The sequence below is a fragment of the Flavobacterium nitrogenifigens genome, from assembly GCF_003254565.1.
GTDB classification, from domain to species: Bacteria; Bacteroidota; Bacteroidia; order Flavobacteriales; family Flavobacteriaceae; genus Flavobacterium; species Flavobacterium nitrogenifigens.
Genome location: NZ_QJRI01000158.1, coordinates 1 through 52950, shown reverse-complemented (window position 1 = coordinate 52950; position 52950 = coordinate 1). Strand labels below are relative to the sequence as shown.

Genomic DNA, 52950 nt, shown 5'->3' with positions numbered 1-52950 from the left:
AACTAACTAACTAACTAACTAACTAACTAACTAACTAACTAACTAACTAACTAACTAACTAACTAAAAAGAGAGTTTAATGATTTCTCCTTTAAATAAACAAACCTCTCTCAATAACTCTGTTACCGCCGGCCAAAACACGAGCAGAGAAAAAATCTAAAGCTAGCCGGCAAACGGCTTAAACAAGAAACAATATAAAATAAAAAAAACAGCCCGAAGGCTGTCTTAATTTTTATGCTATATTAATATAAACATCTGATTTTCTGCAAATGTTAGAGGCAATAATTAACCACCAACACATCTGATACATTACCAAGATTTCGACTAATACTCTCTGTTTTATTCTTCTAAAAATTGTAGTAAGTATATTTTGAAGATTATTATTTTCATAAACTTTAAACTTTAATTTTTATAAAACAATTAAAAAGCCCTCAAATATTTAAATAATTGAGGGCATATAGTTAATCTATTTAGTCTTATTTCTTTGTTCAAGATACAAACGCATCAGAAAAAATAAACTGGGCGGATACAATATCAACAAAAAACCAATATTGAACCTGGTCTTAAAAATGATATGTGCAATTGGAATAGCAATTAAGATTAAAAAAATTAACACGCCGTAGACTAAACCAAGTTTTGTTTTATAAATTGTCGGTTTTTCGTATCCAGTGCTTAAAGGAGGGGCACTATTTTGTGATTCAATTATATTTTTAAATTCTTTAAAAAACTTATTAAATAATCCTAAGTTTTCAATTGTATAAAAAATTAAGAACTTAAAATTTCCCCCTCTATTTCTTTTCAAACAAAATATTTTGTATCCAGAGCCATTTTCAAATGAATAGTACTTGATTTCAGAAAATAAAAAAACATATTTCCTTTTTCTAAAGATAATATTCTCCGACAAAATTTCAATTTTGTTTTTATCCTCTAAATTAATAGAAATATCAATGACCGTAATTCTCCTGAGCAAATAATATATTAAAAAGGAAACCAATGAAAAAAAACCGAGAAATAAAAATTCATTGTTAATTTTTCCTAAAATACCAAATTTTAATACTAATGCAAAAACTCCCAATACAATTACTAACGTTAAAGTAAGCCGAACAATTATAAGAAATGTAGTTGTTGCTTTAAATTTATATGTCGTCATTTCTCGAAATTAGATTTTAATATTACAGTATCTCCGCCTAAAGAGCTTTTAATGGAGTCTAGCGCACCGGTGGCATCTAATATACCATAAATTCCGAATCCTACTAATGCAACCGGATTAGAAATTGTTAGTGCCGCTAAACCTACAGCTATAGCAACATCCGCTACTTGACCAGCGGTTAAATCTTTTCCGTGCGTATAATCATAAACCACTTTACCGGTGGTAAGCACTGCACCCGCAACACCTAAGCCCCGTGCAAATTTATTCGCTCCCACAAGACCCGATTCAATTTTGGCTAATTTTGCCAGTGACGTTAAAGTATTTCTACTTTTTAAAGCAATCATTTCAGCTTCTGCTGCACTCTGCACCTGCGAAATAGAATATCCCACAAAACCTATTCCAAAATTGGCAACATCAAATAATGAAACATTTCCATCCATAAAACTTGCTTTCTGCATGTCATTTCCTGCTCCTCCTCCTGTGAAATTTCCTGTCATTCCCGAAAAAAGACTGGTCCCTCCACCATAAGAATAACTATTATGGTTAACTCCTCCAATTGTGACATTGGATAAATTAACAGCCCCTACGGTAATGTCAGGTGAACCGCCTACTCCAAACCAGGTTTGGGATTTTGCATCATAAATCCATGATCCGAATTCGTCTTTATATTCATATTCATCACGATAATTTGTACCAGCCGGAGGATCTGCAGAATTTCCGCTTAAATCCACATAGCTGGTCGGGTTATTAAATACATAAGCATATTGGTTAAAATTTTGAGTATTGGAAAGATCCTGTATATAATTATCAACCTGTAAAAATCTATGGAGCATTGGATCATATAACCTTGCATTTATATGAATAATTCCCACACTTTGCAAATGTTCGTGCCCTGTATATCCTCTGTCCAAAACAGTCAAGCCATTTAGTGCATTACCGCTTCCGTCCTGTACTTTTATTATATTACCCCATCCATCAAATAATCTTTTCTCTACTACAGCTGCATTAGCATCTGTAACTGCTAAAATACTGCCTTGATAGTCTCTGTGCAAATAAAGATAATTTTGCACTGTTCCATTACTTTTAACTGCAATCGGCGCAGTATATCCATCACCTCCGATATATGTGACAAATTCATACGAACCAGTTACTCTATTTTCTTTTATTTCCATACTGCCATCAGCAGAATAATGTTTACGAAGCACTCTAACTGCTTTATCTGTATCAAAGCTTCCGTAATACATCGAACTTCTTGTATTGCCGTCAGTATAGGTGAAATTTATTTTATCTACATTAATTTCTTCAATTTGAATAGGAGATTTAAAGGAGTTGTAGGTAACTGCAAGCTTTCTTAAAGTCGAAGAAGGATCACTGCTTTTACGAATCTCAACATCATCAAACCATACATTTCCTGTTCCCACATTGTCTGCTCTAAGGTTTAACGCCTTAATATTTGCTGGCACTGTTATCTCTTTTGTAATGTAAGTCCAAGTGTTTAAAGCTGTTGTGCTCACACTTAATGCTGCAGTATATGTACTCTGCCCGATTGTTTGATAAGTAAATATGGTAAGCTGTGCTTTAGGACTGTCACTATATACCCAACCTGAAAATGTGTATTTTGTATCAGCTACATTGTCTATAGGAATGTAAACGTTAGACTGTACATAATTAACTGTCTTGCCTACAGAGCTCACTTTTAGCGAATTTTTTCCCGAATGTGAAACAGTATTATCAAACGAAATCAATGTCGGATAGTAACCTCCTTTTGACCATCCTGTACGATCTTCCATACTGTCATTAAAAAGTCCTTCTCTATTCCCGTAATAGCCTGCAGCTTCAGCTGAAAGTGCAATACTGTTGTTTTGGTATTTTTTTGTGGAGTCATATCCATAAGCACCTAAATTGTTTGCTGCTATTTTCCCAGCAGCATCATAACTCTGCGTTTCTTCAATTCCTAATCTGTTGGTAAACGTTTTTAATCTATTTAATTCGTCATACTTAAAATTTTCGGTATAATTTCCAAAAACATTATTGGTTCTGCTATCCAAATTTCTCGTATTCTTATCAAAAGCACTTGTAAGAGTCATAATATTTGCTGTGGGAGCAGTTGTTTTGTCACATTGAATTTTAGATAAAAATCCGTTATTATCATATGTATAAGTATTTTTTATTCCATTACCAATAATCCCTTCAAGTATTTGACCCTTTGCATTCAAAGTATTTGCTTGCCATAGAACCTTATTATTAATATCTTTTATTTGATATAAAGTCCCATTTTTATAAACATTCTGAGTATAAACCGAACTGCTTTTACTTCCAATTTCTGCTAATTTAATCTCAGTAGCAACTCTACCTAAACCATCATATGTAAAAGATCTTGTAAATTTTGAAATACCAACTTTATTCTCTACAATACTTAATATTCTTTTATAAGTATTATCATAAGTAATTGCCGTTTCAATTTTTCTTGCTCCTGCAGGTTCATTTTTATCTTCATAAATAATAGTTGTCGGCAGTTTTGTATTATCATAAGTGTAATTGGTTTCACTGTTTGTCCCCCCTCCAATTATTGTTTTTTTTACAGCTCTGCCGTTAGAATCACGAGTTATAGTCGTAACTACATTACCATTTTGTGATTTTTCTTCGGTTAGTTCATCATAATCGTTATAGGCATATGTATAATCTCCATTTGAGGGGTCTTTAAATTTTGTTTTTCTCCCCCATCCATCTTGTTCAATATCTAATGAAATTCCATTATAACTTATCTGTTTTAGGTTTCCGTCTGCAAAATAGTTGTAAGTAATTTCACCTGCGGAAGTTTCACTAACTGAAACGGTATTTCCCACAGCGTCCTTTGTTATTACTTTACTTTTTAATCCTTCCGTGTTAGTAGTCACTAACTTATTATACACATTTGAAACTATTTTACCATTGAAAGAAATATTCTGTATAGGCCTGCTATAAATATCATATTGAGTTTCGTTCCATTGAGCAGGTGTTGTCCCAAAATAAGGCTCACTCTTTTTAGTTAGTCTGTCAAAAATATCATATACATAAGAAACATACGTAAATGAACCGTTTATATCCTTACTGCCTGTGCTGATTTTTCTGCCAAGATCATCAAATGTTTCTTGAAAAATATTTCCATCTAAAGGATCTTCTGTGGTAGTAACAATAGTTTTAGAAGCATTTTGTGCATAAGAGTAAGTGGTTGTAGTATTCAGCAGATTATTCTTTTGAGTTATTTTTTTCAACCATGAATCATATGTATATGAGAATGATTTATATGGTGTCGTCTCCTTCTTCATCAACCCGTTTTCAGTGTAATATTCATAGGTTGCGGTTAAATTGTCATTGTCAGTTATTTTGGTAATAAAACGTCCTGATGTATCATATTCAAATAACGTTGATCTTGATTGAACCGGCACTTGTGATGTAATTGTTTTTTTTGTAACATTACCATAGATATCGTAAATGCAGCTCTCGGATATTGTAGATGTACCAGTGGCACTCTTATCTGTATTTGATAGTAAATTATTCGAATTATAAGTATACGCCTCTGTACTAGTCATAGTATGATTATTTGCCGTAATACTAACCGTTTTATTTTTTGGTCTACCTACAATATATGGAGAAGCAACAAAATCATATCCTTTTGTTATTGTCATCGTCTTAGTTAATGCACTTCCTTTTTTTGTATATGTCTTAGATGATGTTATATTGTTGTAGGTATCATATTGGATTTCTGCAGTTTCATTATTAATATCTGTAACAGAATTAAAGTTTTTATAATTTAAAATTTTTAATTTATAAACCTTATTTGCCCGCAGAGGATCAACAGCAGTTTCATATGTGGTTAATTGTTTTGTTGTAAAATCTGAAGGACTTGCCGATCCATACGGATAATACATATAAGGAACTGTAAATTTTTCGATATTTGCTGCTCTAAGGTCAATATTGTTATTATAAACAGTAGAAAAAATAACCGATGAATCATCATGCCAGTCCGATTGACTAACGGAACGAAAACCAATAAACTCCCTTCGATCTAAACTTGAAACAGCTCCATAATATGCAAATAATCGTTTTTTATAGACAGATGAACTTTGCTTTTCGACTTTTGAAACCAGATATATATTCGAATTTATCGTAATATCCATATTAGGAAAATTAGAAATACCTGAACTTGGATTATAAATCGAATTATAGTTATTTTTAAAAGCAGAGTTTAAAGGAGTATAAGAGACACTCTCTGTTACTCCATTTCCTATCGTAACAGTTTTGATCAAATTATCTTTCAGATAATTTTTCTGAGAATTAAAAAAGTGTACTTTGTTTTTATTAATAAATGCTAATTCTAGAGTTGAAACAGCAAAATTATTATCTCGCGAACTACTTTCTGTAGGAGAAACAAATATTGGCAGTGCTCCAAAACTTAATGTACTTTGAATGCCTGTATTCGCAGAGACTGTAAAACCAGTACTTGTCGTAAAGTCACCATTATTATTGATAAAACACTTTACATTTACACTTCCAGCCACATTAGATGCTGTTGTAGAAGAACTTACAATTAAAGCCAGATCTGTCAATTTATCATTGTTGTAATTTAGTGTTATAAATTTAGCATCCGTGAAAGCAGCTTCTGCCGGAAATTGTATCCCCGTATAGTTTTTTGTTTCTTTTAAGTAAGAAATTCCTGTTGAAGTATATTTATACCATGTGGAGCCGGTGGGAGGAATACCCATAAAATCCGATTTTCCATCACCATTAAAATCCCCAAATAACAAAGGTCCTTCTAAAGTACTATCAGCAACACTGTTTTCATACAATAAAACTATATTATTTTGTTCATTAAGAGAATAAACTCTAAGTGTCCCTCGATAAAAAATGTAAAAATCAGATTTTCCGTCACCATTAAAATCGGCGACTTTTATATCTGTATCAGAATCGTCTGTTATATTAGCCGATAATTCGCCAGCATATTTCAAATAATCACTTGTGTTGTCTCTTTTCAAATCTATAAAATAAACTTTTCTTGATAGCAAATTTGAAGATCTAAGTTCACAAATACTAAGACTATAATCATCCAAAACACATTCTCCTTGGGATAATGGCAAGTCAAATGCGATAACATCAGTTAATCCATCACCGTTAAAATCACCAGAAATAATCTTTTTAGGGTAAATTTTATTAACTATATCTGAATTGCAGTTTGTGTAGCATTTTGTAATTATTGGAGTTGTAGGAAAATTAACAGTTCTAGTATATTGTGGTATTATTGTAGACATAGAAGTGCTCCAAACTGTAAAATCGAATCCTGTAGCTGTTTTCTTTGCAATAGTCCACCCCTGAGGCATCATTTTATTATTCCAGCTCAACCATGTAGTCGGAAAAATTTTTTCGAAGGCACCTACATTGTGTAATAAACCTAAACTTGTATTATTTCCAGATGTAATATCATTAAACAACCAATACTTGGCATTTTTATCATTACCCGTTTTTGGATATATGATACAGTCCATCTTCCCATCGTCATCAAAATCTCCTGATATTGCTGCGGCATTTGACGCTGTTATATTTCCAATATCTAAGCTGGCTCCAATTGGAGCATAAGTAATATTATCCGTTGTATTTTCATAAGTAAACACTGTAGGATTATAATTCTTTGAATTATCTCCATTTTTTTCAGTAATACTCGAAATACGATCCCCAGTAGTGTAGGAAATAAAATAGTTTCTATAGCCTGTTCCATTACTGATTACTTCTATTTTACTTAAAATATTGTTTCTTATAATTTTATATCCGTTCGCAATATAGTTTTCATTCTTCCTTTGGCTTGCAGTATATGTAAATCTAACTTCATTAATATGCGCTGTTAGCCCTCTGCTTCCATATCTTATAGTGGCTATGGAGAGATAACCACCTGTCGTATTATATGAATAATTAATTTTAACTCCTTGGGCATTTTCCCAGGAAACAATAGCCCATTCATATGCTGATTGTGCATCACTCTTGTTTCCATACATCGCTTTTGAGCCATCAGGATACTCTGCCATAAAGTAATACTGAATTTCTTCCCAAGGTTCAATCATGCCGTAAAGCATAGTAATTTTTACTTGTGAAAACTTTTCAAGCTCATAAACTGAATTATGAGTACCATAGGTACCCGATTTGAGCATCAAACGCTGTCCATCTAATGCAAATCTGTCTTGAGGCGTTAATTTGTAATTTTCTACATTCCCATCGTGAAATCTTGTCTTTGAAATTCTTTTAATTTTAGATATTCCTGCAATATCCCAGCCATTTGCAGCCATACCCTCTACCCCCTGACTATTGTAAGCAAGACTGACTCGAGGGACCACTTCATTAATACCTGGAGGAAGATTAATTGGAACTGCGTAATTAGCAGCACCTGTTAGAGATACGGAAAGCTTTCCAGCTGTCAGGCCAGCCTCTGTAGAGGAACCTGTAGGTGTTTGCGCTGAAATTATAATAGTAAATATAAAAAGTATAAGTGAAAGGTATTTTTTCTTCATAAGTGGTTACTGCTTGATTATCTTGATTGTTTCCTGATCTCCATTGCTATATATCAATATAACAATATAAACCCCTGTGGGATACCTGTTAAAAGATAAATTTTGATTGTTTATTGTTTTTATGTTAACATAGGAATCAAGAATTTGACCGTTTATATTATAAATTTGAATTGCCGACACGTACTTTTGATCGAAGATCTGCCATTTTAAGTATAATTCTTCTTTTACCGGATTTGGATAATAGGATATGACATCTTCGGGCGAAAACTTTTGAAGGTCATCGTCAGCTAATGTGTCGATATCCTTTAGTATTTGATTTGCAGATTTATTAGTGTTTGTACAATTGACTAAACACAATTCACGAATAGACTGATTACCAGAAACATCGTAATTAAAAGTTAACTTTTGAGCATTGATAAAGAACGGTACGCAAAAAAAAAGTGATAGTAATTTTATATTCATAATCTCGTCAATAAATTATTTAATCTTGGTTTAAAAAAGTAATATCTATATTTCCGACAGCAAATATAAATTGTAATTAAGAATTAGTATTACAAAAAATAAATTATTTTTATTTATTCTTAATAATGTTTTATAAAAGCTGTTTAACCTAACTATTCTGCTAATTAAATAGAAACTTAACAGTATTAAACACTCAAATAACAAGTAAACTGATAAAATTTTGGAGAGAGACATATTTTGGAAATCATTAAACAAGATTGTAACTATGCATTTTCGGAATATAGTTTTACCCCATATGATATAAGTATCGGCGGTTTTGAAATAAATTCAAAAGGAATGAAATTTTATCTAAAAAAAAAGTCTCAAACTAAGAAAGAGATTATTCTATTATGTTTGCCTATAAAGAAGCTTTTACTATTTCCGAAAAGAGATTTTTGTTAGACAATACTGCGTGAAGAAAAATTAGGAGAATTTAAATCGTAGTTTTTGAAATTAAAGAACGTAAAGGAAAATACCGTCTGGCTGTGAAAAGCTCATTTATATTTACATCACAGTTCGAATTATACCGCACTCTTTTCCCAACTCCACACTCGCCGGCCAAAACCAAAATAAAACAATCTTAAAAGAGAAAACAATCTAACTAACTAACTAACTAACTAACTAACTAACTAACTAACTTTTAAACAGTCTATCCATTTAAACAAATTAGCTAACCTGAATCAATTTTAGCATCGCAGGCCAAAATCGCAATTAAAAAAAACTTTAGAAAGAAAGAAAGAAAGAAAGAAAGAAAGAAATAAACAGACAGCCAGCCAGTCCAGTGAGTGTCAGACCCCTTGAAAAAATGCGCAGTAATACCCCAAAAAATCCCGAGACGTTCCCCCGCATCCCTTGACAGGACAGGGATTTTTGCCTAATTTTGCCCTATGAACCATGAAGAGATAAAACGCTATTTTGAGCATAATCCCCCGCCCAAGGAAGTAAGATTGACTCCTTGGGCCAATATCACAGATACCCAGGTGTTTCTAAGGAGCTGCTATTCCACCATCAGAAACTTCAGCGGCCCTGTGGAGAGATGCCCCGCCTTCTGGCACCTGAGGGATTTCTATCTTCTAATGAAAAAAGCGCAGCAGCAGCCGGCTGCAACAGAAGAGAATCCGATAGGGGAAGAAAATATCACCCAGCAGAACAGCAGCCCGCAGACAGACCAATAGCCGTCATCATCTAAAGTCCGGCCGGTCAAAAGGCTGCTTTGCGGCCAATCGGGACAGAATCCGGCAATATGGAGCAATCCATCCGGGCAGAATTGCAGATATCCATGAAAGAGCGCTTACAGCGGATGCCGTATTGGAACATTGTTTGAATTAAAAATTAGACCGACAGCGTATACTTGGATTAAAGCGCAAAAACATTGATGTCCTGCCCTACTAGCCCCGATTGCTTCGCCAGTTCGCTTTCGATCGGGTAAAACGCATAGCGGGAAAAAGCTTCCGAAAAACAATATAATACACAATCTAAAGAGCCAGACAACAACAACAACAACAACAACAACAACAACAACAACAACATTTCAAGTGAATAAAATACTAAACAATCTAATAAGCCATTTGGCAGAGAACCCAAGGAAACTTTTCCTTATTGACTCTTTAGGGGCAGTTTTGACAGCATTTTTCCTGTTTACAATAATGCGGCACTTTAATGAATATTTTGGAATTCCAAAAACTGCATTGGCTTACCTTGCGGTAATAGCAGTTTGTTTCTGTTTTTATTCGAGTGCCTGTTTTTTGTTTTTAAAAAGACGCTGGGCACTTTTCATAAGCCTTATCGGCTTTGCAAACCTGCTTTATTGCGTGCTGGCAATCGGACTGCTGATTAAATACTGCCATTTGCTGACAATAATTGGGACGGCCTATTTTTTGATTGAAATAGTAATTATCTGCGGACTTAGTTATATCGAACTCAATGCGGCAAAAAGAAATAAAAAAAAAGCAGCTGACAACTAAACTGCTCGCAGGAAAGCACTTCTTGCAGCCGCTGCAGCGGATTTTTGCAATTGGTTTAATAGAAAATCAGCGCAGTATCTGGGATGATCTACCTGGTCGCCTCGCCTGTACCCTGTAGGAACAAGGATTAAAGATAAAAGTTTTCTCAACGGCTAAGAAATTAGTATTTAAAAACTAAAAGCCGAAACATAAAAAATGAATTTAGCCCGGATTGCTTCACCGGTTCGCTGCTGCTCGGGATGGAAAAATGGCTCAACCGGTATCATAAGGAGAAAATAAACGGCTGACAATGGGAAATGAGACGCCGGTCTTATTATTCTAAAAGAAGTCCATAAATTACTGCATCTAAAATAAAAACTCTATTGCAGAAGCCGGCAGCCTATCATATTTATGAACCTCAGGCATCTGATGGCTAAAAAAGTAAACATAAACACTCGCAAATAGCATTCCATTGGGCACCCTACATTATCTCAGGTGCCGCAGCCTTAAATGTCAAGGGACAAAAGTGGATTCTTATACCGCTAAATGTATCCAAAAATAGTTTTATTGTAGCCAAAACTAACAATGTAGTTAAAAGTGATAAGGTCTAATATATGCATTTGTCTTTTGAGATAATTCGCATTTAATCAGTTAAAGCAATCGTCTGTTTTGCTACAAGATCCAAAATGAATTGTGTATTGCAGCATTTTGCATATCAGTTATTTAGAAATAACAATATCAATCCTTTCGATGCGAAAAACCTGATTTGAAGCAATAGAAACATCACTCCGTCATGAAGCCGTAATGGCTTTGACCATATTTGAATGCAGCATCAATGCTGCAGTTTATAGAAATATAATATAGGGCAAAGACAAAAATTTTTGTTGTTTATTTCTTTGGGACATGCAGCTTTACATGTTTATTGAAAAAAAAATATTTTCAAATTGCGCACTGTATAATTATACTCTAAATGTGCAAAGATTCTCTATGAATTCGGCTTATATAAAATATTCTCGAACATCCTCTTGATATAAGTAAGCTGGTTTTAACTTGTCATTTATTTTAAAGTTAATGTTTTTGTTTTAAAATAAAAACTGGACTGAGCCAGAAAACAGTTTTCTTCTGTAAATGGCATAATTGATTCTGGATTGCTGTCTGCAACACAAATCATGCTGTTTAAATAATTGCCTTTTTGATTGCTAAAAAGCATAATATCTTCGCCGACTATTCTAACTTTAAAAAAAATATTATGAAGAATACCTCTTTTATTTTAATGTTGCTATGCTGCTTTTCTTTAGCAATTAATGCTAAAAATACAGAAGTTTATCCAACAAATTGGTGGGTAGGAATGAAGACCAATTCCATTCAATTATTAATTCGAAGTACTGATGACTCTTTTACTACAGATAAAATCAACATCAATTATCCGGGAATAGCGATAAACAAAACTTATTCCTTTCCAAATTCAAAATACATTGCGGTAGATATTACTATTTCACCCGAAACTGCTGCTGGTGATGTAATTATTGAATTGAATCAAAAATCTGGGAAACAGAAAATAAAATGGCCTATTTACAACCGAAGAGCTGGTAACGGAATACAATATGCTCAGGGAGTGACTTCCAGCGACTTTATCGAATTGATTATGGTTGATCGCTTTAGTAATGGAGATACTGCCAATGATAAAATCAAAGGAATGCGTGACCAGTCCCTTAATCGAAAAGAAATGTATGATCGTCATGGAGGAGATTTGCAAGGTGTGATTAATAATCTGGACTATATTCAGGGGCTTGGAGTTACAGCATTGTGGTTTACTCCGGTTATGGAAAATGATATGGAGAAAAGAACTGAGCATGGTTACGCAATTACAAATCATTACAAAATTGATCGAAGATATGGAGGAGATGCGATGTATGAAAAATTGAGCAATCAGCTTCACTCAAGAGGAATGAAGCTTATTTTTGATGCAGTTTATAATCACATCGGATCGTTTCATTTTCTAGAATTAGATCCTCCTGCAAATGACTGGGTTCACCGCTGGCCAGAATATACTCAAACCAATTATAGAGAAATCCCGCTTTTTGATCCTTACGGAACAAAATCTGACAAAAAGAAAATGAGCGATGGCTGGTTTGATAAAATAATGCCAGACATTAATCAAGATAATCCGTTTATGGCCAATTTCATTATCCAAAATTGCATTTGGCATATTGAAAAGTTTGGTATTGATGGAGTTCGCCTTGATACTTATACCTATAATGACCTGAATTTTGCCAACCGCTGCAACAAAGCTATAATGGATGAGTTTCCTAAGATTTCCATTTTTGGCGAAATCATGGTGCACGGGGTAGCAAATCAGGCTTATTTTGAGCAGAATAATATAGATACACCGTTCAAAAGCAATTTGCCTTCAGTTGTAGATTTTCAGAGTCTGTATTACGGAATCATTCCAGCTTTGACAGAACCTTTTGGGTGGAAAGGCGGAGTCAATCAATTGTATTATACTTTGAGCAGTGATTTTTTGAGTAAAAATCCAATGCAGAAAGTATTGCTTTTGGACAATCATGACGAGGCTCGATTTTTTTCATTAATGGGAGAAAATGCAGAAAAGCAAAAAATTGGGTTTCAGTGGCTGCTGACCTGCAGAGGAATTCCACAGCTATATTATGGTTCTGAAGTTTTGATGAAGGGATTTAAAAATCCAGATGGCTTACTAAGAGCTGATTTTCCAGGAGGATGGAAAGAAGATGAGAAAAATGCTTTTACAGGAAAAGGAATGACTGATGACGAAAAATCGACACAGGAATTGGTTCGCAAGCTGGCTAATTTTAGAAAAAATGCATCAGCAATCAAAACGGGAAAAATGATGCACTATACGCCTGTAGATGGCTTATATGTTTATTTTAGATATGATGACAGCCAAACAATAATGTGTGTGATGAATACAAGCAATTCTGAAAAAGAAATTGATTTTCAAAAATACAATGAAAGGACAGCCGGTTTTGCTTCTGCTAAAAATGTTATTACAGAAGAAAAAATTTCGACTTCTCAAAAAACAGTTATTCCAGCAACAAAAATGTGGGTTCTGGAATTAAGTAAATAAAAAAATCGGCAAAAATAACCAATATGGCTTTACAGCGAATAAAGATTTTGCTGACAGTCTTCTTTTCAATTCAATATTGTTTAGCACAGGAACAGTCTAAAATTGAAAAAAGAAGTTATACCACAAAATCATTAGAAAATAATAAAGCTCCAATAATTGATGGAATTTTAACCGATTCAAGCTGGGATATCGTAGATTGGCAAACCGATTTTATAGAGAATCTTCCCGATGAAAATACAGCTCCAACAGAGCAGACTAAGTTTAAAATTCTTTACGATGCTAAATTTTTATATGTTGCTTTCAAGTGTTATGATAAAGAGCCCGAAAAAATTGTAAAACGTTTGTCAAGACGAGATGGTTTTGACGGCGATTTTGTCGAAGTGAATATTGATAGTTATCACGACAAGCGTACTGGATTTTCGTTTACTATTTCGGCATCGGGAGTTAAAAGCGATGAATTTATTGCAGATAATGGGAATAACTGGGATGCAAGCTGGAATCCGATTTGGTATGTAAAAACAAATATTGACTCAGAAGGCTGGACTGCTGAAATGAAAATTCCGCTCAGTCAGTTAAAATTCAGTGCGGGCAAAGATCAAATTTGGGGTTTTCAAGCTACGCGCAGGTATTTTCGAAAACAGGAGCGATCGGTTTGGCAACGTATCCCGGCTGATGCGCCGGGCTGGGTAAGTGAATTTGGAAATTTAGAGGGTTTAGCCAATCTTAAACCCCAAAAACAATTGGAAATTCAGCCTTACTTTTTAACGCAGCTTGATACATATGAACAAGAAAACGGAAATCCATTTAGAGACGGGGAAGATCTCACATTAAATGCGGGACTTGATGCTAAAATTGGAGTTACAAATGATTTGACGCTGGATTTGACTATAAACCCTGATTTTGGTCAGGTTGAGGCCGATCCTGCTGTAATTGCTTTGGATGGATTTCAGATATTTCTTCAAGAGAGACGTCCTTTTTTTATCGAAAACAAAAACATTTTCGATTGCAATTTTGGAAACAATGAAGACAATCTTTTTTATTCCAGACGTATCGGTCGAAGTCCGCAAGGGATAATTACAACTCAAAAAGAAGATTTTATCAAACGTCCTCAAAATACAACCATTTTGGGTGCCGCAAAATTTAGCGGGAAAACAAAAAATGGTTGGTCATTAGGAATTATGGAAAGCGTTACGGCAGACGAATATGTCAAAATCGATAACGGTCAAGAACGACAAGAAGTTCATGTAGAACCGCTTACCAATTATTTTGTAGGCCGTGTTCAAAAAGATTTTAATGACCGAAATAGTTTTCTGGGAGCAATCTTAACGGCAACCAACAGAAATACAGATGAACCGCAATTTCTACTTTTGCGAAAAGCAGCATATACCGGCGGATTGGATTTCAAGCACAATTGGAAAAATCGGAAATATTTTATAGGTGGAAATGTAATTTTAAGTCATGTCTTAGGTTCAAGAGAATCGATTACGAACACGCAGAAAGAAATTTCACATTTGTTTCAAAGAGCAGATGCTGATTATGTTTCTGTTGATGAAAGCAGAACGTCACTTACGGGGACGGGAGGAAAGATTGAAGCAGGAAAAGCAGCTGAGGGACACTGGCGATATAATGCGACACTAACCTGGCGTTCGCCGGAATTGGAGCTCAATGACATTGGCTTTCTGCGTCAGGCGGATGAAATCAAGCAGACTTTCTATGTAAGCTATCAATCTTTAAAACCTTTTGGGATTTTCAGAAGCGGAATGGTGCGTTTAGAACCTTTTGTAACCTACGATTTTGGAGGTTTTCACAATCGGACTTATTATGATCTTTTGGGGAAATCAGAATTTAAGAACTATTGGTGGGCGAATATCGGTTTTTCTTATAAACCTAGAATCTATAATAATGCCTATTTGCAGGGCGGGCCAAAATTTAGATTTTCAGAAGAATTTGTAAGCTATAATACTTTTGGTTCGGATCCGCGAAAAAAGCTTCGTTTTCAAGCTGGAGTGTTTTTCGCCCAAGGAAAAAACAATTCTTTCTCGTATAAGGCAATAGATCCTAGTGTGACGTATCAGCCAACAAATGCGTTGTCGATTACTTTGAATCCAAATTTCAATGTTAATCAGAGTAAAACACAATATGTAACGCAATCAAATTATGAAAACGGAATTCGATATATAACTTCGCATTTGGAACAGCAGACATTAAGCGCTTCATTGCGGCTCAATTATAGCATAAATCCCAATTTTACTATTCAGTATTATGGACAGCCATTTGTGTCAACTGGAAAATATTCAGATTTTAATTACGTTACCAACCCCCGTGCAGCCTATTTTGCAGATAGAGTTGTAACATACAATCAAAAGCAGATTTCATTTGATAGTGCAACAAATATTTATAATGTTGACGAAAATCAAAATGGGACCAAAGACTATTCCTTTCGTAATCCTGACTTTTCATTTGTTCAGTTCCGCTCCAATTTGGTTTTAAGATGGGAATATATACCAGGCTCAGAAATTTATTTGGTTTGGTCGCAAGGAACAAATGGTTCGGGAAATCCTATGGACGATTTATTTGTTAATCTGGACACACAAATTTTAGGCAAACAACCGCAGAATACATTTATTTTCAAAATGACCTATCGCTTTTTGCTATGAAGAAAAAACTAATCTCTAAAAAATAAAAAATGTTTAAAAAAAATATACTCTTACTTCTGATTCTTTTTCCTCTTTGTATCTTTTCGCAATCGGATGAGATTGAAAAATCAGTCCAATATTTATCCAATAACAAAAATACGCCAGAGGAATATATTGCTTCAAAATTTGCTCAAAAGGATATAATCCTTCTGTCAGAAGAGCATCGGGTTAAGGAAAATCTTCAATTTGTAAAGAGTTTGATTCCTGTTTTATATCAAAATAAAGTATATAATTTAGGAATGGAATTTGGCGCAAGTGAAAATCAAGCGCAATTAGATTCTTTAATTTCTGCTCCTGAATATAACAAGGATTTAGCTCGAAAATTAATGTTTAACTACAATTCAGGGTGGGCTTTTAAGGGGTATACCGATTTGTATGAGGCTGCATGGTCATTTAATAGATCCCTTCCTAAATCTTCGAAAAAATTTCGTATTTTAAATTTAAGCTATCGTTACGATTGGTCTTCCTTTTCTGGACAACGAACTTCCGAAAAAATGAAGAAAGTTTTTTACAAAGGAAACACTGAAACATATCGATTCTCTATTGTAGAGAAAGAAATTGTTACTAAGAGAGAGAAAATTTTGATTCTCACCGGAGATGTCCATGCATTTACAAAGTATAAATTTCCAGTTTATGATTTTTTGGGTACTGATTTTATAAGATTTGAAGATGGCTATTTTGGGAATCAGCTTTATGCTAAATATCCACGATTAGTTTATTCTGTTTTATTGCATAAACCTTTCAGTAATCGTCCTGATACAAAACCGAATTTGATTTCTCCGGCAGATGGAAAAATCGAAATTATAATGGAGAAAATCAATAATACACCAGTTGGTTTCGATTTGGCTGATACTCCACTTGGAAAGCTTAAGGATAATAGTTATTATTCAATGGGATATCAGGATTTTACTTTGGAAAATTTTTATGATGGCTATATATTTCTGGCACCAATAAATAAACTTTCTGGTTGCGATATTGATCCGAAATTTTTAACTGCGAGCAATTGGAATGAAGCCCAGGAAAATGTAGCAGATCCTGATTGGAGGCCAAGGCCAAAAAACATGGAGGAATATTGGAAACAGATTCGGGAATATGGAGATATTGCAAAGAAATATGGTGAGGTAGACAAGTATTGAGGTTAAACGCATTCAAATTAAAAATCCCTATTTCATAGCAGGCCACCGCTTTGCAAGAAACCATACATTATCTAACCGAAGTCATACTGCATAAATGCGGCCTTTACAAATAGCGGTACATGAGAATGCACCGCTAATTGACGCAAAACCATCTATGCCACCAGCTATTCCTCGATTGCTTCGCCAGTTCGTTTTGCTAATGTGCAGTGGAAATCCCTTTGTGAACGCACAGTTGGAAAAGCTCATGAAAAACAATATTAAACCTAAAAAAACATTAAATACAATGACGATACTGATCACCCAAATTAGATTCCGCTGACCATTGCTGATACTAATTAATTTACCGGCCAGATTATCTGATAGCTATTTTAAGCGTTACCCGCATAACTGGTCCAAACCTTCCTCCAAAAAACAATAGTAGAAATAATTAAAAAAATAAAATGACAACACAGATCTACCGGAAAATGTCGGCCATGATGGCAAGAATTTTAAAAATAAAAACAAGAGGTTCTTACAAATCCATCTTGATTTTTTTGTATATATAATAAATCGAGTTATTGACCATCCATGCATAAGCACATAAACCTTGCCATAGTTTTTGAAAGCCCACCCTTGGGTACGGAAAACCAATAGTCCAAATACGTCAGTAGCTCATCCATATAACTATTGCAGCTCACGGGTATAGCACCTCAGAAGATTACAAGTACATTTAACCCTGCAGATAATCATTCTGTTTTCAATAAATTTAGTAAAAATCAACATCAGTTATATAATATAACCTTTTCGGTCAAGTAAAGATGCAGCCATGCCAGAAAAAACACAAACCAATACCGACAGATGGTGTATTCTAATACCGATTTTTGCTCCAATAGAGATTCCTGCCAGAACCATACTGCTGGAAGAAGGCAGTGTTTCAAAAACAATGTTTTTCATTGAAAAAGGATGTCTTAGGACCTGTACCTAAATCATACAAGTCATCCCACAACATTACATTGCTTCCTATTTTAGGCATCACATCTATATCGCTCATCAGGGTTCTCAACAGGCAATAAAAACTTTTTTTTAAAACAATTGTTATCGATAGTCTGTCTAGTGATTTGCTAATTTTGCGGTTTATCCTTACAGAAGAAAATTACAGAACCATGATACACGCTTTTAGAACATTAGTCAAAAAAAGACACCGATCAATAAAATAAAATCTGTTCTTAATTCAAACTTACAGGACATACAGCCAAATTTTGACCTCGAAGATTTCGATAAAATTCTGCGGATTGAAAGCAGAAAAAAAATAACTTATAATAGATGACTATTTAGCGGAAACATATTACTATTTAGCATTAGCATACAAAAAAGAGAGCAATATAAGTTTGTTCAAAGATTTTTTTAAAAGGCAAAGATTTTTATAAGAAAGGATATGCAATTAAAGAATAATTACACTTATCCCTTGATAAAATTTACTATCAAGAAATAGAAAAATTGTTAAAATAATTTCTTGCCTGATTCTGAAAATAACATGACAAAAAGAATCAGCGAAGCCGATCGAGAAGTGAGCATTATGATTCAAAATATTGTAGCTACAGCAGTGAGGGCTATCAAAAAAAAAAAGAATATAACCTAACTACGAACAAACTATTGATTGGCAGTAATTTCGATTTGTCCCGATAGCATTATTAAAAAAAGGCCATCCTAAGATGGCCTTTTATCACAATGGAAAATTAATAATTTTTTGTAACAGTGTAAGTTTTTGCAGTGAAGTCAACTACAATAGTATAGTTTCCTGTTGTTACAATTGGAATATTCGTGCCGCCTGCATCTAAAGTTCCATCACTTCCATTATCGCCGTAATTTGTTGCCCAGTCATCATCTAATCTAAATTTGATTTCCCCCGCGGCTAAATCCATCGTGATGGAATATTTTTTAGAAGCTGAATTATAATTTAAGTCAGCATCGGCTGTCCAACCGTCACCACCTGTTGTTGCTGCCGTCGCGCTGCCAATTATGCCCCAGTTTGGCCATGCAGGGTATGGCGTTACGGTGATAGTGTAAAAATTAGATGTTTGCGGCAGTGCGTTAACTGCACCGACTGTAGATCTAATTCGTACATCCAGCTTTCCTTCGACAAAAGATGTAAGCCCAGCATTTAAAGCGACGGCATTTAATTCTTCAACTGTAAAGCTTTTAAATGTAGCGGTGGTTACACTCGCTATAGTAGGATTTTTAAAATCGGTACCAGCTTTTGCCACTTCAATTGTATAATTAATAACTGTTTCAGTTCCCTCATAATGTGCTTCATTCCAAACAAAAGTAGTCGCTAAGCTTGTAGCATTGGCATTTTCGAGCACAATATTAAAATTAGATTGCGGAGTGAGCAGTACTGGCGCAATCCCCTCAGTGATTACCGGTCTGTTTTCAACATCATCAGCATTACATGACACTATTAATATGGCAATTAATGCAGCCAGAATTTTATATATATTTTTCATTTTATTATCTTTTATATGTTAGTTATATCCAGGGTTTTGTTTTAAAGTCGGGTTAGCTTGAATGGTTGTGCTGGGAATTGGCATAATATCTCTGTAGGATTGTGTAGAAGTCCCATTTTGAATGCCTCCCTTCCATTGCCATAGTTTACTTGAACCGGTAAATTTGTCAAATCGAATTAAATCAGTTCGCCTGTGGCATTCCCAAAACAATTCTCTTGCCCTTTCCGCAAGAATAAAATCTAATGTTAAATCGGAAGTTGAAATACTAGTTGCATTAGCTCTTTTTCTGATTTTATTCACGTAACCTAAAGCTGTTTCGATATTGCCGTTTGATGCACCTCTTAAAGTTGCTTCAGCATACATTAAATATGCATCTGATAATCTAAACATCGGAAAATCTGTATCTGGAATATCATTTCTTTGCGCTGCGCTTCCATCAGAATTTACATTAGTGTACTTGGTAACTGCGTAACCGTTTGAAAAAGCACCTACGTTAGCAATATCTAAGGTTTGTCCATTGGTATAGAAAGTGCCTCTGACATCTCCAGTAGCATTTTCATCGGGAAACAATTGAACAAATTCTTTTCTTGTTCTGATGCCTGACCAGCCCCCATCCATCCCTTGGGTCGCGGCATCCATTGTTCCTCCTATAGAAGCGTGCAAAATGAAGCTCATACCTCCGCCTGTAGCTCTAATAGCATTACCGTCATTGATCACCGGGAAAATAAATTCATTTTGCGCTCCATTGACATTATTGTCAGCTGCAAATAAATATCGGTATGGCACATCTGCAAAACTGTAAGCTGAATTAATAACATCATTGCAGGCCGCTATTGCCTCATCATTCTTTGCCGTTCCGCTATATACTTTTGCATTAAGATAAATTTGCGCCAATAAAAATTTAGCAGCTGTTTTATCTATTCTTCCGTATTCATTTGCTCTTGAAGCGGCAAGGCTTTTGTCTAAATCTTTCAATTCGGATTCAATGAATGCAAAAACTTCTGCTCTTGCTTTTTGTTCGGGATAGAAAAAACCAACTGGGTCCTTCTCCGTGATAATAGGCACATTACCAAAGAGATCCATCAAATTATAGTATGAAAATGCTCTTAAGAAGCGGGCCTCTGCCCTAAAGGTGGTAATTTCACTTTTCAGGCTGGCATCAACACCTCTTTCTGCTAATTTTTCATCTGTGGTTTGCCTTAAAAATTCATTAGCAATACTAATATGGTAAAAAGCTCTGGAATACAATCCATATAAGAATTGATTATTGGTGCTCCACGTCTGAAAATTTAATGCTGGCAGACCATCATCTCCCCACGATACAATAGCTTCGTCCGTTGTAAACTCTTGCATTGCAAACAATAACCTCAAATAGCTGCTAAAATCTCCTCCAATTCCAGCAATATCAGCAATTCCATCACCATCATTTCCTCCGACATATAAACCTGCATACAGCTTAGCCAATCCTTGTTTATAGGATGAGGGGTCTTTAAAAAAGGAATCTGATAAAAATTCATCATCGTCTTTTGGGGTCACTTCTAGGTCGCTTGTACACGAAGTAAGCACCATATTTAATCCAAAAATGAATAGAAGAAAATAAGCTATATATTTAAATGATATTTTCATTTTTATTTTTTTAAAATTTGTTCATGAATGTACTATTACAAATTGGCATTAACTCCAAAGAAGTAAGTTCTGGCTCTTGGATAAACATTACCATCAATGCCATTAAACTGTTCAGGATCCAAACCGTCGTATTTTGTGAAAGTCAAAACATTTTGAACTCCTGCAGAAAATCTCAATGCGGCAGACTTTAATATCTTTTTCCCTAATGCATAGCCTATTGTCAGGTTATCTAATTTTATGAAAGATGCATCTTTTATGAAATAATCAGAATAGTTGCGTTGGGTTCCATTTGAATTAGTTTCAGCATCAAAACCCGTGTTATAATAATCTATAGTAACATTGGCCAAATCAGTTTCTCTTCTTAAGCCTGCCTGCAGGTATCCTTTATCAGAGCTTATATTGTCAAAAACATAATTTCCTAAACTAGCTCTCCAATTCATTGTAAAATCAAAATTTTTGTAATTCAATGTGCTGACAAAGCCAAACGTATAATCCGGTGCCGCTTTGTGAAGCCTGTAACGGTCCTCGGTGTTAATTTGCCCGTCTTTATTTCTATCTGCGTAAGCTCCTTGGATCGGTCTTTTATTTGCATCATATAGCTGCTCATAAACATAAAAGGTATTGGGAGCAAATCCTACAGAGTTAATTTGTATCTGATTACCATTACCACCTGCAATACCTCCAGTGGTATATCCTTGAAAACCCGGAACAGTAAAGCCTAAATTGGTTATTTCCTGTTTAATATAAGTTGCATTAAAAGCTAAATTCCAGTTTAAATTATCATTTTTTATAATGTCTGATTCGATGCTAAATTCAACACCATCTGTCTTTACGCTGCCTACGTTAGAAAAACCCTGATTTCTCATATTCGCGCCATCAGGATAAGCAATAAAAGCTAAAAGATCATTTGACTTTTTATTAAAATAGTTGATGGATCCTGTTATTCTATTATTGAATAATCCATAATCTAAACCTATATTGGCTTCAGCTAATTCTTCCCATTTAATGTCTGGATTATAACCTTCAGTTCTTGCTACCCTGTAGATAGTGTTTCCAAAAATATACTGAGAGTTCACCGTGCCCAAAGTCACTCTTTTTAGATAATCGTACGAAGCACTAATATCCTGCTGTCCAGTCTCACCATACCCTAATCGTAATTTAAGATTTGATAAAGCACTATTATCTTTCAAAAACGACTCACTTGAAATGTTCCATGCGAAAGCAGCGCCTGAAAAATTACCCCATCTGTTTTTTTCAGAAAAACGCGAAGTACCGTCTCTTCTATAATTCAATGTTAATAAATACCTGCCATCATATCCTAGATTTACACGACCAAAGTAAGACTGCAAATTAATATCTGGATCCGTTTGAACATCAGGCTCAGTACCGGGAACTCTTATATTATTAGTTGTAAATCCTTCTCTTTGAAACATTTGATAGTTATAGCCTGCCGTAACATCAGTTTTAAACTTTCCTAAATCTTTGCTATAATTAAAATAGGCATTTAAGTTTTTATTTTGGCGCGAGTCCGTATAATGCGTATTTCCTCCTTTATTCACCCAATTTCCTGAGCTAAAAACATTAGGCTGATATCCAGTGGCACTTTCAGTGCTTATATCTATAAATCCGTTGCTATCAAATTTATCAATGCCCAATTCAAGCACAGCCCTTAAATCTTCAAAGAAATGCAAATTATAATCTAACCTTACATTTCCCCATTTTCTAGTAGAGGTTGAACTGTTGTTCGTCTGATCTAATAAAGCCACAGGGTTCCTTCCTGGCAATAAGGGTAAATTGCCATTTGCTTCTAACCATTCGAAATATCCGCCATAACGAGATCCCGTCTGGTATACTGGCTGCGTAGGATCAAATCCTATTGCATTGCCAATCACAGCGCCTTGATTTTGAAATCTATTTTTACCAAAAGACAAATTACCGTTAATATCAACTTTTAAATGGTTATCAAATAAAACAGGATTCATAGTCAATGAAGCAGTAGTCCTCTCAAAGCTTGTATTTTTTAATATTCCAGGGTTGTTTGTGTTGCCTAAAGAAAGCCTAACAGGAAGCTTGCCAAATAGTGCACCGCTTGCGGATACATTATTGTTGGTTGTCAGTACAGTATGAAAAATTTCATCTTGCCAATTTGTATTGGCAGTGCCTAACAATGCCTTCTGAGCTGCTGAACCTTTTTCATTTACTAAATTCCGAAATTGATCAGCACTCAATACATCGACTGTATCAGCAACAGTATCCACGCCGGTTTGAGAATTGAATGAAACCTTCATTCCAGCCTTAGAGCCTTTCTTTGTTGTAATTACAATTACACCATTTGCAGCCCTAGATCCATAAATTGCAGCCGCAGATGCATCTTTTAAAACTGTAAACGACTCAATATCATTAGGATCTATTGTAGCCAAAATACTTGTAGCTCCGTTAGGTACCGCATTACTAGTGGGAAGTCCGTCTATTACAATTAAAGGTTCGTTTGAAGCATTTAACGATGAGCCTCCTCTAATTCTAATGTCCGCTTTTGCTCCAGGCGCTCCTCCGCCTGTTATATTCACGCCTGAAATACGGCCCTTAATTAAACTCTCAGAAGTAACGTTAATCCCTTTATTAAAGTCTTTTGCTGCAATTTGTGAAACAGAACCTGTTGCATCTTTTTTCTTAACAGTTCCGTAACCTACCTGAACTAGAACTTCTTTGAGCTGGTTTGCATCTTCTTCTAAAAAAACATTTAATGTTTTTTGTCCTGTGTAATCAATGGTCTGGGTTTTGTATCCAATGAAAGAAACAACAATTTTGTTTCCGCTTCTAACATTTGACAGTTGGAAATTACCGTCAAATCCCGTAGATGCACCGTTTGGAGCACCTTGTACATTTAAATTTACTCCCGGTATTGGCTGACCCGTCCTTTTGTCAGCAACAGTACCGCTTAACGTGTTCTGGGCTAATACTGTAAAAGGCACCAATAGGAATAAAAATAACAACTTTCTGTAAATTGTTTTCATAAGTTTGGTTTAAATAAGTTTGGTTGTTAGTAATACTGTTTTTGCAAAATCGCTATGATCTAAGGAGAGATTATTTCGATTTCGCTGACACAAAATTATGAAGCGTTTAAAGTCTTAATTTTGACAATAAAAAAAATGTAGCTAAACGAGTTGTTACATACGCGCAAACACCTTAAAAACAAACAATTAACACCATTTAACACCTGTAAAAAGTAGTGCCTATGTAGTAAAAAATCAGATTTGAGCTAGGCAAATCGCATTTGCAAAAAAGTTAGTTTAACATTAGATTTATTACGCTAGTAAAAATTGTTAATTCTTTAATGCTCTGCGCTTCAATCGAAATATTTTAAATTAAAATGCCTTAAAAAAACTAATTGGTTTGATCTCTCTCAATAATCCTGAAGGCACAAAATCTAATATATTTTGTAGAAGATTTTCTGATTTGATCCTTAAGTGTTGATAATGCAGAATATGCAGGAAGATTTTTAATTCTGCCCACCGCCAAAGGTTTGTTTCAATAGTTTTTTCTTGCTAGGAATCTCCAAAAAAAAAGTCACAAAACAGGAAGGAGAAACTTTAAGTTATCAGCCTAAATACGCAATTACAGATCAGAAATTGAATTTTCAGAGTAGCATCCTTGCCGAAATGGCGGGATCTTTTGAGGCTGATATACCGAATATATCTTTTAATTGTGAATATGATCCGCTTTTGAATGCTGATGGCTAAAAAGCCATCTATCATTAAAAACTTGAAGGAGACTAAACTTATAGGAATATTCAGCACCATAATCGTTGGAGGCTCAACTGAAAGAAAGCACTCTAGGAAGTACTTATGGGGATGCATCTTGGAATTGAAATTTTCCGAGTTGAAGTAAAAAGAATATGAATAGGACTGTTTGCACAATGAAGATAAAAACCCCTCAAATTGCTTTGAGGGGTTTAGGGATAATAAAACAGCTTTGATTTTATTTAAACAATTAAATAGGTAAAATTAATTTCCAAAGTCATTAGTCTCTATTTCAATTCAATAATACTTATAGCATAACCGCCTCCCGGAGCAGTATATTGCGCTAATTTAGATTTACTATCAACTTTTATCTTTCGAATAATATAAGCCTGCGGATTGGTTTTGTAATGCGCTTCTTTTGCATCTGCATAAATGGTTGCTTGGTAATTTTTACCTTTTTTTAGGAAATCCAAAGTAATAGATGAAGTTCTTGATTTTTCACCATTTACGTTACCTATAAACCAATCCTCCGTTCCTTTCGCTTTTCTTGCAACTGTGATGAATTCTCCAGGGTCAGCTTCTAAATATTTACTCTCACTCCAGTCTACAGCAACATCTTTAATAAATTGGAAAGCATCTGGAAAACGCTCGTAATTTTCCGGCAAGTCAGCAGCCATTTGCAATGGGCTGTACATTGTTACGTACAATCCTAATTGATTTGCCAAGGTGCTGTTTAAATGCGAATTGTTTTCTGGATTAATTTTGCTGATATTCATTTCAAAAATTCCAGGAGTATAATCCATTGGGCCGCCAATTAATCTGGTAAATGGCAAAATTGTAACGTGATTAGGCTTGGATCCCCCAAAAGCCTGGTATTCTGTTCCTCTAGCCGATTCATTTCCAATTAAATTTGGATAAGTTCTGCAAATCCCTGTTGGACGAATCGCTTCATGTGCGTTGACCATGATTTTATAGTCTGCCGCTTTTTCAATTGCAAACTGATAATGATTGACAAGCCATTGATTATAATGATTTTCACCGCGCGGAAGGATTGGCCCCACATAGCCGCTCTTTACAGCATCATAACCATTGTCTTTCATAAAACGATAAGCTTTGTCCATGTGACGTTCATAATTGCGTGTAGAGCCGGAAGTTTCGTGATGCATGATTATTTTAATCCCTTTCGATTTGGCATACTCCTGAATTCCTTTTACATCAAAATCAGGATAAGGGGTTACAAAATCAAAAACATAATCTTTAGACTGGCCAAACCAATCTTCCCAGCCTTCGTTCCAACCCTCTACCAATACCGCACTAAACCCATTTGCAGCTGCGAAATCAATGTATTTTTTTACATTAGCCGTATTGGCGCCATGTTTTCCGTTGGGTTTAGCTTTTGCATAATCGGTAAGCCCTAATTGCACTGTTGGATATTCATCGGTATAGGCCCAAGTGCTTTTCCCTGTAATCATTTCCCACCAAACCCCAACGTATTTCATTGGTTTAATCCAAGAAGTATCCTCGATTTTACAAGGATCATTTAAGTTCAAAATCATTTTTGAAGCCAAAATTTCCGTGGCATCATCACTTGCCATAATAGTTCTCCAAGGCGATTGGCAAGGTGCCTGCATATAGCCTTTATCACCTTTGGCGTCTGGCGTTAACCACGATTCAAAAACCATATTCTTGTCATCCAAATTCAAATGCATACATGAATAATTAATTAAGGCGGCTTCATGCAGATTGATAAAAAGCCCATCTGCTGTTTTCATCATCAGGGCCGTCTGGACTCCTGTCGGCGAAAAAGATTGCTGCGAAACATTTTCGGTAGTGGCTTTTTTAGTCAAACCTCTTATTTCAGACAATTTAGAAGTCGTATAATCGTATTCCTGAGTATCATAATCTCCTGGAATCCAGAAAGCGGTATGGTCTCCATTCATTGCAAACTGGCTTTTTTCTTCTTTAATAATAAAATAAGTTAGATTTTTTTGCAAAGGAAATTCATAGCGAAAGCCTAAACCTTCGTCAAACAATCGGAAACGGATAACCAGCTGTCTATCGGTTCCTTTTTGGTTTAGGGTTACCGCCAATTCATTATAATGGTCACGAATGCTGGCTACTTCTCCCCAAACTGGCTTCCAGTTTTCGTCAAAAGTACTCTTGGCAGAATCAATAACTGTGAAATCATTCAGTAATGATTTTGAATCATTTTTCAGCTCCAATCCCAGTTTGCTCGGCTTAATAACTACCTTGTCCTTATAATTCAAGCTATAAATGGGTGTGCCATCACTTTGTAAAGAAAACTTCATTTGAAATTTTTGATTGGGAGATTTTAATTGCTGCGCCAACAAGCTATTAGATGCCAGGCACAGCAAGGTCAATAGTAAGAAATGTTTCATTTGAATTGAGTTAATAAAATTAATGGTTTTTTTTACCTTTTTTAGTTCCATCAAATTTAAAGCGTTTTTTCGGCCACAATTCTTGCTATGATGGTTTGGTAGCAAAAAGTCAGCCCTAAAAAGCATAATGAATTTATTTTAAATAACTTAACGATACTTAATCCTACGAAAAAGTAGTAATTTGGTAGAATAATAAAAGCCTTTTTACTATAAGAAGAGTAAAAAGGCGGCAAATTTTAAAAAAAACTATATATTAGTCTCTATTCGCATCACATTTGCTTCAAATTTATCCCGAGGACCTAAAGCTTTATTTCTTAGTTTGGTTCTGTAATTATAAATCGTAGATAAAGAATAGCGCAAAAAATCCGCAATTTTTACACTATCTGAAATTCCTAGTCGGATTAAGGCATATATTCGCAATTCAGTATTCATCAACTCTCCGGGTTTTAATTTAATACACTCATTATCAATAAGCAATTCATTAAATTCTTCAATGAAATTTGGAAAAAGAGACAAAAAAGTCTTGTCAAAATTTTTGTAAAATTCTTTTAATTCCACTTCAATGAATTCTTTAGATTTCACGGCTTTGACTAATTCGGCTGTTTTTCCACTGGAAAGAATAACATTCAATCTACGCTGATATTCCTCTAACTTGCTAATATATAGCGAGCACTGATCCATATAACGCCCAATGTAAATTTCCTTAACCAAATTAGCCTCTATAAGCGTTGAGTTGGCATAATTTAATCTTTCATTAAAACTGTTCAACTCTTTATTTAATTCAACGAGCTTACTGTTGGCCAAACTAATTTCCCTTTTGGCTACGGATTTTTTTTTCATCTCTTTAAATAGCAAAACCAAAGCAACCATTAACAATAGAGATAAAATACTCACACTTATTAAAAACATTATCAATTGCCAACGGTTGGTTTCATTCTGTTTTTGATAAGCTAGATCGATGATAGACAGCATTCTAGAAATTTCGTAGGTCCTCAAACGGGCATTGCAAAAAAGCGCATCTTCCAAAGAGCGTTGGATATATTTATAGGCCCGGTCTACATCATCTTCTTTATACATGATAAAAGCCAAAGATCGAAGTGAAATGTATTCCCTTTTATCTAATTTCAAATCTGAAATTGCCGATTTGATTAACCACTTTTTCTCCTGATGGAAATTTTTCTTCTTTTGGTAGGTTCTAGATATAATATAGGCTACGATTGCTCTATCAGGATCATTTTTATCCATTTTATAAAAATAATCGTGTAACATTTGAAGGGTCTTGTCATATTGCCTTTTTTCAAACAAAATATTCGCTTGAGTAATAACATTCGATTTTGACTCGTACTTAAAAACGGAATCCCGAAACTGTTCGCTCAATTGTTCGTAGCTTTTTTTTTCCTGTTTGGAGGCGGCATATATGGACATATACAGATACAGCGAACTATGTACGCCGTAGTAGAAGCTTTTAATTTCAGGCGTAGAATGTATATCGATCCTATGCAAAATATCGGTTGCTTCTTTATACATCCCCAAAGTTCCCATAATAGATGCTAAATTCAATTTTGCAGTATTAATTTTGGTTAAATCCTTTAAGATGTTAGCCGCTATTAAACTTCTACGGGCATAATTTAAAGCTGAATCTGACTGATAAGCCCTGTATTCATTATATAACTTTTCAAATATCTCATATTTCTGAACGTTCGTAGAAGTTAATTTCTTCAAACTGACAAGTTTACTTATTTCAGTTTCCTTTTTATTATGATAGATTTCTCTTTTATCAATAGCAGCATCTAATTCATCTAACAATGAATTAATTTCATCTTGAGAATATAGTTGTACAGGAAGGCAGATAATAAGGAATAAAGTCCAAAATTTATTCATTCTGTGTTTATTTTGTTTAGATTAAGTTTATAGTTTAATATTATTATCTTGCATTATGAAATCCAACAAAATCAAAAGTCGTGGCTCAAAACGCATCATCATGAAAAGATTTTAAGGATTGATCACTACATAAAAAATCTGCTTGATTTCATCCCCCTGACACAGAAGCCAATATCGTTGAGCTCCAATTCCGGCGAAGGCGAGGTTAGTGTCGCATTATATCGCCAGTGTCCTTCAGCGGCCTTTCCTGCTTCAATCTTTCCTCCCGTCCCCGTAAGTGACGTTCTGCTTTTATCAACAGAAATATAATCAGCATCTACTCTTTGAAACAAATGTGAAATTTCTCTCTGCGTGTTCGTAATCGATTCTCTTGAACCTAAGACATGGCTGGAGATTGCATTTCCACCAATAAAATATTTCCTGTTTTTCCAATTGTGCTTGAAATCCAATCCGCCGGAATACGCTGCTTTTCGCAAAAGCAGAAATTGCGGTTCATCCGTATTTCTGCTGGTTGCTGTTACAATTGCTCCCAAAAAACTATTTCGGCCGTTAAAATCCTTTTAACATAACCAACAAGATTATTGGTAAGCGGTTCTATATGCACTTCTTGTCGTTCTTGACCACTATCGATTTTGACATATTAGTCTGTCATTACACTTTCCAGAATACCGAGAGACCAACCGTTCTTTAAATTAATCACTCTTTACTCTCGATATTTATGGCAAATGAGAACCCCGGTCTTTTATCATGGTAGCTGTCAGTATTAACGTCAACCGACCGCCATCAAAGCCATCACTTCTCGACAAACGTTTTATGATTATCCGGTTCATTACCATATTATCTAAAAGCAAAGTACAGGAATTTGGAATCACAGAGTATTTTAGATTTCGTCTGCTCTGTTGGCGGTGTATTCTCATCATAAAGATTTCCTATAAAATCTGTTTGCCCCCTCAATATCCAAACAGGCATCGTGTTCCTAATGATTTTATGGCATTAACTTTCTTTTCGATTTTGGAAATATCCTATCCTAAACAAATAAAAAGAGAATAGGAATGCCAGAAAAAAAACCGCATTTCATTGTATAGCCGTACAATTTTATTTGGGTTTAAATTATTTGAATTTTGGGTATGAATTATTTCTTGATTTTAGCCCAATTGCGTAACAATTCCCGTCAGCGCTTCCAAAATAAACAGTGTTATTGGAAATAAAAGGAGAAGAAACAATGGAGCCCAATTTATAAAATTGATCCATCACGGTTTTATTGACATCGTAAAAAGAAAAATCAGCCCCTTTGGCAGCATAAGAAAAGTCAAGGAAGCCATTATTTAATATTTCAGAGGCATATAACATTCTGCTATCTGTGCTGAAACAGTTCCATTGCTTGCCCGAAGATTGAACGTTTACTGCAAAGAAATTACCGGTAAAATCTCCAAAGTAAGCCGTATCACCAGCAATCGCCGGAGAAGAATATACATAACCGTTTGCTTTAAACTTATATAATTCTTTTCCACTTTTTGCATCCAGGGCCAACAGTGCAAAAGTGTCGGATGTGCCGACATACAGAACGTCATTCGCTACAACTGGCGAACTGATAATCCAGGAATAAGCCGCGTCATACTTCCAAACCAATTTTCCGGTTTTGGCATTGAGCGCAAATAAAAAAGGATCACGAGCGCCAAAATAAACCATATCATTAGCAACTGCTACGCTAGATTCAATTCCTTTAAAGCCCAATTGCATTCCTGTTGCAAATTTCCATTGCATTTTTCCAGTCTCTGTATCTACGGCATACAGATTAGCATCCCAACTACCAATATAGAGTGTGTTCTTATACAGGACAGGACTGCAGTGAATCGATCCTTTTGCCGCAAATTTCCATTCCAACTCTCCTGTATTTGCATTGAGTGCATATACATTCCCATCACTGCTGCCAAAGAAAATTCTTGGATTTTTATCGTCGGGTTTTATAACAGGAGAGGACAAAAAGAAATCCCACAAATCATCCATGCATTTGTCCACAGGCTTAAAACTCAGAAAACCTATTTCGTCAAACCACTTTTCTCCACCTGTTTTGAATTTCCATTTCATATGACCTGTGTGGATATCAAGAGCATAATAGTAGCCATCAAAACTTCCAATATAGACAGTGTTTTTGAAAACTGCCGGAGAGCTGTGTACCGCACCTCCCGTTTTAAATTTCCAATGTGTTTTGCCCGTTTTCTGATTGATAGCATAAAGATTGCCATCCTCACTACCTATATAAACAATACCATTATAAACAATAGGTGAAGAAAATATTTTTCCACTTGTTTTAAAAGCCCATTTTAAATCGCCTAATAGCATGTGTTTATCTCCGTTAAAAACGCGATTTTGAAATACACTTACAGTTGTGTTTTTTTTCTGCTGTCCAAAAACTGGTAAACTGCTTATTCCAAAAAGAATTCCTATTACTGCAATTAAATACATTGGCTTCATGCTCGGTTTGGTTAGTTTTTTTTTATGACTTGTAGAATTTCTAGCATTTGCAATAAATGCTAAAGACATTAAAATCAAGAAAAAAAAGATTTTTTTTTTCATCTTTGGTTATTTTTTAAGTTAGTTTTTGAACGAAAGTTATTTTTCTTTTTCATTCCAAAAAAAGAATTTATTTAAACAACATGATTTGCATTGCAGACAACAATTTTGATTTGAAATAAAGCCTTATTTTTGCATTAATATAAAACTTGACCAATTGGGGCAAATCAGCTACAATCCCGAAAACAAATCTCAAAAGATAAAACTCTATACCTTGTACTGGTTGGGTTATATTTTACTGTTTAGTATGATCCAGGGACTTCCGGAAGACGATTTCATTATGGCTTGGCGAAACGAATGGTACAGCGTTTTGCCTAAGATACTGTTCGTGACTATTATTGTTGAGTTTTTAATGCCTAATTTGTTATTTAAGAAAAAAACTGCCATTTTTATCGGTTGCTATGTTCTTCTGATTCTAGTTTTTGCATTCTTGCAGCGGCTAATTGACAATTATATAATATTACGTTATTATATGACTTTCTGGAAGAGAGAACCTCTTTTGTCGGCACCAGTCTTTTTGTACAATGTGAGTAAATTACAATTTGTAGTTACAACGCCAATTGCATTTAAACTTTTATATTATTTAGCAGAAGAAAAAAATAAGGTCCAGACGATTTTATCCGAAAAGCTTCAAGCAGAATTATCCTCGCTCCGAAACCAGTTCCATCCACATTTTCTATTCAATGTCCTGAATAGCTTATACTCTAAAATTTTGAACAAATCAGATGATTCTGCTGAAATTGTGATTAAAATATCGGATCTGCTTCGGTTTTCGATTTACGATTTGAACAATAAAAGTATCTCTCTGCAAAACGAAATAGATTATCTCAAAAATTATATTTCGTTACAACAGCTGCGTTTTGAAAATCAGCTTCAATTGAGTTTTAGCCTTTATGGAAATGTTGAGAATCATTTTATTGAGCCTTTTTTGATACTTCCATTTATCGAAAACAGCTATAAGCATTGTTTAGATGAGAACAATCAGGGCTGGATTACAATTGCTATTAATGCAAGCGATGAATGGCTTGTGGTTAAAATTGAAAATAGCCTGCCTGAGCATTATAATACTATAGGAGATAATGTGCGCAGCGGAATTGGAATTGCAAATGTAAAAAGGAGATTAGAGCTGCTATATCCTGCAAAACATACTTTGACCATAAAAAATGAGATGTTAAGTTTTTTTGTTTCCTTAAAAATAAAGATAAAAGATGTCAGCAATTAATTGTATTATAATTGAAGATGAATTACCGGCCTCTATTTTACTGGAACTTCATATTGCGAAGTTTGATTTTCTGGATTTGAAAGGAAAATTTACCAGTGTTTCCAATGCGCAGAATATTTTAAAATCGCACAAAATTGATCTTATTTTTTTAGATATAAATTTACCGGGAAAATCAGGAATAGAATTTGCCAAAAGTCTGCATGCAGAAACCGCTGTAATTTTCACAACTGCTTATACAGAATATGCTGTCCAAGGATTTGAGATTGATGCTCTCGATTATATTTTAAAACCAATTTCTCTAGAACGTTTTACGAAAGCTATAAATAAATACAGTAAAGCCAGAGAGTTCAATGAAACGATATTACATTCTAAAAAACAAGAGAAAGAAAATCCGTTTATTTTTGTGAAATGTGAAAGAAAGATGGTGAAACTTTTTCTGGAAGAAATAAGCTATTTTGAATCTCAAGGCAATTATTTGTTGATTTTTACCACTACAGAATGTTATAAGACCTACCAATCCATTACTGAAATGCAAGAGAAACTGCCTGAAGGTTTGTTCTGTAGAATTCATCGTTCATTTTTAGTAGCAACAAATAAAATAACAGGCTTCAGCACTAGTATTGTCAATATCAAAAATAAGCAATTGCCTATCGGAAGATTTTATCATGCATACGTATCTCGTATCTTAAATTCTTTACATAATTACCACTGATTTCTGTCGATTCCACTCCACTTCTTATGGATGTAATATCCATTACTATTACAGGGGTATGTTATAAAAGTGCTATATTGTAAAACTCAGTGATATTGACCATCTGATTACAATTTAAAGTGACCACCTTGTTTTGGTTTAAAGTGACCATCTAATTCCGGTGCAAAGTGAGCACCTCGATTTATTTCAAAAAACTACTTTTTTTCGTGTGTTAGTTATTATTTCAAAGATAGATAAATAATTATCCTTTGTTTATGCTTTTTTTCTTCCTCATTGATTCCCCATGCAGTTCAACTCTATGTGATTGATGTATTAGTCTGTCTAAGATTGCATCTGCTATAGTTTTCTCGCCAATTATATCATACCATCCCTGAACCGGGATTTGCGAGGTTACGATAATTGAGCCGTTGTTATGTCTGTCCTCAATGATCTCTAAAAGTGCAATTCTGTTGTGACTGTCCAGAGACTGCAGGCCAAAGTCATCGAGTATGATAACATCCTGTCTTTGTATTTTCGTGAGTTCTCTTAGATAAGTGCCGTCTGCTTTTGCCATTTTGAGCTTTGCAAACAATTTTGCGGAGTTAAAATAACTTACCTTATAACCTTCTATGCAGGCCTGATAGCCAAGTGCTGTTCCTAAAAAGCTTTTGCCGACACCCGTGCTTCCTGTAATTAAGATATTCTCATTCTTTTCTACAAAACTGCACTCTGCAAGCCTGAGTATAAGATTTCTGTCGATGTTTCGGGACTGGTCAAAATTGATGCTTTCAATATTTGATTTGTAGTGGAATCGTGCATTGGCAATACTCCGTTCTATACGTCTGTTGTGTCTTTCATCCCATTCGGCATCTATTATCATTGATATAAACTGATCAAGGGTATAATGATCAGTTTTGCCGCTTTCGATAGCTGTCATGAAGGCATTGTGCATTCCATGAAGCTTCATCTGCTTCATTTTTGTTACGGTAGATTCATTCATTGTATATTGATTTTAGTTATAATAATTTTTTCCTCTAATATTATTGTGTTCGGGAAGATCCTGTTCCTGTTCCATTTCGTGTTCAATAGATATTTTATCCAGACTGTTATCTAAGATGTTCTGTATAGTTTTAAAATTATAAATCTTAAAGTCCAGAGCGCGTTTACAGGCATTTACTAATCTTTCTGTACCTACTTTCTTTTCAAAAGATAATATCCCTAAACAGCTTTTATAGGCCTGCTCCGGGTGGTTTCTGCTTTTCGATTATCTGCATAATGTATTCTCCTACTGCCGGATCAATACTGTTGGCCCAATCAATAAATCTTAGGGCATTCCATTGGGATACAAATTGATGTGTGCTTGCCAGATGTTCAGGATTTGTAGAGTAGATGTAAGGCTTGGGATTTCTGATGTGAGTAGCTATACGATTGTATTTGAAGTAGATTTCAACTGTAGAGTTTGTGTAGAGCAGTTTTACTTTTTTCTTTAAATATTGATAAGGTACACTGTAATAATTCTTATCCTGGCTTAGTTGAACATGTCCATTCTGCATAACTGTTGCTAGAGACTGGTATTTAATCTCAAAGCGTTCCAAAGGAAGCGGTTGCAGTTCATGTCTTTCATCTTCAATAAAGAGTTCAAAACGAGAGTAAGGTCTTCCGGTAAGTTTCTTATTGTTATGAGCATCCAGAAGAGTCCATATCTCCTGATTTAGTTCGTCTATACTGAAGTATTTAGTGTCTTTTAAGTTTGCATAAATTCTTCTGTAAAGTATTTTAACCGCACCTTCGACCAAAGATTTATCTCTTGGTCTATATGCTCTTGCTGGGAGAATAGTAGTCTCATAATGTTCTGCTAAATCTGCCAGAGTTTCATTAATGGTAGGTTCGAAGCGGCTGGTTCGGATTACGGCAGATTTTAAATTGTCTGGTACTATTGCAGCAGGTGTTCCTTCAAAAAAACGCATTGCATTCTCTACCGAAGCTACAAAATCTTCCTTTTGCTGGCTCATGGAAGCTTCTGCATAAGTATATTGGCTTGCTCCGAGTATAGCTACAAAAAACTGCACTTCTCTGATCTCTGATGTGCTTTTGTCTAAAATTGAGAGTGTCTTTCCGGCATAATCTACATACATTTTATCACCAGCCTTGTGGTTCATATGCATCACAGGATTTACTTTATTACCCCAGTCCCTGTAACGGTTTCTGAATTGGGTAATTCTCAAGCCATCGGGATTTAAAGCGATATATCTCTCCCACATGATTTGTATGGTAATGCCGTTTTTTTTTAATTCCCGTTCCATCTGTGGAAAATAAGCATAGAGATCCTCGATTCTTGAGGAAAGAACTTCTGCGGGGCCCGGGGAAAACAGTTCATCTAATTCAGTATCGGTTTTCTTGTTGACAGACTCAAGGCTTAATCCAAGCACTTCAAATAAAGAGATGTATTTTTTTACTGTGTTTCTGGAAAGCGATAAATACTTGCTTATAAACAGCTTGCTTTTGCCGTTACAATGTAATTTAATAACTTTTCTAATTTTATTCATGTCTAGTTTGTTATTTGCCATAGCCTGTAGTTTTTATACAGATCCATGGTTTAACAACATGAAAAAGAAGTAGTTTTTAGTGGTCAATTTGAACCGAAACTATGTGGTCAGTTTAAATTGAAAAGTGGTGGTCAGTTTAATCCGAAAGCGGTGGTCACTTTATGCTGAAAAAGCGTGGTCAATTTGACCGTTTTTTCCAGCTTACCATTTGGATCAACATATTTGATAGGATTTTGATAACAATAATTAAAATTTGATAAATTTCCAGAGTTATAAACTCCATCATTATGATCTCCATCAAAATAAAACTCATCCTCAAACATAGGATTATAAAGTGCGAGTGGGTCAACATTAAGCCACAAACTAGTCTTCATATCCAAATACCTGGCCCCATAATAGCTCAAATTCGTTTCCCTATCTAACTCCATGCCATTAAACAAATAAGGGCTAGAAAAACTAGACGAATGCTCCTCAAACAAAACCTCCCCAAAAGCAATGTACTCCACATGCTGGCTTATGCTTCCATTTTTGGTTGTAATATACAAAGTACCTCCTAAATGATCCGGGTGGAAATAGAAAATATCATTTTCAGGCATTCCAGTTCCTGTAAATCCTTCTCCACCTTTTACGGTTGTAGGTTCTACAGGAGGACCAAACTGTACTGGCGGTCCTGGCACATCGCCCGGCGCATTGAAATATTGAAACAAAAAAGATGAGCATTACTGCTCATCTTTAAATTATTGACTCTCTTTTATTTTAGTTATAATTTTAGAAACTCATACCATTAACTCAGAATCAGTAAATTATTAACTATTTAATTATAAAAATCTTTTTATTTAATTGCATGCTACCCAGCTCTTTATTTTCCTTCATTTTTGGCAAAACAAACAATTCTTCATCAATATGCTCATTATTATATGCTTTTAAGTCATATACTGACTTATAAAAATTATATACCAGTTTCTCAAGTTTTATTGGTAATGAGTGAGAAATTTTAAGAAATTCATAAAATTGATCATATTTATAATTTTTAAAAAGATCTGGATTTACACTCAAAAGTCCCTCAGCATAATAATATCGATAAACCCCTGTTTTCCATACCACTTCAACTATAGAGCAATTAATCTCTCCTACCATTTCTTTTTTCTCTTTTTTTGTAATAATAGGTTCATTTCCCAGTATTTCTTCCAAATCTATTGAAACATCTACAGCAGAGACAATACTTGAATTGTCTACAAATCGATAAAGCAAATTATTCTTTTGTAAATATGTATTTATAATCTCTATGTCCTTATATTTATAAATATTAAGAAAGTTACCTTTACTTGTAAACATATAAGTTATTGTATCAACTGGTATCTCACCTTGTTTTTTCAAATTCTCAATTAAATTATTCTTACTTATCCCATTTATTAAAGTATCACCTAAAGTAGTAGTATTTACAACGTATTCAAGCTTGCCTTCAAAAGATTGAGAATTAATCTGAAGTGCAAAAAAGAAGAAAAAATAAAGAATAAAATTTTTCATTTAGATTTGTTTTTTGTGTTATTAATAATTTAATGTCTTCTCTATATTCTATTTTTTAATTAACTCATATTCCTGTACTACATAAGTATTAAAAATAGATCTTTTGTATTCTACTCTTAATAAATAATTATCAATAATATTTTTTCTCTCCAAATGTTTATGATTTTGAAATCCTACACTATAAACTTTATCATCAAAATAAAAAAGTAATCTATCTGATCGACCAGAAATATAATTTGATATTTTACATTTTTTTTCAAAAATTTCATTCTGGCTTTTAAATATTATATATTCATTGATTGGAATTTTTAAAATTAAAGCGATATAAATGGAAAAAAAAGAAACCGTTATCATTACGAAAAAATAGTCCCAAATGCTTTTTGTTATTTTAATTTTATCTTTAATCTCTAATACAGATAATATAATAAAGGATAATGAGAATAATATCCAAAAAATATATTTAGGAGGGTTTAATATTAATTGATTGTCTCGTAGATATAATACTATACCTATTAGCAGTAAAAAATAAATCCATTTACTCTTTAAAATTTTATTTATCATTTTCTTTTTGTTTATCTTTTCTATATTGATTTGCTTTTTTTGAAATGGCTCCTTTTTGAACAGCATCTTTTGTCTTTTGTCGTAAAAGGTTATTTGTACCTTTTAATGCTTTGTTTCCTTGTTCTTTTACCTTTTTAAAATAATTTTTAATTCTTGTAGGGGATTCGCCATTTTCAACTTTATTTAGCATTTTATTTACTTTACGTATTAAAGCCTTATTTTCAATCTTCAAACTGCCTAGCATTTCTTCTGCTTTATTGCCAAACCCTTGTTCAACTAAAGTTTCAATTGATGACTCTAAAAATATATTCATTAACCCATCTTCACCTTCCATTAATTTATCCATATCAAAATGCCCATCTGTGTCATATTTACCTTTACTGTAATTATCAATAATTTTAGTAGTCATTTTAGTTACTGTACCTATTATCATCTTACCTGCTCTTGATTTAGCAAATTTTTGGATTTTAATAGCGGTAGCTGTTCCAGTTGGAGTAACAGATGAAATCGCATATGATCCAACTGCCCCCCATGTAGCAGAAGCCCACCCGATATCATTATATGCTTCTTGAGATGACTTACCTTCAATTAACATACCTCCAAAGTAATCCATACCTACATCTAATGCAAAACTCGATACAGCGTCTATTATACCTGTGATAGGATCTTTTCCATCGGGATCAACAAAAACAATCGGATTATTCAAACAATAAACGTATGCACCTACATTAGGATATTTTTCAGCTAATGGGTCTCCACTCAACCACAAACTAGTCTTCGCGTCATAATACCTAGCCCCATAATAACTCAAATTCGTCTCCCTGTCTAATTCCTTCCCATTAAACAAGTAAGGACTTGAAAAAGTAGAACTATGCTCCTCAAACAAAACCTCCCCAAATGCAATATACTCCACATGCTGTGAAATAGAACCGTTTTTGGTTGTAATATACGAAGTACTTCCTAAATGATCCGGGTGAAAATAGAAAATATCATTCTCTGGCATTCCTGTTCCTGTAAAACCTTCACCAGATTTTACGATTTCTGGTTCTATAGGCGGGCCAAATTGTACTGGCGGTCCTGGCACATCTCCAGGGGCATTGAAAACTGGATTTCTTGGCCAGCCTTCGGGCGGTTCTTGGTTTTCTTCAACCGGTTTTAAAACTTCACTAGGATAAGGATCACCTGTAAATTCTGGCGTTGCATAAATGCCTTGTTGCGTTGGAGGTCCGGGAGGCAATCCTAAACTCCTCACATAGGTGTCTAATGCTTTTTGCTGTTCTGCTGTAAGCTTGCCGTAATTTACTCCTCCTGCTGTTAGTTTTAAAGGCTGTGCAAAAGCTCCGTTCCCCAGTTTACTCACGATACGTCCTGCTCCTTCGAAATAGTGCTTGGTAAATTTCCCTTTGCTTATTACAAAATATGGCGAAACATAACCTGTGTAATCATCTGTATGAACAATGGTTGCTGCTGTTTCACCGTTTATGGCTACATTCTGCGAATCGCCTGAACTTTTTATTACTCTTTCTCCTCCTGCATCATAAGTATATTGGTGAATTCTTCCGTTATCGTTAATTCCCATTAAACGGTTTTCTTCGTCCCAAGTCATTTTTCTGAAATTCTTTTCTTCGGTATAACTTGTCGGGTTTCCGTTTCCATCATACACATATTCTCTTGGCTGTACTTTTCCTGCTTCTGCAATTTTGTTCGGTGCGTTAGGGTGCAGTTCGTTGTCGTAATTATAATCTAAAACATAGCCTTTCTGCTCATTATTTACAATATGCACCAAGTCTTTTTTGGTAATATTATGCATTTTGTTATAGCTCATATTCAGCTCATAACTCGCCTTTGTAAACTCGCCTTGATACGCCGCTTTTGCCGATTTTAATCTGTAGAAATCATCGTACTGATATTCGTGAGCCGAAGTTCCTCCTAAAGCATTATTAACGATTGGCGCCGTATTTTTTATGCTCAATACATTTCCGACCAAATCATAACCGTAGGCATTATTCATAACCTGCCTTGAACCGCTTTTTACCTGCAGCTGCTGTAATCTGCGCATAACAGGATCGTAGGTATAATTGGTTTCGGTGTCGTTTCCGTATTTTAAATATTTGCGCTGTTCAAATTCATCATAACTCAATTGTTTGATGTAATCGTAGGTATGGCTTTCTTTTTTACCCTGCATGCTCTGCAAGTTTCCTGCGCGGTTATAGGTGTATTCTACCACTTCGCCATCTGGATATATCATTTTCTGGATTCTGTTCCAAGTATCATATTCGTATTGAGAAATATAAGTCTGTATATCTGTTGGCGTAATACGGAGGGTTCGAATTTCTTTTTCCACCTCTCCTAATTTTCCGTAGAAAAATTCCTGCCCACCGCTGGCATCCTGCACAAACCACAATCTGCCTCGGCGAGATGGTGTACCGTCTGCTTTACCATAATTGTACTGCACGTTGTTCTGCGGGTTTTTAGGATATTTGATACTCTCTAAACGGTTGTAATTGTACACGTATTGTATAGCGCCACCATTAGGAACTGTATTTTTAATATCTTGTGTAATACGAGTAGTCAAATTACCTGCTAAATCGTATTCCATTTTCGTTGTTCCCGCATCTGGATGTGTAAACTCGATGCGTCTTCCGAGCCAATCGTACGTACTTTTGGTGATATGATCCATGGCATCGGTAACTTTGATCATTTCGCCCAATGCATTAGTGTCAAATTTCGTTGTCAAATCGTTTTGCATACTGGCTACATTCTGTCCTGTAGCATCGGTATACGTCGTATTGGTTTTGTTTAATGCATCGGTTTGTGTAGTTTTTAATACTGGAAGACCATTATAACTTTCCAAAGCGAAAACTGTAGTATTGGAACTTCCGTCTGGCAAGGTTACTTTTATGGGGCGGTTTACCTCATCATAGTCTGTTTTCGTTGGTGCGACAGTAGAAACTGCCGTACTGAAATTATTGTCTAAAGTCGTACTTGTGGTTGGGTAATAACTGGTTATAGCTCTTCCTAATCCATCATAAATTACTTTTCCAGAAATAATATGCGCTTCTTGATCGGCGCTTCCAGCACCGGTAAACAAACTTGCTGTTTTTTTAACCTGCAAAGCTCTTCCTAATCCGTCTGTATAGGTATAAGTCTCAATGTCTTTGTCCAATTCTGGATCGTAATTTCTGGTTTTGGCATACGGCACTTTCGCATCGGGAAAATATTCATAAGCAATCGTATAGGACTTACCCGAAGCAATTTCATAAGGTGCGCGAATTGTTGCAATTCGGCCTTTTGCATCCAAAGTATAATCTGTACTTTGATCGTTACGGTCTGTTGTTTTAACTGGTACTCCAAAACGGTAATTGTATTCCATTTTGTTTTGATAACCAAAAGCATCTTTAATCTCCGTCATGTACTGATGATTTTCTGCATCGTATACATATTCTAAAGTCATACGCTGGTCTTTGTGATTTGAAGGACCTGTAATTTTCTGCAAGTTTCCGTATGCATCGTATGCGATATCGGTAATCGCAATTTTATCTGCTGAAGCGTAATTTTTAATCTGCGTCACTTCGGCAGTTGTCGTATTGATGGTTGTCGCTCTTTTACGGCGAAGGCCATCGGTGGTAAATACTTCCAACTGTTTTGGAATACCACCATAATAAGGCGTTGTACTTTCGTAATAACTGATTTTTGCGGTTACTTTATCAGCCGCGGCACCGTTGCCTAAATCTTCGTATTGAATAATGTTTCCGTTAGCATCATACGTATTAAAAGTATTCGTTTCCAGATAATCGCTACCGCCTTCATAGACTTTCTGATTGGCATGAATTAATCCAACAAAAATACGTTTGGCATCGCAAGAAGGCAAGTTCAATTCTGAAATGGGAACGCTCACCTGTGTTGCCACATCTATAAAACTATATTCATTTTCAGACTCCTGGCGCATTTTTCCATTTTTGTCTAAAGTGTAGCTGTATTTTAAAAGTTTTTTTCTAAAATAATCCTGATTGTAAAATTCCTGCACTGTGGTCATAAAAACCGAATTATCTGCCGCATCAATCTGTTCCTGAGTTACTTTTCCAAATCCGTAAAACTCTCTTTCACGACGATCCTGATAACCGTCTTCGTATCTAAATTTTGCAATAGAATGATCGATACCGTCACCAGTATGTCCGTCAAAAACATCTACAGTTTGTAAAACCCACTTCGCTGAAGGGTTTTCGTAACTTGGTTTCAACAGTTCATAATCTACTGTATAACTATTTCCTGCACCATTTTTAACGCTTTTTAATTTGTTGGTTCTTTTGATATTGGATAACTGTGCTGTTAAATGACCATCATCTTTCGAAACCACATAATCTAAATTTCCATCTCCATCAATATCCATAAAAGTGCCTTCAGAACGGTTGGTACTCCATCCTTTACTTCCTCCAATGGTAGGCGTAATACGCAATAGCCAAGCAATAATATCAATTGAGACATTGGCATTCAGACCATAACTTACCCCTTTATTCTGGCTCATTTCCGGAAATCTCGGATATACAACCGGCGTATCAAACGAGTTTCCTAAATTTAAAGAAACCAGCATTGTACTGCCTACGTATCTAATCTTATCTGCAAGTCCGTCACCATTAATATCCATAAAAGATTCATCACTATCTGACTGCGATCTGGCATAATTAGCTCCTCCAGAAATGGATCCCTGTTTAATACTGAATCCTAAACCTGCGCTCCAATCTGTAGAATTTCCTTTGTTGATACTAGCCAGGTTCCATTTTTCTGCTGGCAAAAATCCGTAACCTGTATTTAAAAATACATCTCCAGACTCTGTTATTTTATCTGGCAATCCATCTCCATTAATATCGCTATGAATCAGTACAGAACGGTCTTCACCTTTACCCTGTGAAGCGCTCACAGAAATGCTGTTCCCTCCTTTTTCAGCTTCTTTTGAGGCCGTTTCTTTTGCAGAATCTCCTTTTACTTTCGATTTTGCTACCGTAACACTCATAGAGTTGGATGGCGCACCGTGACTGTAGCTTCCGCCAAAATTTGGTCCTTCAGAGCTTGTTCTAGAATGGCTGAAATTATCTCCAATATTTACGATTTGGTCCGAAACTTTCCCGACAGGCGCTGTCAATTGTATATTTCCTCCACGAATATAATCTGGAAAGCGGTCACCATTAAAATCGCTCATGGTCTGGGTCATATACGAGTCTCCATCTATAGATTTACTGTATCCAAAACTTGCTGAACCTCCTGCAGAAACTCCCCCAGAAATACTTTTACTTTTACTTTCGCTAATCATATCTAAAGCAGAAGTGCTTCCTCCCTGCAGATTTGGAAGAGTAAAATCGGTATAATCGGCAATATCATCTTCTCCTAATCTCGATGTTCCGATGGTTTGCCCTTTAATGTAAATTCCTTCTTCCAGACCTTCCCATTTGTATTTACTGTAAGACGGATTTAATGATACAAAATAACTGTCAGCAATTTCATATCCTTTACCATCATAATTGTCAGGATCTGTATTGTTTAAATCCGGTTCTGTATTGTAAGCATCTGACTGTTTTAAAAGCGTTTGATCAATAGTATTGGAAGCTAAATTTCCGTTAATCACAAATCCGCCCCATTGACGATGGTACAAACCGAAAGTTCTTTCATCAGCGTTTAAAAGACTATAAATGGCAAAATCATCTGTCGTGGTGTTTAAAACTATATCATCTGTTAGATCTGCAACATCTTTAAAATCGGTAATCTGAACCTGAACATTTAAGGCATTGGTTTTTGGATAGTTTTTAATAATGGTCACAGACTGCGCATTAGAAACCGTCATTTCCAATTGAATTGGAGTTCCTAAAACAGCATCAGGATAGTTGACCGCATCATCAAAGGTATTATTCACTAAAACCATGGTTCCTGCTGTGATTCTGTAACGATTGCGTGCCAATAAAACATTGTTTTGTTTAGCCGAAATAATTACATCTCCATTATAATTATTAATATTTCCAGGATATTGGAAAGGTGTCGCCAACACTAAATCCTGTGGCAATATGCTCAGTTTTACTTTTCCGCTTACTGTTGAAGTTATTCCTGGAATATTATAATTTCCTTCTCTTTTATTGTATAAAGTATGTGAAACATCCATAGGAACTTCTTCTGCAACACCACCTGCATAAGCTGGCACTGTAACCGTTGGAGCAAAAGAAATAGTTTGCCAATTGATGTTGGTTTCGGTTTGAAGGGCCAAACTAATCTGCGTTTCGGCTTCAAATGCAGGAAGATTTACTGACGCTAAATTAAATGATGCTACTTCATTTGCTAAAAAAGTCTTTTCAAAAACAACTACAGCTGGATTGGTCTGCTCCAAATAGGTTTTCGTAATAACCAATTTAATATGATCTGATGTTACCGGTTTGTTTAAGATTCCTTTTAATACAACATTTCCAGCAGCAGCAACTGTTTTTCCTGCAACAGAACTGCTGAAAAAATCTGCATTTGCATTATATGAAGCCAAAGAATACCCATTGACATCTTTTAAAGTGGCAGGAATTATAAAATCGCTCTCCGTTACATTTCCACTTAAACCGCGGTCAAAATGTTTTACTTGCGAATAAGTGACAACCGGATTCCAATTTACAGCATCAAAATTTCCATCCTTTACCGAACTTACTCTAAAGTATAGTCGTTCTCCTTTTTCTACAGCAATTCCAGTGTTTTGTTTCGTTTTAATGGCATAATCTTTTGGACCGATCGCCTCATTCCAAAGCAATTGGTTTCCTTTTTGAAAATACAAATGAACGCCGTCTGCTTTATCATTTCCTGCATTATTTACGTATGCTGCACGAGCTTTTATTCCATCAGGAGTGGTATCTTCGATTAATTGGTATTGATGCGAAACAGACACTATTCCTTTTACAGGCGCTTCCCACATACGCACCACATCATGCAGCGGATTCTGTTTTTCGATCTCTTCTGCAGAAATAGTGGTAAAACCTGGAATCGTGATATCTCCTCCTCCAAAAACGGGCGAAGGCGTTCCTGTACTGCTGCTTCTAAAAGTTGGCACACCATTCTCCAATCGGTTATAATAAACTTGTCCGTTTTTAACAAAATCTACCAAACCGTCTCCATTAAAATCCATGAAATACGCTTTAGTTTTATTAGTAGATCTTTGCTGATCGTAACCGATATTTCCATATTTCAGATTTAAGTCGACACCCCAATTGAATGAAGTTGATTTTGAAAATCCAACATCGCTAATATTAATTTCCTGCAGTTCACCAAAACCTAATTGTCGAGAACCAGCCAAGTTTTTTCGGTAATAAACCCCATTTTTATTCTTGAAAACTTTGTCTGGCAATCCGTCACCATCTAAATCTTCCAGACTTACTGCCGTATCAGATGATCCCCAACTGTTTCCTCCGTGACCTCCAACCGTAAAGCCTTTCAAACTTCCTGCATTAGTTGCCAACCCGATCCCTAAACGATAGCTTACGCCATTTGTCGCTCCTTCTGAACTGCTGACTAAAGAGTGTTTTCCTGAAAAAAGCGCATCGCTGAAAACTGGAATCGAGCTATTTTTTAAATTATCCTTCGGAACATTCCAAACCTGCTCAGGACCAAAAGGAGTGTATTTTCCCGATGCGTCACGAATATCATCAAAGTAATCTAATGTGTTTGTGTAGAACAATTTGGATTCTGAATCGTATTCTGAAATGGACTCTAGCAAAGTCTTTTTGAAAGCACCTTCCTTAAATTTCAATTCGTAACTGCGAATCATATCATTTTTGTAGCGGACTTCTATTTTACGCAATAGCTGATTGTTCAGCTGTTTAAAACCTAATCTGGCCGAAACCTGAACATCTGTTCGGTTTGCTTCACCAAGATCTGAGTTTTTTACGAAAGTGACACTGTAATTTCCTTTTTGCGATCCAGAACCAGTATAATATACTTTTTTAAGATACAATTCGCCATCGCGTTTGTCGTATTCATACTCCACTGTATTCCCTTTTAAATCGACTTGAAGACAAAGTGCCCAATGTCCGATATTTCCATTTGCATCCTGCAAAACACCATTTGCAGATAATCCAGATGGTGTTCCGCCATAATAACTCGCAACACCACTCTTATCTTTTACAACCCAATAATAATTTTTAGGAGATGATCCTTTACGGATAATCTGCTGAAAAGCACCTTCTCTTCTTGGATAAAACTGCTTATCAGCAGTTCTGGCAATCCATTCTGCTCTATGTGAGTTCGGAATCAAAGCTTCTCCTGCAACAGCATAACTTTCTGTTTCATTAACTGCATCATATCTTGGCGCTCCCCAGCGTGTTTCAATACTTACTGCCGGCGCCGAAATATCCCAGCCCATTCCTGCCCAGCTGTGTCCGCCGTCACTATCATACTGTAAGTTAAAAGACGGTTGCATACCTCCCCGGCCATTCGGAATAACGATGGAAAAACCTGTACTCATGGTTCCTCTTCCGTTTGCCGAAGGCGGCGCAATAGATTGGATTCCTACCAGCGGACTGGCGGCTTTTAGATCTTTAATGCTTGTTGGCGTATAACCCGAAGTCTCAGGCGATTCGGGCATTTTGATAATTCCCGCAATAAAATCTGTAAAATGGGTTGTTTTGGCCTTAATAATTCCCTGTTTGATGTCAAGAGAGTCTTTGGTTACTTTCTGCCAAAGGCGTTTGTTCTCGTCAAAATAAAATATATTGATGTCTTTTTCTGTATAACCTTCGGGAATTGTCTCTTTATCGTAAGGAAGTGAAAGTGTTACGGCTTTTTCAAAAATAGTCCCATGCGGCAGTAAACGGAAACCTGCATTTTCAGCGGTCACATTTACCATTGCCGAGTTTAATGGAGCAATGTCAATTTTACGCAAACCGCTTACCGATACTTTTACATTATTTTTTAAAGCGCCGGCAGGAAAAACAGCCAGGAAATCTTTATATTCTAAAGCATTGGCTGTTTCAAAATTGATGATTTTTGAAACACCTTCTTTTGCACTCTCAATTGGCCTGAAACTTTCTACATTAGAAAATTGCTTTACTTTTATTTCTTCATTTAGAATAACTCCCGAAGCTGTTTCCTTTAAAACTGAGACAGATTCTCCGATCTTTTCAGCATCCAAAACCAATTCAAATTCCGGCTGAGTGACATCTACCGTAATTCCGGCAATAGTCATTTTTTTTAACTGAGAAGGAAAATTAGTTCCTTTGATATATAATTTATCAGCTGCTTTTAAAAGCGTAAAATTGGAATTCTTGTTCCCGTTTTTATATACTATTCGTACATTTTTAATTTTGTATCCATTCGCAGTTCCTTCTGGCGCTGTAAACAAAAGCACGTTATCTCCTTTTCGCAATGATTTTTCAGATAATAATTCAGACTGACTAGTCCATGCTTTGTTATAAGACAAAAATTGCCCTCCAATACTGGGCTGGTTGTTTAAACTTCTAGAAATTGAGGCTGCTTGATCGTAACCGAATAATTCGTATTCTAAATAAGCGTTTTCATTTTGTGCGGGAAGTTCATCTACTTTTAAATGAAAAACATTATCGTAGGCATCATCAATATCCTCAGGATTGTCAACCCCAATTATACCTTCTTTAATATCAGCTGCGAATAACTTTGTGGTTTTGTTTTCATTTTTTTGAACAGCCGTAGAATCAGAGACTAAAATCTCCTCTTCTTCCACTGTGTTTTCAGAAAACAGAGAAGCTATTCTATATTCGCTAATATTAGCGGCAAACAAAAATGCTCCTATTAAAAACACCAATACTATAATTCTATTTTTCATAAGCAGATTAAATCGATTTGAGGCAATCGGTTTTATATTTTAATAAATTGACCTGTTTTTTAAGCTGTCAATTTATTTGACAATTACTTTAAAAGTTTTATTTCCAAAATCTGAACTCACATTGACCAGATACATTCCAGATGGCGCTTTTATATTATCTTCATGCAGATAGGTTTCAATCTGATTGTATTTCTTCTCTTTTAAAAGTGATCCCGTCAAAGAATAAACGCGAATTGTTGCGTCGGTCTTTTTAGGAAACTGCATCGCAATTGCAAACTTTCCGTCTGGGGTTGGATTCGGATATAAAATCAGTATGCTAGAATCTGTAATTTCTTTTCCATCTGTCGCTACAGCAATCATTTTAGACGTTTTACATTCCTGCCCGTTTATTAATCGAAGCTCATAATTGCCTGGCTGATCGATTAATATTTTCGGATTGTCATCTATAAAATTCCCTTCATAAAACCATTGGTATTGATAATTTCCAGACGGCAGAGCTGCACTGGCATCCAAAAGAAGCGCATTTCCATCTGTCAGCAGATAATCTGATTTCAGATTCGGAAAAGTTCCTTCCTTATCTGCCACAAATACGGTTTCTGAATACAGATTTCCTTTTTTGTCTTTTACGATATAATCATAAGTTCCTGATGAAAGCTGCACGCCGGTCTGGCTTTTTGCAGCTTGACTCCATTGTTTTACAACGGCTTCACTGCCTTCTTTTTTAACTGTAACTGTAAAAGGAGCTTCGCCTCCTTCTATGGTATAATTTAATTCTCCAGATCCAGAAACGCCGCATAAGGCTTCGGTTATCCATACTCTGCTGAACATTTGCGGGGCTACTTTTAAGGTAAATTTTGCTGTCCCAGATTTCTGTTTATTCCAGTTAAAATCTTTTAAAGATAATTTTTCTGTACTGGCAGTGCTTCCTAAACGAATGTATTCTGAATCGTTTTCATCGTAAGTTCCCTTTCCAGAGTAATCAACTAAAAGCCAGTAAAAAGTATCTTTTGGCAGTGTTCCTTTTATAAAGGCAGGATTAAATGTCCAGTCTAAACTAAGATCGCTTGGGTTCGCATAATCTAGCTGCCATTCTCTAGAAACTCCGATTGGTTCTCCTTGCTCTTGCTTTTTAACTAAGAGATTCTTTCCGTTATCGCTCCAAAAAGCAAAATAATTATTAGGAATCTTGTTGGATTTGCTTTTTACTTCAAACGTCATCAGTCCTTCTTCTATCATATTGCTGCTTTTGGTTTGCAGCAAACCGCTCGCGTCGTCACGTCCGACTGCGGTAATTGACGACGTAAATCCTTTGTGTTTTTCGGCATCCCAGATCTTTTCTCCTTTACTGTTTAAATAGTTCTTATTGTCAAACTGAGAAAGTGAAATCCCATATTTAATGGCTAAATAACTCGCCGCTTTCTGCGTTTCTAAACCAGATAAAACACGATTGTAAATCAAGATTTCGCTTATGCTTCCTTTAAAATCTTCTGGCGGTAATTTCTCCATTTTTGATTTCTGGCCAATCGTTAACGAAGACAATTTTGCAACACTATCAGTCACATTCTGCTGAAAAAAATGAATATTAGCCTTATGAGGTTTAATTTTTTCCTGATAAGACTGGTAAGAATATTTTTTTAAGTCAACCAAACGTTTGTTTGTCGCAGCCGAGATTGTTTTTTGAGGATCATTAATCGTCCATAAAAATTGTTCTTTCAGACTGTCCTTTACTTTGTAAACCATAAAAAGGGTCTGGCGTCTTTTACTATCTGAGCCAAAAGGCACAATTAAAGAATCCTGATCCGCATCAATAACAATACTGGGATTAAAATTAAAAGTAGCGCCATCGTATTTCTTTACCGGCACCTTTGCTTCTTTATTGTTTATGAGACTTTCCCAATAGTAATTCTCTCCTGTTTTTCTGGATTTAATCCAAAAAAAAGGTTCTGAAACTGCTCCTGGAACTATTTTTTCCTGCGAAAAGACAGCATTCACAATTAGAAATGCTGTTAAGTGTGCCAATAAAAAAATCCTTTTATTCATATTCTAAAGTGATTTTTATGATGATGCTTTTTAGAAATTTCCTAAATCATCAAAGTCAAATGAATAACCAATAATTAGTGAAATACTATTGATTTTATTTTTGTTTTCGCTGTAACGATGTCCATTTTCTTCGGTCATTAAAGCATCTGTAAGCCCCAAAGAGTATCTTGCTCCGATAGAAAGATTATTGCCAAATTCATATCCTGCGGACAAAACTCCGTAGAAATAATTTTTACCCGTCAAAGATTCTTTCAATACTTTCTGAACATTGGCATCTGGCTCAAAATAAACACCAGAATCTGCAAACAATTCCTGTGCGTTTGAGGAGTATTTTATATTATCACTCGCAATATTAAATCCTACATAAGGCCCAACGCCAATATAAAATCCTTCAGCAGGATAATATTTAAACTGCGCTCCGACATTGATATAACTATAACCAAAAGTCATTTTATATTTAAGTCCTTTTACGTCTTCGTAATTCAAATCGGTTCCCTGGCCAGAATAGGAGATTTCGGTCTGAATAGCAACTTTTGCATAAGGATATTTCCAATTAATGAAAAAACCGCCCATTCCTCCAAACTTTCCTTCTTCTTTTAGGGTATAGCCTTCATAAATACCTTTCGGCACTATCACATCTGGAAGATTGGACATTTTAGAATAGATTCCGCCGCCAAAAAGACCATATGTAATTTCTCGATCGCCTTGTGCCAATAAAGATTTTGTGCTTACTAATAAAAGAAGCAAAATAATTTTTTTCATTTTTTTATAAATTACCATTGATGAAAACTGTAGCCCAACGAAAAACAAAAGACACTGCTTTTATTTTGATTTTCGATAAACTGAAAAGATGATGCATTACTCTTAATCATGTCCTTTACGCCTAGATAATAGCGAAAGTCAAAGTGTATGCTTTTATGAAGTTCATAACCTAATGCGAAACACAACGCGAAATCATCGTCTCCGTCAAGACCATCTTTATAGAACTGCCTTGTGGCAACATCATACATACCGCCTGCTTCATTGGAAGTGTATGTTATATCGTTGGGAGATAAATTGAAGCCATAAAAAGCACCCGCACCAAAATTTAAACCTTCGTAAGGATAAACTTTATATAAAGCACCGATTTGCAGAAAAGCATAATTTAATCCGAGTTCAAATTCTTTTCCAACGGCATCTTTGTACGTCACTTTTTCTCCCGACTGTCTAAATAAGATTTCCGGCTGAATGGCAACTCGGGTATCATGAAGTTTAAAATTTAAAAAGAAACCGCCTTCTAAACCAAATTTACCCTTACTTTCCATAACACTGTTATCAAAAGTATTATCCCTTCCTTTTATGCTCTCTGGAAGATTACTGAAGGTGGAATGCAGAACACCAAATTTTAATCCGTAGGTAATGTTAGTTTCGTTCTGGCTGTAGATTGGGGCATTAAAAAAAAAACTAAAAATTATTAAGGGTAATACTATTTTCATTCGCAAAAATTTCTGCGAATATATGTATTAATTTTAGCTTGCAATCAAAAAAAATCGACGAAATGACAAAAAAATCCGACTATATACCTGATTACAGGTAATCTTATTTTCGGGATTAATTATACATTTGCTTGAGCACCACAAACCAATTGTATTACATTTACTATAAATATTTAAAGAATACATGAAAAACACGACTTTACTTTTAATAGTCCTTTTATTATTTACTGCCACAATTCAAGCAAAATATGTTAAGGCGGTCTTATATATGGAAGATGGAACTGTGAAAAAAGGACTGGCAGAAAAAGTAGAATACAACGATTCTAAAGTAAAATTTAAAACTAGCGAAGAAGCTAAAAAAGAGAAAATATCGAGCACCGATATAAAAAAAATCGAATTTATTGATGTCGATAATGTCAAATTTACCGCCGAGAGATTGTATGCTACAACAGCCAATCTTCTAACCGGAAAATTCTCCAGATCAGGCAAAAAAAGATGGATGTATATTATTTATGACAAAAGCGCAAAAATAGGCTACATTACTGAGCAAGGCAGCAACAGACCTAATGCAGGCGGAACCAGCAGGGTAATTACCTATGGAAGCACTTCTTACTTTTTTGGAAAGAAGAATAGCGAAGAATTGGTTTTTGGTTATGCAAAATCTGCTGGAAGCAATTTGGCAGTAGGTACCGATTCATTAATTCGCAAAATGTCTAAAGAAGCATTTACAGAATGTCCAAAAATCATTGAAGCAATCGAAAAAACAGATTTCAAAGCTAAATCGGTAATTGACCAGCTTGAAGCGATTTTTGACAAAAATAAATGCCTTTAGGCCTTGCTTGGCAGACATTAAAAGTGATCACATCAAAGATTTAAATGGTGTCAAAATGCAAATCATGATGATGCTGGGAATTTACAAAAAAGAAAAGCAGCTTCAGAAATCTAAGTATAAAAATTTTGCAAAACTAATGGCATTTAAGATACAACTTTGTAGTAATCTTCCATAAATCGGTTAGATATTTGAATGTTTCCCGCTTATGAAATTAACTTGCATTTTCAAGAGAACAGAGCTTGAACCGGCATCTCATTAGCTACTTTCATTTTTTTTCTGCTCTAAACAATTTAGATTTCAAATAGCCGTAAAATAATCCTCCATATTAAAATCAACCACACCCTTTACCCAACTCCACCATCGCCAGCCAAAATCAAAACAAAAGAAAAAAGAAAAAGAAAAAGAAAACACATAACTAACTAACTAACTAACTAACTAACTAACTAACTAACTAACTAACTAACTAACTAACTAA

29 protein-coding genes are annotated in these 52950 nt (G+C 35.2%); 10 read left to right on the top strand and 19 right to left on the bottom strand.

All coding sequences use genetic code 11. The features are described 5' to 3' along the window. Positions 1 to 465: 465 nt before the first annotated feature. From DM397_RS02775 to DM397_RS02765, 3 genes are read right to left on the bottom strand one after another with little or no spacing between them, the layout of a single operon-like run. Positions 466 to 1149 (bottom strand): hypothetical protein, encoded by a 684-nt coding sequence (locus tag DM397_RS02775; protein WP_111376084.1) that lies wholly within the window; start codon positions 1147 to 1149, stop codon positions 466 to 468. Next, positions 1146 to 7685 carry an RHS repeat domain-containing protein gene (locus DM397_RS02770; protein ID WP_111376083.1) on the bottom strand — a complete coding sequence of 2180 codons (6540 nt, stop codon included), beginning with the start codon at positions 7683 to 7685 and terminating at the stop codon, positions 1146 to 1148. The genes DM397_RS02775 and DM397_RS02770 overlap by 4 nt, the downstream gene beginning before the upstream one ends. A 6-nt stretch (positions 7686 to 7691) precedes the next feature. Next, entirely contained in the window at positions 7692 to 8147 is a 456-nt protein-coding gene (locus DM397_RS02765; RefSeq protein WP_111376082.1) for a T9SS type A sorting domain-containing protein, read from the bottom strand. A gap of 926 nt (positions 8148 to 9073) precedes the next feature. Here DM397_RS02765 and DM397_RS02760 point away from each other — a divergent pair. The 6 genes from DM397_RS02760 (at position 9074) to DM397_RS02730 (ending at position 18028) form a co-directional block, all read left to right on the top strand. Further along, positions 9074 to 9361 (top strand): DUF6965 family protein, encoded by a 288-nt coding sequence (locus tag DM397_RS02760; RefSeq protein WP_111376081.1) that lies wholly within the window; start codon positions 9074 to 9076, stop codon positions 9359 to 9361. Between the two features lie 360 nt (positions 9362 to 9721). Continuing rightward, positions 9722 to 10150, top strand: a complete 429-nt coding sequence (locus DM397_RS02755; RefSeq protein WP_204251867.1) for a hypothetical protein — start codon at positions 9722 to 9724, stop codon at positions 10148 to 10150. Positions 10151 to 11378: 1228 nt separating this feature from the next. Beyond that, the gene (locus DM397_RS02750) at positions 11379 to 13232 is read left to right on the top strand and encodes an alpha-amylase family glycosyl hydrolase (RefSeq protein ID WP_026729741.1); all 1854 of its coding nucleotides are present in this window, start codon (positions 11379 to 11381) and stop codon (positions 13230 to 13232) included. A 23-nt stretch (positions 13233 to 13255) separates the two neighbouring features. Further along, on the top strand, positions 13256 to 15889 hold the full coding sequence (locus DM397_RS02745) for a DUF5916 domain-containing protein (RefSeq protein ID WP_051234441.1): 2634 nt from the start codon (positions 13256 to 13258) through the stop codon (positions 15887 to 15889). Positions 15890 to 15918: 29 nt separating this feature from the next. Continuing rightward, positions 15919 to 17064: a ChaN family lipoprotein gene (locus DM397_RS02740; RefSeq protein ID WP_051234440.1), complete on the top strand. Its 1146-nt coding sequence runs from the start codon at positions 15919 to 15921 to the stop codon at positions 17062 to 17064. Between the two features lie 805 nt (positions 17065 to 17869). Beyond that, a complete protein-coding gene (locus tag DM397_RS02730) occupies positions 17870 to 18028 on the top strand; it encodes a hypothetical protein (RefSeq protein WP_204251866.1) in 159 nt (52 codons plus the stop codon). Between the two features lie 751 nt (positions 18029 to 18779). Here the strand turns inward: DM397_RS02730 and DM397_RS02725 are convergent. From DM397_RS02725 to DM397_RS02715, 3 genes are read right to left on the bottom strand one after another with little or no spacing between them, the layout of a single operon-like run. Next, entirely contained in the window at positions 18780 to 19547 is a 768-nt protein-coding gene (locus DM397_RS02725; RefSeq protein ID WP_026729738.1) for a SusE domain-containing protein, read from the bottom strand. An 18-nt stretch (positions 19548 to 19565) separates the two neighbouring features. Continuing rightward, complete coding sequence (locus tag DM397_RS02720) at positions 19566 to 21173, bottom strand: RagB/SusD family nutrient uptake outer membrane protein (protein WP_026729737.1); 1608 nt, start codon at positions 21171 to 21173, stop codon at positions 19566 to 19568. A gap of 35 nt (positions 21174 to 21208) precedes the next feature. Next, positions 21209 to 24187, bottom strand: a complete 2979-nt coding sequence (locus DM397_RS02715; protein ID WP_026729736.1) for a SusC/RagA family TonB-linked outer membrane protein — start codon at positions 24185 to 24187, stop codon at positions 21209 to 21211. A gap of 528 nt (positions 24188 to 24715) precedes the next feature. Here DM397_RS02715 and DM397_RS02710 point away from each other — a divergent pair. Next, complete coding sequence (locus DM397_RS02710) at positions 24716 to 24913, top strand: hypothetical protein (protein ID WP_111376080.1); 198 nt, start codon at positions 24716 to 24718, stop codon at positions 24911 to 24913. Positions 24914 to 25200: 287 nt separating this feature from the next. On the opposite strand, the gene DM397_RS02705 is transcribed toward DM397_RS02710, so the two are convergent. The 4 genes from DM397_RS02705 to DM397_RS02690 all read right to left on the bottom strand — a co-directional run bounded on the left by DM397_RS02705 (position 25201) and on the right by DM397_RS02690 (position 31770). After that, positions 25201 to 27312, bottom strand: coding sequence for a glycoside hydrolase family 97 protein (locus tag DM397_RS02705; RefSeq protein WP_111376086.1), 2112 nt, complete (start codon positions 27310 to 27312; stop codon positions 25201 to 25203). A 246-nt stretch (positions 27313 to 27558) separates the two neighbouring features. Further along, positions 27559 to 29193, bottom strand: coding sequence for a DUF6377 domain-containing protein (locus DM397_RS02700; protein WP_111376079.1), 1635 nt, complete (start codon positions 29191 to 29193; stop codon positions 27559 to 27561). Between the two features lie 125 nt (positions 29194 to 29318). After that, positions 29319 to 29726 carry a hypothetical protein gene (locus tag DM397_RS02695; protein WP_111376078.1) on the bottom strand — a complete coding sequence of 136 codons (408 nt, stop codon included), beginning with the start codon at positions 29724 to 29726 and terminating at the stop codon, positions 29319 to 29321. Positions 29727 to 30303: 577 nt separating this feature from the next. Next, positions 30304 to 31770, bottom strand: a complete 1467-nt coding sequence (locus DM397_RS02690; RefSeq protein ID WP_239457777.1) for a PQQ-binding-like beta-propeller repeat protein — start codon at positions 31768 to 31770, stop codon at positions 30304 to 30306. A 154-nt stretch (positions 31771 to 31924) separates the two neighbouring features. Between DM397_RS02690 and DM397_RS02685 the strand changes: the two genes are divergently transcribed. Further along, the gene (locus tag DM397_RS02685; protein ID WP_142479131.1) at positions 31925 to 32989 is read left to right on the top strand and encodes a sensor histidine kinase; all 1065 of its coding nucleotides are present in this window, start codon (positions 31925 to 31927) and stop codon (positions 32987 to 32989) included. After that, a complete protein-coding gene (locus DM397_RS02680; protein ID WP_111376076.1) occupies positions 32976 to 33701 on the top strand; it encodes a LytR/AlgR family response regulator transcription factor in 726 nt (241 codons plus the stop codon). Before DM397_RS02685 ends, DM397_RS02680 begins: the two co-directional genes overlap by 14 nt. Positions 33702 to 33942: 241 nt before the next feature. Here DM397_RS02680 and istB read toward each other — a convergent pair whose 3' ends face one another. From istB to DM397_RS02635, 9 genes are all read right to left on the bottom strand, one after another. Continuing rightward, positions 33943 to 34680, bottom strand: a complete 738-nt coding sequence (istB, locus tag DM397_RS02675) for an IS21-like element helper ATPase IstB (protein ID WP_111376075.1) — start codon at positions 34678 to 34680, stop codon at positions 33943 to 33945. A gap of 229 nt (positions 34681 to 34909) precedes the next feature. Continuing rightward, positions 34910 to 36226, bottom strand: a complete 1317-nt coding sequence (gene istA / locus DM397_RS02670) for an IS21 family transposase (protein WP_239457778.1) — start codon at positions 36224 to 36226, stop codon at positions 34910 to 34912. Between the two features lie 131 nt (positions 36227 to 36357). Next, positions 36358 to 36933 carry an RHS repeat domain-containing protein gene (locus tag DM397_RS02665; protein WP_111376074.1) on the bottom strand — a complete coding sequence of 192 codons (576 nt, stop codon included), beginning with the start codon at positions 36931 to 36933 and terminating at the stop codon, positions 36358 to 36360. A 103-nt stretch (positions 36934 to 37036) separates the two neighbouring features. Continuing rightward, positions 37037 to 37753 carry a hypothetical protein gene (locus DM397_RS02660; protein WP_111376073.1) on the bottom strand — a complete coding sequence of 239 codons (717 nt, stop codon included), beginning with the start codon at positions 37751 to 37753 and terminating at the stop codon, positions 37037 to 37039. 48 nt (positions 37754 to 37801) lie between these two features. Next, positions 37802 to 38314, bottom strand: a complete 513-nt coding sequence (locus DM397_RS02655) for a hypothetical protein (RefSeq protein ID WP_142479132.1) — start codon at positions 38312 to 38314, stop codon at positions 37802 to 37804. Continuing rightward, positions 38304 to 48128 carry a SpvB/TcaC N-terminal domain-containing protein gene (locus tag DM397_RS02650; protein WP_111376071.1) on the bottom strand — a complete coding sequence of 3275 codons (9825 nt, stop codon included), beginning with the start codon at positions 48126 to 48128 and terminating at the stop codon, positions 38304 to 38306. The genes DM397_RS02655 and DM397_RS02650 overlap by 11 nt, the downstream gene beginning before the upstream one ends. A gap of 72 nt (positions 48129 to 48200) precedes the next feature. Further along, positions 48201 to 50168, bottom strand: coding sequence for a T9SS type A sorting domain-containing protein (locus DM397_RS02645; RefSeq protein ID WP_111376070.1), 1968 nt, complete (start codon positions 50166 to 50168; stop codon positions 48201 to 48203). Positions 50169 to 50198: 30 nt separating this feature from the next. Further along, positions 50199 to 50930: an outer membrane beta-barrel protein gene (locus tag DM397_RS02640; protein WP_111376085.1), complete on the bottom strand. Its 732-nt coding sequence runs from the start codon at positions 50928 to 50930 to the stop codon at positions 50199 to 50201. A gap of 11 nt (positions 50931 to 50941) precedes the next feature. Next, on the bottom strand, positions 50942 to 51643 hold the full coding sequence (locus DM397_RS02635) for an outer membrane beta-barrel protein (protein WP_111376069.1): 702 nt from the start codon (positions 51641 to 51643) through the stop codon (positions 50942 to 50944). A 184-nt stretch (positions 51644 to 51827) separates the two neighbouring features. Here DM397_RS02635 and DM397_RS02630 point away from each other — a divergent pair, with 184 nt between their 5' ends. Continuing rightward, positions 51828 to 52475, top strand: coding sequence for a hypothetical protein (locus DM397_RS02630; protein WP_111376068.1), 648 nt, complete (start codon positions 51828 to 51830; stop codon positions 52473 to 52475). The last annotated feature ends 475 nt before the right edge of the window (positions 52476 to 52950 follow it).

What these genes read in the sequence shown, in the direction of transcription:
- DM397_RS02640 (WP_111376085.1), bottom strand. Translation starts at nt 50,930, where the DNA reads ATGAAAAAAATTATTTTGCTTCTTTTATTAGTAAGCACAAAATCTTTA.
- DM397_RS02750 (WP_026729741.1), top strand. Translation starts at nt 11,379, where the DNA reads ATGAAGAATACCTCTTTTATTTTAATGTTGCTATGCTGCTTTTCTTTA.
- DM397_RS02700 (WP_111376079.1), bottom strand. Translation starts at nt 29,193, where the DNA reads ATGAATAAATTTTGGACTTTATTCCTTATTATCTGCCTTCCTGTACAA.
- DM397_RS02630 (WP_111376068.1), top strand. Translation starts at nt 51,828, where the DNA reads ATGAAAAACACGACTTTACTTTTAATAGTCCTTTTATTATTTACTGCC.
- DM397_RS02655 (WP_142479132.1), bottom strand. Translation starts at nt 38,314, where the DNA reads ATGATAAATAAAATTTTAAAGAGTAAATGGATTTATTTTTTACTGCTA.
- DM397_RS02705 (WP_111376086.1), bottom strand. Translation starts at nt 27,312, where the DNA reads ATGAAACATTTCTTACTATTGACCTTGCTGTGCCTGGCATCTAATAGC.
- DM397_RS02725 (WP_026729738.1), bottom strand. Translation starts at nt 19,547, where the DNA reads ATGAAAAATATATATAAAATTCTGGCTGCATTAATTGCCATATTAATA.
- DM397_RS02770 (WP_111376083.1), bottom strand. Translation starts at nt 7,685, where the DNA reads ATGAAGAAAAAATACCTTTCACTTATACTTTTTATATTTACTATTATA.
- DM397_RS02775 (WP_111376084.1), bottom strand. Translation starts at nt 1,149, where the DNA reads ATGACGACATATAAATTTAAAGCAACAACTACATTTCTTATAATTGTT.
- DM397_RS02660 (WP_111376073.1), bottom strand. Translation starts at nt 37,753, where the DNA reads ATGAAAAATTTTATTCTTTATTTTTTCTTCTTTTTTGCACTTCAGATT.
- DM397_RS02680 (WP_111376076.1), top strand. Translation starts at nt 32,976, where the DNA reads ATGTCAGCAATTAATTGTATTATAATTGAAGATGAATTACCGGCCTCT.
- DM397_RS02720 (WP_026729737.1), bottom strand. Translation starts at nt 21,173, where the DNA reads ATGAAAATATCATTTAAATATATAGCTTATTTTCTTCTATTCATTTTT.
- DM397_RS02745 (WP_051234441.1), top strand. Translation starts at nt 13,256, where the DNA reads ATGGCTTTACAGCGAATAAAGATTTTGCTGACAGTCTTCTTTTCAATT.
- DM397_RS02650 (WP_111376071.1), bottom strand. Translation starts at nt 48,128, where the DNA reads ATGAAAAATAGAATTATAGTATTGGTGTTTTTAATAGGAGCATTTTTG.
- DM397_RS02730 (WP_204251866.1), top strand. Translation starts at nt 17,870, where the DNA reads ATGCCAGAAAAAACACAAACCAATACCGACAGATGGTGTATTCTAATA.
- DM397_RS02635 (WP_111376069.1), bottom strand. Translation starts at nt 51,643, where the DNA reads ATGAAAATAGTATTACCCTTAATAATTTTTAGTTTTTTTTTTAATGCC.
- DM397_RS02645 (WP_111376070.1), bottom strand. Translation starts at nt 50,168, where the DNA reads ATGAATAAAAGGATTTTTTTATTGGCACACTTAACAGCATTTCTAATT.
- DM397_RS02760 (WP_111376081.1), top strand. Translation starts at nt 9,074, where the DNA reads ATGAACCATGAAGAGATAAAACGCTATTTTGAGCATAATCCCCCGCCC.
- DM397_RS02690 (WP_239457777.1), bottom strand. Translation starts at nt 31,770, where the DNA reads ATGAAAAAAAAAATCTTTTTTTTCTTGATTTTAATGTCTTTAGCATTT.
- DM397_RS02715 (WP_026729736.1), bottom strand. Translation starts at nt 24,187, where the DNA reads ATGAAAACAATTTACAGAAAGTTGTTATTTTTATTCCTATTGGTGCCT.
- istA (WP_239457778.1), bottom strand. Translation starts at nt 36,226, where the DNA reads ATGAATAAAATTAGAAAAGTTATTAAATTACATTGTAACGGCAAAAGC.
- DM397_RS02765 (WP_111376082.1), bottom strand. Translation starts at nt 8,147, where the DNA reads ATGAATATAAAATTACTATCACTTTTTTTTTGCGTACCGTTCTTTATC.
- istB (WP_111376075.1), bottom strand. Translation starts at nt 34,680, where the DNA reads ATGAATGAATCTACCGTAACAAAAATGAAGCAGATGAAGCTTCATGGA.
- DM397_RS02740 (WP_051234440.1), top strand. Translation starts at nt 15,919, where the DNA reads ATGTTTAAAAAAAATATACTCTTACTTCTGATTCTTTTTCCTCTTTGT.